The 55,402-nt window shown below is 64.8% G+C and carries 55 protein-coding genes and 1 pseudogene (2 of these 56 cut by a window edge); 28 read left to right on the top strand and 28 right to left on the bottom strand.

The features are described 5' to 3' along the window. From BZG29_RS18115 to BZG29_RS18055, 13 genes are all read right to left on the bottom strand, one after another. On the bottom strand, positions 1-638 hold the 5' portion of the coding sequence (locus BZG29_RS18115) for a hypothetical protein (RefSeq protein ID WP_077405873.1). Its footprint begins 85 nt before the window's first position; only the first 638 of its 723 coding nucleotides appear in the window; it begins with the start codon at positions 636-638; the stop codon falls past the left edge of the window. After that, entirely contained in the window at positions 638-1,411 is a 774-nt protein-coding gene (locus tag BZG29_RS18110) for an ABC transporter permease subunit (RefSeq protein WP_171985049.1), read from the bottom strand. The genes BZG29_RS18115 and BZG29_RS18110 overlap by 1 nt, the downstream gene beginning before the upstream one ends. Beyond that, the gene (locus tag BZG29_RS18105; protein ID WP_077405867.1) at positions 1,411-2,127 is read right to left on the bottom strand and encodes a type II secretion system protein; all 717 of its coding nucleotides are present in this window, start codon (positions 2,125-2,127) and stop codon (positions 1,411-1,413) included. Before BZG29_RS18105 ends, BZG29_RS18110 begins: the two co-directional genes overlap by 1 nt. Then, entirely contained in the window at positions 2,124-2,858 is a 735-nt protein-coding gene (locus BZG29_RS18100) for a hypothetical protein (protein WP_077405864.1), read from the bottom strand. Before BZG29_RS18100 ends, BZG29_RS18105 begins: the two co-directional genes overlap by 4 nt. After that, on the bottom strand, positions 2,855-3,283 hold the full coding sequence (locus BZG29_RS18095) for a hypothetical protein (RefSeq protein WP_077405861.1): 429 nt from the start codon (positions 3,281-3,283) through the stop codon (positions 2,855-2,857). The genes BZG29_RS18100 and BZG29_RS18095 overlap by 4 nt, the downstream gene beginning before the upstream one ends. Next, the gene (locus BZG29_RS18090; protein WP_253192635.1) at positions 3,280-3,951 is read right to left on the bottom strand and encodes a hypothetical protein; all 672 of its coding nucleotides are present in this window, start codon (positions 3,949-3,951) and stop codon (positions 3,280-3,282) included. The genes BZG29_RS18095 and BZG29_RS18090 overlap by 4 nt, the downstream gene beginning before the upstream one ends. After that, complete coding sequence (locus BZG29_RS18085; protein WP_077405857.1) at positions 3,948-5,519, bottom strand: hypothetical protein; 1,572 nt, start codon at positions 5,517-5,519, stop codon at positions 3,948-3,950. The genes BZG29_RS18090 and BZG29_RS18085 overlap by 4 nt, the downstream gene beginning before the upstream one ends. A gap of 7 nt (positions 5,520-5,526) precedes the next feature. Further along, a complete protein-coding gene (locus BZG29_RS18080; RefSeq protein WP_077405854.1) occupies positions 5,527-6,732 on the bottom strand; it encodes a type II secretion system F family protein in 1,206 nt (401 codons plus the stop codon). Further along, positions 6,732-8,435: an ATPase, T2SS/T4P/T4SS family gene (locus tag BZG29_RS18075; RefSeq protein WP_077405851.1), complete on the bottom strand. Its 1,704-nt coding sequence runs from the start codon at positions 8,433-8,435 to the stop codon at positions 6,732-6,734. The genes BZG29_RS18080 and BZG29_RS18075 overlap by 1 nt, the downstream gene beginning before the upstream one ends. Before the next feature lie 7 nt (positions 8,436-8,442). Then, positions 8,443-9,864 (bottom strand): tetratricopeptide repeat protein, encoded by a 1,422-nt coding sequence (locus BZG29_RS18070; protein ID WP_253192634.1) that lies wholly within the window; start codon positions 9,862-9,864, stop codon positions 8,443-8,445. After that, positions 9,861-11,819, bottom strand: a complete 1,959-nt coding sequence (gene mshL, locus BZG29_RS18065; RefSeq protein WP_077409168.1) for a pilus (MSHA type) biogenesis protein MshL — start codon at positions 11,817-11,819, stop codon at positions 9,861-9,863. Before mshL (BZG29_RS18065) ends, BZG29_RS18070 begins: the two co-directional genes overlap by 4 nt. 107 nt (positions 11,820-11,926) lie before the next feature. Continuing rightward, a complete protein-coding gene (locus BZG29_RS18060) occupies positions 11,927-13,453 on the bottom strand; it encodes an AAA family ATPase (RefSeq protein WP_253192633.1) in 1,527 nt (508 codons plus the stop codon). Continuing rightward, positions 13,450-14,178, bottom strand: a complete 729-nt coding sequence (locus tag BZG29_RS18055) for an ABC transporter ATP-binding protein (protein WP_077405848.1) — start codon at positions 14,176-14,178, stop codon at positions 13,450-13,452. The genes BZG29_RS18060 and BZG29_RS18055 overlap by 4 nt, the downstream gene beginning before the upstream one ends. A gap of 208 nt (positions 14,179-14,386) precedes the next feature. Here BZG29_RS18055 and BZG29_RS18050 point away from each other — a divergent pair, with 208 nt between their 5' ends. The 17 genes and pseudogenes from BZG29_RS18050 to BZG29_RS17975 all read left to right on the top strand — a co-directional run bounded on the left by BZG29_RS18050 (position 14,387) and on the right by BZG29_RS17975 (position 28,532). Then, positions 14,387-16,090: a GspE/PulE family protein gene (locus BZG29_RS18050; protein ID WP_034781098.1), complete on the top strand. Its 1,704-nt coding sequence runs from the start codon at positions 14,387-14,389 to the stop codon at positions 16,088-16,090. Between the two features lies 1 nt (position 16,091). After that, positions 16,092-17,327: a type II secretion system F family protein gene (locus BZG29_RS18045; RefSeq protein WP_077405845.1), complete on the top strand. Its 1,236-nt coding sequence runs from the start codon at positions 16,092-16,094 to the stop codon at positions 17,325-17,327. Beyond that, positions 17,327-17,380 (top strand): annotated as a pseudogene (locus tag BZG29_RS28750) (prepilin-type N-terminal cleavage/methylation domain-containing protein); the annotation flags it as partial. The gene BZG29_RS18045 and the pseudogene BZG29_RS28750, both read left to right, overlap by 1 nt. 6 nt (positions 17,381-17,386) lie before the next feature. After that, positions 17,387-17,833, top strand: coding sequence for a hypothetical protein (locus BZG29_RS18040; protein WP_253192632.1), 447 nt, complete (start codon positions 17,387-17,389; stop codon positions 17,831-17,833). A 79-nt stretch (positions 17,834-17,912) separates the two neighbouring features. Further along, the gene (locus BZG29_RS28685) at positions 17,913-18,386 is read left to right on the top strand and encodes a prepilin-type N-terminal cleavage/methylation domain-containing protein (protein WP_150130982.1); all 474 of its coding nucleotides are present in this window, start codon (positions 17,913-17,915) and stop codon (positions 18,384-18,386) included. Between the two features lie 45 nt (positions 18,387-18,431). Beyond that, a complete protein-coding gene (locus tag BZG29_RS18030; protein ID WP_253192631.1) occupies positions 18,432-19,085 on the top strand; it encodes a Tfp pilus assembly protein FimT/FimU in 654 nt (217 codons plus the stop codon). Further along, positions 19,075-19,632, top strand: coding sequence for a type II secretion system protein (locus BZG29_RS18025; protein ID WP_077405836.1), 558 nt, complete (start codon positions 19,075-19,077; stop codon positions 19,630-19,632). Before BZG29_RS18030 ends, BZG29_RS18025 begins: the two co-directional genes overlap by 11 nt. Beyond that, positions 19,629-20,516 carry a prepilin-type N-terminal cleavage/methylation domain-containing protein gene (locus tag BZG29_RS18020; protein WP_077405833.1) on the top strand — a complete coding sequence of 296 codons (888 nt, stop codon included), beginning with the start codon at positions 19,629-19,631 and terminating at the stop codon, positions 20,514-20,516. The genes BZG29_RS18025 and BZG29_RS18020 overlap by 4 nt, the downstream gene beginning before the upstream one ends. Then, positions 20,513-20,965: a hypothetical protein gene (locus tag BZG29_RS18015; protein WP_077405830.1), complete on the top strand. Its 453-nt coding sequence runs from the start codon at positions 20,513-20,515 to the stop codon at positions 20,963-20,965. Before BZG29_RS18020 ends, BZG29_RS18015 begins: the two co-directional genes overlap by 4 nt. A 131-nt stretch (positions 20,966-21,096) precedes the next feature. Beyond that, positions 21,097-22,056, top strand: a complete 960-nt coding sequence (locus BZG29_RS18010; RefSeq protein ID WP_077405827.1) for an agglutinin biogenesis protein MshI — start codon at positions 21,097-21,099, stop codon at positions 22,054-22,056. Beyond that, positions 22,053-22,733 (top strand): PilN domain-containing protein, encoded by a 681-nt coding sequence (locus BZG29_RS18005; protein WP_077405824.1) that lies wholly within the window; start codon positions 22,053-22,055, stop codon positions 22,731-22,733. The genes BZG29_RS18010 and BZG29_RS18005 overlap by 4 nt, the downstream gene beginning before the upstream one ends. Then, positions 22,733-23,416, top strand: a complete 684-nt coding sequence (gspM, locus tag BZG29_RS18000) for a type II secretion system protein GspM (protein ID WP_077405821.1) — start codon at positions 22,733-22,735, stop codon at positions 23,414-23,416. Before BZG29_RS18005 ends, gspM begins: the two co-directional genes overlap by 1 nt. Next, complete coding sequence (locus BZG29_RS17995) at positions 23,401-23,790, top strand: MSHA biogenesis protein MshK (protein WP_253192630.1); 390 nt, start codon at positions 23,401-23,403, stop codon at positions 23,788-23,790. The genes gspM and BZG29_RS17995 overlap by 16 nt, the downstream gene beginning before the upstream one ends. A 38-nt stretch (positions 23,791-23,828) precedes the next feature. Continuing rightward, positions 23,829-25,613, top strand: a complete 1,785-nt coding sequence (gene mshL / locus BZG29_RS17990) for a pilus (MSHA type) biogenesis protein MshL (protein ID WP_077409164.1) — start codon at positions 23,829-23,831, stop codon at positions 25,611-25,613. Then, positions 25,614-26,519: an AAA family ATPase gene (locus BZG29_RS17985; protein WP_077405818.1), complete on the top strand. Its 906-nt coding sequence runs from the start codon at positions 25,614-25,616 to the stop codon at positions 26,517-26,519. A 17-nt stretch (positions 26,520-26,536) separates the two neighbouring features. After that, positions 26,537-27,604, top strand: coding sequence for a tetratricopeptide repeat protein (locus BZG29_RS17980; RefSeq protein ID WP_253192629.1), 1,068 nt, complete (start codon positions 26,537-26,539; stop codon positions 27,602-27,604). 25 nt (positions 27,605-27,629) lie between these two features. Continuing rightward, positions 27,630-28,532, top strand: coding sequence for an alpha/beta hydrolase-fold protein (locus tag BZG29_RS17975; RefSeq protein ID WP_253192628.1), 903 nt, complete (start codon positions 27,630-27,632; stop codon positions 28,530-28,532). Positions 28,533-28,539: 7 nt separating this feature from the next. On the opposite strand, the gene BZG29_RS17970 is transcribed toward BZG29_RS17975, so the two are convergent. Next, a complete protein-coding gene (locus tag BZG29_RS17970; RefSeq protein WP_077405812.1) occupies positions 28,540-29,574 on the bottom strand; it encodes a serine hydrolase in 1,035 nt (344 codons plus the stop codon). A gap of 29 nt (positions 29,575-29,603) precedes the next feature. Further along, on the bottom strand, positions 29,604-30,455 hold the full coding sequence (locus BZG29_RS17965; protein WP_077405810.1) for a helix-turn-helix transcriptional regulator: 852 nt from the start codon (positions 30,453-30,455) through the stop codon (positions 29,604-29,606). Between the two features lie 207 nt (positions 30,456-30,662). On the opposite strand from BZG29_RS17965, the gene BZG29_RS17960 reads away from it, so the two are divergent. Both BZG29_RS17960 and BZG29_RS17955 read left to right on the top strand, forming a co-directional pair. After that, positions 30,663-31,403, top strand: a complete 741-nt coding sequence (locus BZG29_RS17960) for a DUF2625 family protein (RefSeq protein WP_253192627.1) — start codon at positions 30,663-30,665, stop codon at positions 31,401-31,403. Positions 31,404-31,632: 229 nt separating this feature from the next. Further along, positions 31,633-32,091 carry a nuclear transport factor 2 family protein gene (locus BZG29_RS17955; protein WP_077405804.1) on the top strand — a complete coding sequence of 153 codons (459 nt, stop codon included), beginning with the start codon at positions 31,633-31,635 and terminating at the stop codon, positions 32,089-32,091. Positions 32,092-32,119: 28 nt separating this feature from the next. Here BZG29_RS17955 and BZG29_RS17950 read toward each other — a convergent pair whose 3' ends face one another. From BZG29_RS17950 to BZG29_RS17940, 3 genes are all read right to left on the bottom strand, one after another. After that, positions 32,120-33,223, bottom strand: coding sequence for an HD domain-containing phosphohydrolase (locus BZG29_RS17950; RefSeq protein WP_077405801.1), 1,104 nt, complete (start codon positions 33,221-33,223; stop codon positions 32,120-32,122). A gap of 46 nt (positions 33,224-33,269) precedes the next feature. Continuing rightward, the gene (locus tag BZG29_RS17945) at positions 33,270-34,448 is read right to left on the bottom strand and encodes a pyridoxal phosphate-dependent aminotransferase (protein WP_150130981.1); all 1,179 of its coding nucleotides are present in this window, start codon (positions 34,446-34,448) and stop codon (positions 33,270-33,272) included. Positions 34,449-34,531: 83 nt separating this feature from the next. Next, the gene (locus BZG29_RS17940) at positions 34,532-34,966 is read right to left on the bottom strand and encodes a putative toxin-antitoxin system toxin component, PIN family (protein ID WP_077405795.1); all 435 of its coding nucleotides are present in this window, start codon (positions 34,964-34,966) and stop codon (positions 34,532-34,534) included. A 30-nt stretch (positions 34,967-34,996) separates the two neighbouring features. Between BZG29_RS17940 and yaaA the strand changes: the two genes are divergently transcribed. After that, positions 34,997-35,767 carry a peroxide stress protein YaaA gene (gene yaaA, locus BZG29_RS17935; RefSeq protein ID WP_077405792.1) on the top strand — a complete coding sequence of 257 codons (771 nt, stop codon included), beginning with the start codon at positions 34,997-34,999 and terminating at the stop codon, positions 35,765-35,767. A gap of 124 nt (positions 35,768-35,891) precedes the next feature. On the opposite strand, the gene BZG29_RS17930 is transcribed toward yaaA, so the two are convergent. Then, positions 35,892-36,695 (bottom strand): outer membrane protein assembly factor BamD, encoded by an 804-nt coding sequence (locus tag BZG29_RS17930; RefSeq protein WP_077405789.1) that lies wholly within the window; start codon positions 36,693-36,695, stop codon positions 35,892-35,894. 89 nt (positions 36,696-36,784) lie between these two features. Between BZG29_RS17930 and BZG29_RS17925 the strand changes: the two genes are divergently transcribed. Together BZG29_RS17925 and pgeF are read left to right on the top strand one after the other, a co-directional pair. Next, on the top strand, positions 36,785-37,810 hold the full coding sequence (locus tag BZG29_RS17925) for an RluA family pseudouridine synthase (protein WP_034781141.1): 1,026 nt from the start codon (positions 36,785-36,787) through the stop codon (positions 37,808-37,810). Then, complete coding sequence (gene pgeF / locus BZG29_RS17920; protein WP_077405786.1) at positions 37,810-38,595, top strand: peptidoglycan editing factor PgeF; 786 nt, start codon at positions 37,810-37,812, stop codon at positions 38,593-38,595. Before BZG29_RS17925 ends, pgeF begins: the two co-directional genes overlap by 1 nt. A 16-nt stretch (positions 38,596-38,611) precedes the next feature. On the opposite strand, the gene BZG29_RS17915 is transcribed toward pgeF, so the two are convergent. After that, complete coding sequence (locus BZG29_RS17915) at positions 38,612-38,845, bottom strand: hypothetical protein (protein ID WP_306558479.1); 234 nt, start codon at positions 38,843-38,845, stop codon at positions 38,612-38,614. Positions 38,846-38,983: 138 nt separating this feature from the next. On the opposite strand from BZG29_RS17915, the gene phaC reads away from it, so the two are divergent. The 4 genes from phaC (at position 38,984) to BZG29_RS17895 (ending at position 44,340) form a co-directional block, all read left to right on the top strand. Next, positions 38,984-40,720 carry a class I poly(R)-hydroxyalkanoic acid synthase gene (gene phaC / locus BZG29_RS17910; RefSeq protein ID WP_077405783.1) on the top strand — a complete coding sequence of 579 codons (1,737 nt, stop codon included), beginning with the start codon at positions 38,984-38,986 and terminating at the stop codon, positions 40,718-40,720. A gap of 225 nt (positions 40,721-40,945) precedes the next feature. Next, complete coding sequence (phaR, locus tag BZG29_RS17905) at positions 40,946-41,509, top strand: polyhydroxyalkanoate synthesis repressor PhaR (protein WP_010399000.1); 564 nt, start codon at positions 40,946-40,948, stop codon at positions 41,507-41,509. Positions 41,510-41,703: 194 nt separating this feature from the next. Continuing rightward, positions 41,704-43,059: a 30S ribosomal protein S12 methylthiotransferase RimO gene (gene rimO / locus BZG29_RS17900; RefSeq protein WP_171985160.1), complete on the top strand. Its 1,356-nt coding sequence runs from the start codon at positions 41,704-41,706 to the stop codon at positions 43,057-43,059. A gap of 114 nt (positions 43,060-43,173) precedes the next feature. Then, positions 43,174-44,340 carry a cystathionine beta-lyase gene (locus BZG29_RS17895; protein WP_077405780.1) on the top strand — a complete coding sequence of 389 codons (1,167 nt, stop codon included), beginning with the start codon at positions 43,174-43,176 and terminating at the stop codon, positions 44,338-44,340. Positions 44,341-44,373: 33 nt separating this feature from the next. Here BZG29_RS17895 and BZG29_RS17890 read toward each other — a convergent pair whose 3' ends face one another. Next, entirely contained in the window at positions 44,374-44,736 is a 363-nt protein-coding gene (locus BZG29_RS17890) for a hypothetical protein (protein WP_077405777.1), read from the bottom strand. Positions 44,737-44,822: 86 nt separating this feature from the next. Between BZG29_RS17890 and BZG29_RS17885 the strand changes: the two genes are divergently transcribed. Further along, the gene (locus BZG29_RS17885; protein WP_171985048.1) at positions 44,823-46,712 is read left to right on the top strand and encodes a serine hydrolase; all 1,890 of its coding nucleotides are present in this window, start codon (positions 44,823-44,825) and stop codon (positions 46,710-46,712) included. Between the two features lie 7 nt (positions 46,713-46,719). Here the strand turns inward: BZG29_RS17885 and BZG29_RS17880 are convergent, their stop codons facing one another. The 7 genes from BZG29_RS17880 to BZG29_RS17850 all read right to left on the bottom strand — a co-directional run bounded on the left by BZG29_RS17880 (position 46,720) and on the right by BZG29_RS17850 (position 55,062). Further along, positions 46,720-46,986: a hypothetical protein gene (locus tag BZG29_RS17880; RefSeq protein WP_077405771.1), complete on the bottom strand. Its 267-nt coding sequence runs from the start codon at positions 46,984-46,986 to the stop codon at positions 46,720-46,722. Beyond that, positions 46,983-47,837, bottom strand: a complete 855-nt coding sequence (locus tag BZG29_RS17875; protein ID WP_171985047.1) for a DUF692 family multinuclear iron-containing protein — start codon at positions 47,835-47,837, stop codon at positions 46,983-46,985. The genes BZG29_RS17880 and BZG29_RS17875 overlap by 4 nt, the downstream gene beginning before the upstream one ends. Further along, positions 47,827-48,750 (bottom strand): TIGR04222 domain-containing membrane protein, encoded by a 924-nt coding sequence (locus BZG29_RS17870; protein WP_077405765.1) that lies wholly within the window; start codon positions 48,748-48,750, stop codon positions 47,827-47,829. Before BZG29_RS17870 ends, BZG29_RS17875 begins: the two co-directional genes overlap by 11 nt. Then, a complete protein-coding gene (locus BZG29_RS17865) occupies positions 48,747-49,475 on the bottom strand; it encodes a nucleotidyltransferase domain-containing protein (protein WP_150130980.1) in 729 nt (242 codons plus the stop codon). Before BZG29_RS17865 ends, BZG29_RS17870 begins: the two co-directional genes overlap by 4 nt. A 91-nt stretch (positions 49,476-49,566) precedes the next feature. After that, a complete protein-coding gene (serB, locus tag BZG29_RS17860) occupies positions 49,567-50,409 on the bottom strand; it encodes a phosphoserine phosphatase SerB (protein WP_077409162.1) in 843 nt (280 codons plus the stop codon). 55 nt (positions 50,410-50,464) lie between these two features. Then, positions 50,465-53,908, bottom strand: a complete 3,444-nt coding sequence (gene mfd, locus BZG29_RS17855; RefSeq protein ID WP_077405759.1) for a transcription-repair coupling factor — start codon at positions 53,906-53,908, stop codon at positions 50,465-50,467. A 218-nt stretch (positions 53,909-54,126) separates the two neighbouring features. Further along, positions 54,127-55,062: a 5'-nucleotidase gene (locus BZG29_RS17850; protein WP_077405756.1), complete on the bottom strand. Its 936-nt coding sequence runs from the start codon at positions 55,060-55,062 to the stop codon at positions 54,127-54,129. 339 nt (positions 55,063-55,401) lie between these two features. Here BZG29_RS17850 and BZG29_RS17845 point away from each other — a divergent pair, with 339 nt between their 5' ends. Then, a protein-coding gene (locus BZG29_RS17845; protein WP_077405753.1) for a methyl-accepting chemotaxis protein crosses the window boundary here: on the top strand, position 55,402 shows a 1-nt sliver of it. The gene runs 1,775 nt beyond the window's last position; only 1 of the gene's 1,776 nt is visible here; its start codon straddles the right edge of the window (only 1 of its three bases is visible, at position 55,402); its stop codon lies off the right edge, out of view.

Genomic DNA, 55,402 nt, shown 5'->3' with positions numbered 1-55,402 from the left:
CCGCTGGCGAGCAGGCCGCCGATCACCAGGCGGGCGCTGTCGAGCTGGTCCATGTCTTCCAGGATGAACGCTTCCATCTCGCGCACCCAGGCCGGTACGTGCGGCCCCGTCGCCAGCCGCCGCAGTTCACGCGCATACGACAGGGCCAGCGGCAGGTCGCGCAGCTGGTGCTTCGCCACCAGCGCCGCCTGCGCCATGGCGGGCCAGCGGTGCTGCGGGTCGGCCGCGAAGCTGGCGGCGACAAAGGCCAGCATGCGCCGCACGCGCTGCGGGTCGGCCACGCCCGCATACACTTCGCTGGCGGCCACCAGCGCATACTGGCTGCGCGGATCGAGCGTTTGCGCCGTCTCCAGCCAGCCGGCCAGGCGGTCATAGTCGAGTTCGCGCCACGGCAGGCTGACGCCGGCCTGGTCTTCGAACGACTGCAGGTACAGCAGCATCGCTTTCGACATGGCCAGCGGCTCGCCCAGGCTGGCCAGGCGCGCCACGCCCGCCGGCGGCGCGGCGGGCAGGGGCCGCGCCTGGGCCGGCGCTTGCTGCTGCGCCAGGCGCCAGCCCAGCTGCAGCAGCAGGCATGCCGCCAGCAGCCAGCACAGGGGGCGCGGCACGCTGCGCCAGGGGCGCTGGGCGGCGGCCATCAGATGTTCCTGCGGTAAAAGTCGCACAGCGCGCAACTGGCCAGCAAGGCCACATAGATGCCGGTTTGCGCCGCCACATTGACCAGGGCTGGCCAGTCGCCGGTGGCGTACAGCAGCCATTCCGTGCGGGCAAATGCGTCCAGGCGGGGCAGCAGCAGGGCCAGCACGTCGATGGCGCCGGCCGTGGCCCGCTGCGCCAGCGAGTCGCCCGCCTGCGGGCCGTGCGCCAGCAGTTGCAGGCTGCCCAGCATGCGCGCCAGCACATAGAAACCGCCAGTCGCGGCCAGCGCCGGCAGGGCCTGCTGCAGGCTGGCCGCGCACAGCAGGCTGAAGGCGGCGACGATCCACAACTCGCCCAGCAAGGACAGTGCCCACAGCGCGCTTTGCGCGGGCGCGGCGAACAGGGCCATCAACAGGCCGAACAGCACGGCGGGCACGGCCGCCAGGGCCCCGTAGCCCAGCAGTTTGCCCAGCAGGTAGGCGGCGCGCGGCATGGGCAGCGCCAGCAGCAGTTCCAGGCCCCGGTCGGCCGCTTCGCGCGCCATGCTGGTGATGATGAAGGTGGCCAGCAGGAAGACGCCGGCCAGGCGCAAGGCGGCAGCCAGCAGCGCCGCCTGCACGGCGCCGCTTTCCGTCAGCGCCAGTTGCTGCAGGAAGCCGGCCAGGGCGGCGCCGGCGCAGGCGGCCAGCAGGAACAGCCACGGCAGGCGGCTGCGCAGCGCTTCAAGCAGCGTGTAGCGGGCGATGGTGGCGGCGGGCGAGAGCATGGGCATCAGCGGGGCAGCCTTTGCGCGGCCACCATGCGGTTGAACAGGATGTTCGGCGACAGCCAGGCGACGATATCGTCGAACTCGCCGCCGGGCTGCTGCGGGCCGCTGGCGGCGCGGCTGATGACGGTGGTGGCGTTCGAGGCATTGTTGCGCTCGTCGACATTGTTGCTGAAAGGTAAGGCCTGGCGCTGGCCCTGCACGCCCGTGGCGCCGAAACCGTTCTTGCCGTGCGACATGATCATCGCGGGGATGTCCTGCAACGCCGTCGCCTGCAGCAGCGCGCCGCCATTGCGCGTGACGATGCTGATGTCGCGCGGCGTCGACAGGCTGAAAAGCTGGCCGCTGTCGCTGAAGGCCGGCGTCACACTGTAGCGGAACAGATTGTTCCAGCTGTCGCCCTGGCGCAGCCCCAGGGTGGCCCAGGGCAGGAAGCCGGCGCGTTTTTCGCCCGTGCAGCGGGTGCCGCGCCGGTCTTCCAGGCCGCTCATGGCGGAGATGGCGGGACAGGGCAGGTAGCCGTAGCGCAGCGCGTAGCCCGTCAGCGCTTCCTTCGCCTCATTCAGCGCCTGTTGCGTTTCGGCCACCTTGCGCTGTTCCAGCTGCACCGTCAAGGGCGTGACCAGGCCGCCTATCATCAAGCCCACGATGACGAGCACGATGGCGATCTCGATCAGGGAAAAGCCGCCCTGGCGGCGCGATGGGCGCGGGCGGGGGCTCATGGCAGGTTGCGCGCGGCGCGCATGCGTTGGTACAGGACGGGCAAGGTAATCCAGGTGAGCATGTCGTCGAAGGCGCCGCCGGGCAGCGCGGCATTGTCGGTGGCGGGGCGGGCGATGAAACTGCGGCTGGCGCGGTCGTTGGCGGCCTCGTCGAGATTGCCGCGTGCCGTATTGATCTGCGTCACGCCGCTGGCGGCCGTGCCGTGATGGTCCTTGCCTTGCGAGAACAGCACGACGGGCAGGCATTCGACGCTGACGTCGCACAGTGCCTGGCCCGCGACGTAGGCGAATTCGCCGCGCGCGTCGCGCTCGAGCACGACCCGGTTGGCGACGGCGGAAAACGAGACGATGGGCGCGCGCGCCATTTCCGGCGTGACGCTGTAGCGCAGCAGTTTTCCCCAGGCGTCGCTACCCGCCACGCCCAGCGCCACCCACGGCAAGAAGCCGCTGCAGGCGGCATCGTCGGCGCAATCGGCGGCCCGTTCGCGCCCGTCGAGGGCGGAGGCGGCCGGACGGGGCAGGCGGCCATTGACCGCCGCAAAGCCCAGCAAGGCTTCGCGCGCCTGCGCCAGGGTGTCCAGCGTGCGTTGCTGGCGTTCGGCCTCGCCCGTCTTGCGGCCAAAGGCGCTGATCAGGAGGCTGGCCGCGCCCAGGCCCAACACGGCCACCAGCAGCAACAGCGCGGCGCCGCGCTGGCGACGAGGCTGCCAATGAGCTTGCCGTGGCGTCATGGCGGCGTCTCCTGCACCTCGGTGACCGTGCCGCTGGCCGGGTCGTAGCGCTGGCCTGGTTTCAGCAGCACCGCCTGGCCATTCGACAGGCGCAGGGTCAGGGTGCCGGGCTTGCCACGCTCAAGGCGGTTGTGCGGTTCGTTTTGCGCTTCCTGGTTCAGCCAGACGGTGGAGCGGCCGCTGCTGCGCTGCACCACGCCATTCAATTCCACGGGCGGCGCGGGCGGCGGCGGTGGCGGTGGCGGGGGCGCCGCCAGCGCGGGATTGGGCGGCGGCGGCCCGTAGCGCTGCGCGTCGAGCTGGGCGCGCTGCTGGGGCGACAGGAACAGGCGTCCCAGCTGCTGTGCCTGTCCCTGCGCCGTGAGCGCGGCGCCGGCCAAGGACAGGCACAGGACGAGGGCGCGCAGGACGAGGGCGGACCTCATGGCCGCCCCGGCACGGGCACGCTGTTGACGGTCAGCCACAGCAGTTCGCATTCGGCGCCCAAGGTCGGCACCGCCTCGCCGCCGGGCGCGCCATGGCGCTTGAGCGTGCAATCCTGCACGGCGAAATAGCCGGCCTGGCGCAAATCGTCAAACAGGTTCAGCAAGTCCATCTCGTGCAGCAAATCCATCTGCAGGCGCATGCGGCTGCCGCGCAGGTGATATTGCCCCATCACCATGGGCAATGGCACTGGCAGCGCTTGCTGCGGGCTGATGTCATAGCTGATCGGCAGCAATTTGCGCTGTTCCTGGCTGCGGCGGATGGCGTCGATCCAGGCCAGGCGGTTTTCCTCGCCGATCAGGCCGCGCTGGCGCAGGGCCAAAAATTGCGGTTCGTAGGCGCGGATTTCCTGCTTTTCTGCTTCCGCGTGGTTGAACAGGGTGGCCGCCGCCGCGCGCGTGTGCTGGGCCAGGTACAGTTGTTGCGCTTCGCGCATGCGATAGGCGGCGGTCAGGCTCAGCAGCAGCAGGCTGGCCAGCAAGGTCAGCGCAAAGCACAGCAGGGCGGCGCGCACCAGGTGCAGTTCGCCCAGCCAGGCGGGCAGGGTGCGCATGGGCGTGCCTGCCCGCTGCATGCCGGGCAGGGGCGGCTGCTTGACGGGGCCGCTCATGGCTGCCACTCCAGCAAGAGGGTAAAGCGGGCCTGGCTGTCCTGCGCCGGCGCGGCGCTCTTGCCGGACAGGGCCACGCTGGGACGCAGGTCGAGCGGCGTTTCCTCGATCGTCACCTGCATGCGCGGCTGGCGCGCCAGGGTTTGCGCGAAGGCCGTGACGGCGGCCAGCGCGGCGCGGTAGTCATTGTTCGGCATGGCCACGTCCGCTTCCAGGCGCAGCGCCTGCGGCGGCGCGACAGGGATGCCGGCCAGGGCGCTGCGGGGCGGCCCACTCTGCTGCTGCTGCTGCTGCTGCTGCTGCGGCTGGCCAGCGGCCGTGCGCGCGGGCGCCTGGCCCGCGCTCCAATGCAGCTGGCCCAGCGCGACCTGCGGCGCCTGGTCCAGCGCGGCGCTCAGCATGCCCAGCAGGCGGCCCGGCTCCGGCGCCTGGCTGGCGATCATCTGGCCCAGGGTGACGGCCACTTTCATGTTCTGCGTCTTGGCCGGCGCCGGCGGCTGGGTCGACATGACGCTGCGGTAGCGCTCCTGGTAGGACGCCGTTTCCTGCGCCAGCCGCTGCGTGCCGGCCCCGTCGGCGATGCCGCCAATCACATTGATCACGCACCACAGGGCGGCCGACGCGCCGATCAGGGCGCTGGCGCCGTACAGCGTCTTGCGCGCGCGCTGGAAGTGGTAATAGCGGGCCAGCGCGCCGGGCGGATAGTGGCTGGACGGCGGATGCTTGCCCAGCAAGGTCAGCAGCAATTCGTCGGCCAGCGCCGGCGTCCGGCGCAAGCCCACCCGTGCGCCGGCCAGTTGCAGGTCGATGAAGTGGTAAGCCACTTCGACGCCGTTGTCGCACAGCAGTTCGAGCTTGGCGATCTGCGCGGCCGGCGCCAGGATGACGGTATTCAAGACGTCGCCGCGCGCCAGCATGCGCGTGCTGGTGAGAAATTGCCGTGTCTTTTCCGTTTCCAGCGCGATATTCACGGCCACGCCGTCGAGCGCGATGGTCGCCGTCTGGCGCGAAAAGCGCAGCTGGCCCTTTTCATAGTAACTTTGCCGCAAGCCGCCCGATTGCTGCGTCACCAGCAGCAAGTGTTCGTGCGCGATCGACAGTTTTTTGACCAGCGCGATACTGAGCAGGCTGGTCGAATAAATGCCGGCCACGGGCACGCGCAAGTGTTCCAGCGCTTCCGTCCACGGCTGCAGCAGCGAGGGATTGGTCAGCGCAAAGAACAGCACCTGGTCGTCGTGGCGGCCCGTGCTTTCGCGCCCCAGCAGGGTGCTGCCCCGGTAGGGCGTGTCGCGGTGTAATTGCTGCTTGCGCCGCTCCAGCAGGGCGCGGCCCGCCTTGCCGCGCACGTGGGGCACGAGCTGATGCTGGAAATCTTCCTCGATCAAGTCCGTCAGCAGGTAGGCGGGCACGTCGAGCCTGCGCTCCTGCGGGTCTTCCAGCCACGCGGCGAAGCCGTCCAGCCCGGCCGCGCTGGCGGGGAAGGCCTGGCCGGGGCCCAGCACACCGTGGTTCCAGTCGTAGGCGCACAGGGCGTCGCTGGTGAGGTAGAGTAATTGTTTGCGGAACACGGCGGCCTCAGGTTTTGATGGTGCTGATGGTGTCGTAGATCGGCCCCAGCACCGACAGCATGATCCAGCCCAGCAGCAGACCCAGGATGACCGTCATGGCCGGCTCGATCATGGCTTGCACTTTTTCAATCAATTCCTTCACTTCGCGGTTGTAAAAGTAACTGACATTGCGCAAGGCCGTGTCCAGCGAACCCGTGGACTCGCCCACCTTCAGCATGCGGATCACCAGCGGCGGGAAGATGCCCGTGTGCTGGAAGGCGGCGGTGACGCCGTAACCCTCGCTGATCAGCTGGGCGGCGCGGCGCAGGCCGGCCGCCACCACCTGGTTGCCGGCGATGCCTTCGGACAGGCGGATGCATTCGAGGATGGTGATGCCGGAGGCATACATCAGGGCAAAAAACGTGGCGAAGCGGGCCAGGATGATCTTGTGCAGCACGGGACCGACCAGCCACAGCCGCAGTTTCAAGCCATCCCAGGCGTAGCGGGCCGCCTCGCTGCGGCGGATGAGCGCGCGCAGCCCGAAAAACAGCAGCACGGGCAAGGCCAGCAGCAGATACCAGTAATCGATGAAGACATTCGACACGGCAATGAGCACGCGCGTGTGCAGCGGCAGCTCGCCGCCCATGTTGCGGATGAACGCCGTCAGCTGGGGCACGAGATAAATCATCAGGAAAAACGTCACGGCCGCCACGACGATGGCGACGACGACGGGGTACATGACGATCTTGCGCGTCTGCGACGCCAGCTCGTCCTGCCATTTTAAACTTTCCGACAGGTTCTTGAACACCTCGGCGATCCGGCCGCTTTGTTCTCCCGCAAGGATCAAGCTGGTAAACGTGGCGTCGAAGATGTCGCCGTGCTGGGCCAGCGCGCCCGACAGGGGCAAGCCGCCTTCGATGCTTTCAATTAAGTCCGTGACGACTTCGCGCAGGCGCGGATGATCCGTGCTTTCGCGCAAGTCGTTCAAGCCTTCCAGGATGGGCACGCCCGCGCCCGTCAATTGCTCCATGTGGAAGCAGAAATTGATCAGGTCGCGGCGGTGGATGATCCGCTTGCCCAGCAGCACCAGGTACTGGCCCGTGATCTTGCAGTCGATCAAGTCGAGCTGCATGCGGTGCAAACGCGCTTCCAGGTCCGGCACGTTGGCCGCCTCCATGCTGCCGGGAATCAGGGCGCCGGCCGCATCCATTGCGCGGTAGACATATTGCGCCATCAGGCCAGCCTTTCCGTCAGGTCGACCACGCGGCCCACTTCTTCCAGGGTGGTGACGCCTTCCAGCACGCGGCGCATGCCGTCATCGACGATGCCCTTGAAGCCGGCCGCGCGCGCGGCGGCCTTGAGCTCGCGCAAACTGGCGCGGCGCGCCGTCAATTCATCGAGTTCGGCCGTCATCTTGAGGATTTCCATGATGGCCAGGCGGCCCTTGTAGCCCTGGTGCGCGCAGCGCTCGCAACCGGCGGCGCGGCAGATGCTGACGGCGGGCGCCTCGGATGCAAGGCCCAGCAGGCGGCGTTCGATGGTATCGGCGATGACGCTTTCCTTGCAATGCGGACACAAACGCCGCACCAGGCGCTGCGCCACGATGCCGATGATGTTGCCGGCCATGATGTCGGGCAAGATACCGATGTCGAGCAGGCGCGCCACGGAACCGATGGCCGAGCTCGTGTGCAGGGTGGAATACACCTGGTGGCCCGTCATGGCGGCGGCAAACGCCATTTCCGCTGTTTCGCGGTCGCGGATCTCGCCCACGAGAATGATGTCGGGGTCTTGCCGCATCATCGAGCGGATGCCGTCGGCAAAGCCCAGCTTGACGGATTCGTTGACGGAGGTCTGGCGTATCATGTTCATCGGATACTCGACTGGGTCCTCCAGGGTCATGATGTTGACGCTTTCCGTATTGATATGGTTGAGTATCGAATACAGGGTGGTGGTCTTGCCGCTGCCCGTCGGGCCCGTCACGAGGATCACGCCGTCAGGCCGGGCGATCATGAGTTTCAACAAGTTCAATTCCGCCTCGGCCAGGCCCAGGGCGTCCAGCGGCACGATGCCCTTTTGCCGGTCCAGCACGCGCAGCACGACGTTTTCGCCATGCGTGGTCGGTTGCGCCGAGGCGCGGAAGTCGATTTGCCGCCCGGAAAACTTGATGCTGATGCGCCCATCCTGCGGCGCGCGCGCCTCGGCGATATTCATGTTCGACATCACCTTCAGGCGCACGGCCATGGCCGGCCAGTACGATTTGTGCAGGCTGCGGATTTGCCGCAGGATGCCGTCGATGCGGTAGCGGATGCGCAGGAACGACTGTTCCGGCTCGAAATGGATGTCCGAGGCGCCGTTCTGCACGGCATCGGCCAGCAGCGCGTCGATCAGGCGCACCATGGGCTGGCTGTATTCGTCCGACGGCGAGGCCATGCTTTGATAGCTGACCTCGCCCGTTTCGATTTCGTGCAGGATGCCGTCGATCGACAGTTCAAAACCATAGTACTGGTCGATGGCGCGCGAAATGTCCGATTCGTTGACGAGCACGGTGGAAATCGTGATGCCCTTGACCAGCATGGCGCTGATTTGATCGAGCGCAACGATGTTGCTCGTGTCGGCCATGGCCAGGATCAGGTTATCCGCCTGCCGCTCGTAGACGATGGGAAAGACGCGATAGCGCTTGGCCACGTCCTTCGGGATCAGCTTTAAGGCAATGGCATCGACCACCAGGCTCGACAAGTCCGCGCTGACCTGTTTCAGGTTTTCGCTGAGCGCCTCGCGCACGGTGGCTTCCGTGACAAAACCCAGGGTGATCAGCAGCTTGCCCAGCGGTTCGCTGCTGCGCCGCTGTTCGATCAGGGCGATGCGCAGCTGGTCTTCGCTGATCACGCCTTTCTGGATCAGCAGCTTGCCGAGGGGAAGTTTTGCCTGTTCTGCCATGTGATGCTTATTCCTGACGGGGTGTGATGATGGCCGGCTCGGCCGGGGCCGCAGGGGCAGCCAGTTCGCGCAAGCGCGCTTGCGCCACGGCCTGGTCGAAGGCGGCGGGCGTCGTCTGCGCCAGGGTCAAGGCGCGCTGGTAATACGTGGCGGCCAGCCGGGGCTGGTTCAGCCGGTCCAGACCCACGGCCAGGTTGAAGGCATAGTCGGGATTGCCGGGTGCGGCGCCGTAGGCGCGGAAGAATTGCTGCTGCGCTTCGTTCCAGCGGCGCTGCTTGGCGTACACATTGCCCAGTGCAAACAGCACGGGGGCGCTGTCGGGGTTGCGCGCCAGGATGGCTTTCAATTTTGCCTCGCTCTGCGCCACGTCGCCCTGGCGCAGCCCGATCAGGCCGGCCAGCGCCTCGCCATCGTCGGGATTGATTTCCAGCAAACGCAGGTACAGGGCCGCCGCCTGCGCGCCCTGGTTTTCGCGCAGGGCCACGGCCGCCAGGCCCAGCAGCGCGTCGCGGTTGGTCGCATCCTGCCGCAGCACCGTTTCATATTGCTGACGAGCAAGGCCCAACTGGCCACCGTTGAAGGCTTGATAGGCTTGCTGCACGTCGGGGTTGATTTGCGGCGCGGCCACGCTGCGCTGTACCTGGATCTGGCTGTTGTCGGGCGCGGCCACCGGTGGCAGGCTGGGCGGCGCGGGCGGCGCCATGTGCGCCAGCTGCGCCGCCACGGCGGCCTGGGCCGCCGCCTGTATCATCGCTTGCTGCTCCGCCGCGTCGGGTTGCTGGCGCGGCGCCTGCTGTAATTCAGGCGGCAAGGCTTGTGGCGATGGCTCGGTGGCCGTTGCCGCGCCTGCTCCTGGCGCCACCACCACGACGGGGCCTGCGACGCCGGCCGTGCCCGGGGCATCCGTCAGCGGCATGGGTACGCCGGGCAGGTTGGCGCCCGCGCCAGGGCTGGTGCTGGCGCGCCAATACCAGTACGCCATGGAGCCGGCCACCAGCAGCAGGATCGCCAGCAGCACGGCCAGGCGCACGGTGGCCGGGTCGACGCTGATGGGTCCCGTGGGGCCTTTCGGCGGCGGATTGCTGCGGCTGGCGCGTGGCCGGGCGGGCGGCGCTTCAGGACGGGCGCGCGGCGGCTCGGGCGGCGGGCCTGGCTGCGTGCCTTGCTGCGACCCGGGCAGCGGCTCCGGCTGCGCGGCACTCTGTGCCGGCTGCGGCGCGGGCGCGTCCGCCAGCGGCTCCAGGCGCAATGTGCTGGCCGGCGGCGCGGGCGGCGGTGCCACTGGTGCGGGACGGGGCGGCAGGGCGTCGGCCGGCGCCAGTTCCAGCACCTGGTCGTAGGCTTCGGACGGCTTTTCCAGTTCTTCGTCGGAAAGGCTGTTCTGCTTGGCGCGCTCGGCTTTCTTGAGCGCCTGCATCAGCAAGCTCATGGGAAGTCTCCCTGCAAGCGCGCCTGCGGCCGCACGGGCGCCGCTGGCGGGCCATCCGTGTAGGGCTGGCTGTTGAGCGGCGCCTGGTCGGGCAGCAGGTAGCGGTAATCGCGGTAATCGCCTTCGACGCTGGCATCCTTGACGACGACGGGGCGCATGAAGATCACCAGCTCCGTCTTGCTGCTTGCCTCATTGCGATAGGTAAATAAATTGCCCACCAAAGGCAGGCTGGACAGGCCCGGCACGCCATCCTTGGCATTGTCGACGGAATCCTGCATCAAGCCGCCCATCACGGCGATCTGGCCATTGCCCACTTTCATGATCGATTCCAGCTCGCGCGCCTGGATCACGGGCACGCGGCTTTGCACGTTGGCCGTGGCCAGGGCCGGATTCGGGTCTTGCACGTAGCCGACGATGCGCGTGATGGTGGGGCGCACGTTGAGGGTCACTTCATCGCTGTCGGAAATCTGCGGCGTGACGCTCATGACGAAGCCGACGGGCACCGTTTCCAGCTTCGATTCATAGGTGGCCGGGGTGGTGATGGTGCCCGTCGAGCTGATCACGGCGGGCGTCACCTTGATGGTAAAGAAGACATTGTTGTCGACCACTTTCAGCATGGCCGTCTGGTTGTTCAGCACGCTGATCTTCGGGCTGGACAGCACTTTCACCTTGCCGAACGATTCGAGCAACTGGATGGTGGTGGAAAAGCTGTCCTTCAGATAATTGAGCAGGAAGATGCCGGGCGTGGCGTTCGGCGCGACGCCGCTGGACAGGCCCGCCGTGCCCACTTGCCCTTGCCGCAATTGCAGGCTGCCCGTCAGGCGCGACCAGTTGATGCCTTGCTGGTATTCATTGCTCAGGCGCACTTCGATGATGGTCGCCTCGATCAGCACTTGCCGCTTGGCGCTGTGCAATACCGCGTCGAGGAATTCGGCGATCTTTTCATGCTGGCGGCCCGTGGCGCGCACGGCGATCAGGCCGCCCTCGACGTTGACGACGACGGACGAGGGGCTGCCCTTGTTGGCCAGTTTGAGCAGCGGCATGCCGTTCGCGTCCAGCGGCTGGCCGGGAGCCGCATTCTGGCCGGGCGCCTGCTGGCCCGGTGCATTCTGACTCCCGTTCGGGTTGCCATACTGCATCGGCGGCTGGGCGCCGTACTGGCCAGCCGCACCGAGGGCAGGGTAGGCGCCGGCCTGGTTCTGCTGCTGGCCTTGCTGGCCCTGCTGGCCGGGCATGCTCGTCAATTGCTGGTTCAGCTGCGCCAGCGGGTCCACCTGCACGTCGTTGAGCGTGGTCTCGCGCAGCAGGTCGCGGATATTCTTTTCCAGGCTGTACCAGAAATTATTTTCCGAACGATTCACGACGAGGGTGGTCGAATTGTTGTTGCCGTTGCCGCCGCTGCCTTGCGTGCTGCCCACCGGGTTGCTGGCGTTGTTCGACCCGCCGCCTGCCGTGGAAATTTGCGTGGCGATATTCACGCTGCTGTTGGTGCTGCGCGCCATGTTGACGTAATCGACCTTGTAAGTGCGCCAGACGGGCGCGTCGGGCAGCACCGTCAGGTTCTTGCCATCGATTTCGTAGCGCATATCGACTTGCTTGCCGATACGCGCCAGCAATTGCGGCAGGGTCTGGTTCAGCGCATTCAGGGTGACGCTGCCTTCGATCTGCGGGTGGATGTCGATATTCATGCCCGCGTCGCGCGCCAGCGCAAACAGCAGCGATTGCACGGGCACCTTGTGCACGGTGACGCTGTAGGTTTCCACCTTGGGTGCGGGCAGGGGCGCGGCCAGCGCGCTGCTTTGCTGCACCGGTTCGGGAATGACGCCGGCGGCGACGGGCGCGGCATTGAGGTGGGCCGGCGACAGCGGCGTTTGATGCGTGGCGCAGCCGGCCAGCATGGTGCTGCAGGCGAGGGCGACCCAAGAGGTCAGCACAGGAATAGGGTGTTGAGTCATGAAAAGTTCGCCCTTGGAGTCGTGTTGTGCTTTTGTAATTTTACCCAGCATGATCGCTTAAAAGCAATCGGCTGTGCAGGCTTGGGAGGCAATATGCCGAAATAAAGTCAGGGGGCGCCACGCCCCGGTTTTGCCGGTGCCAAGGCTTTTATTTCTGTGCGGATACTGTCTATGTCGCTCAGCAATATTTTCTGCGGCGACGCCGGGGCCAGCCTGGCCCACACGGCTTCGGCGCTGGCCTGGTCGGCAAAGCTGCCATAGACGATGAGCAGGCGCGCGGCGGAGGCCGTGGGCGGCGTATTCGGGGACGCGGGCGCGGTTGCGGGGGCGGCGCCGGGCAGGCGAAACACGTGGAGGTCGTGCAGGCCGGTGGCTTGCTGCGCCTGTCGCAGGAAGGTTTCCGCCGCAACTGTCTCGGTGGCGGGCAGGCTGGCGATGTGCAGCACCAGTTGCCGCGGCCCTTGCCGCGCCAGCCAGTCGCGCGATTCGGCCAGCTTGCTGTCGAGCAACGTTGACGGGGCTGGCTGCGGTGCGCGCATAAGCGCTGCCTTGAGCGTGCCTGGGGCCGTGTCGGCGGGCGCGGCGGAGCGTGCCTGGGATGTCTGCCGGGATGCCTGGCTTGCCGGGGTCGCCATGCTGGCTGTCGCCGCTGTGCGATCCTCGCTGCCTGTCCGCCATTGCCACAGCAGCGCGGCGGCCAGCGACAGCATCAGCGCGCTCAAGGCGCCTGCCAGCAGCTTGCCCGCATGCCAGGGCGGGCGGTAAAAGGGGCTGTCCGCGATGGCCAGGCGCACGTGGCGCGCGCTGATTTCCTGCGCATCGTCCGCAAACGCGGCCAGCAAGGCCTTGTCGGCCAGGATATTGATCCTGCGCACGATGCCCTGCGCCGCGCGCGCCAGCCGGCGCAGCGCGGCCGGCGTGAAAACGAGCGGCGCCGCACGGCCGGCGGCGGCCAGGCGGCATGCCAGATAGTCGTCCAGCAAGGCTGGCGGCAGGCGCGGCACGCTGAAACTGTGGGTGATGCGTTCCTTCAATTGGCGGAACTGGGGCAAGTCCAGGGTATGTTGCAATTCCGGCTGGCCGAACAGGACGATCTGCAACAGTTTGTGGCTGGCCGTTTCCAGGTTCGTCAGCAGGCGCAGCGCTTCCAAGGTGGCGCCCGGCATGGCTTGCGCTTCTTCGGCCAGCAACACCACCTGGCGTCCCGCCGCATGCCTGGCGATCAGCTCGCCGTGCAGGGCGCGCAGCACGGCGTCGGCGCGGCAGCCGTCCAGTTCCAGGCCCAGTTCGGCGGCGATGGCGTGCAGGACTTCGTCCGGTTCCAGGCGGGGGTTGAGCAGATACAGTACGTCGACCTGGGCCGGCAGGCGCTCGGCCAGCATGCGGCACAGCATGGTCTTGCCGCTGCCCACTTCGCCCGTCAGCTTGATGATGCCTTCGCCTTGCGTGACGGCATACAGCAGCGCAGCGAGCAGCTCGCCCCGCGTATTGCCCGTATAAAAGAAGACCGGGTCCGGCGTGATGCCGAACGGCGCCGTGCGCAAGCCGAAATGGCGCAGATACATGCCGTGCGGCGAGGGCGCATGCGGCCTTCCGGGCGGCGTGGAGGGCGGGACGCGCGGGTCGGCGTTCATGCCGCGATGCAATTGAGGAAAGCCTGCTCCAGGCTGGCGTCGGCCGCGCCGCCATGGCGCGCGCGGCATTCGGCGGGCGTGCCCGCAAACACGATGCGGCCGCCATGCAGGATGGCCATGCGGTCGCACAATTCTTCCACGTCGGCCAGCGCATGCGAGGTGAGCAGGGCGCCGCGGCCTTGCGCGCGCGCTTGCCGCAATACCTGCTTGAATTGCGCGCGCGCTTTCGGGTCGAGTCCGCTCATCGGTTCGTCGAGCAGCAGTTGCGGCTTGCCCGATAGCAAGCATGCGGCCAGCCCCAATTTCTGCATCATGCCTTTCGAATACGCGCGCGCGGGGCGCAGCAGGGCGTCCGGCGCCAGGTCCAGCGCGTCCAGGGTTTGCTGCAGCGCTTGCGCATCGGGGCGCACCTTGTGCAGGCGCGCCAGATAGCGCAGGAAGTCGCCGCCCGTCAGGTAATACGGCGCCTGGAAGCGTTCCGGCAGAAACGACAGCGGCTGGCGCGCCGCGCCATGCCGGTGCGGCTGGCCGAAGATGGCGATCTCGCCCCGCTCGGGCGTACAGAAGTCCAGCAGGCATTTCAGCAGGGAAGTCTTGCCCGCGCCATTCACGCCAACCAGGCCGAACAGTTCCCCCGCGCGCACCTGCAGGTCGACGCCGCGCAGCACGGCGCTGCCCGCCAGCTGCAGATGCACGTTGTGGAACTCGATGGCGCAGGCGTTCATAGTGGCAATGGTCGGCAGGCAAGACGGGGCACGACCGCCATTATTGCCATGGGTGCCGGCGGGCGGCAAGTGTTTACTTGCCGAGTGTTGAAATGCGCAAAAATCAAATGATGGAATGTATTTTCTTTAAGAAACAACAGGTTCTGGAATAAAATACCTGCGCGCGCCGCTGGCGTGCATCGTTTGAAAAATTTGTCGAGGAGCAAGCATGGCAAGGCCAGAGAAAGTCCGGCTCGGTGAGATTTTGGTGCAGCAGAAATTGCTGACGGAAGAACAGTTGGGCCAGGCCTTGACGGAACAGAAGCGTTCGGGACGCAAGTTGGGCCGCGTTTTTGTCGAGCACGGCTTCGTCACGGAAGAGCAGATTTCGGGCGCCCTGGCGCGCCAGCTCGACATTCCCTACATCAACCTGAAGTTTTTCAACATCAATCCCGAACTGGTGCGGCTGCTGCCGGAAACCCAGGCGCGGCGCTTCCGCGCGCTGGTGCTGGAAGACCGCCGCGAGGGTTTGCTGGTCGGCATGTCCGATCCCACGGACCTGTTCGCGTACGATGAAATCTCGCGCCTGGTCAAGCGCCATATCGAACTGGCCGTCGTCAATGAGACGGAAGTGCTGGCCGCCATCGACCGCATTTACCGCCGCACGGAAGACATTTCCACCCTGACGCGCGAGCTGGAGCAGGACCTGGGCGACGTGTCCGTCGACTTCGGCGCGCTGGCCGCCAATCCGGGCCTGGAAGAGGCGCCCATCGTCAAGCTGCTGCAATCCGTGTTCGAGGATGCCACCCAGGTGCGCGCCTCGGACATCCACATCGAGCCGCAGGAAGGCCGGCTGCAGATCCGTTTCCGCATCGACGGCGTGCTGCACCTGCAGACGGAAGCGGACAGCAAGATCGCCAGTTCGCTGGCGCTGCGTTTAAAGCTGATGTCGGACCTCGATATTTCCGAGAAGCGCTTGCCGCAGGATGGCCGCTTCGCCATCCGCGTGAAAAACCAGCGCATCGACGTGCGTATTTCCACCATGCCGACGCAATACGGCGAATCGGTGGTGATGCGCCTGCTGAACCAGGGCGGCACGACCTTGCGCCTGGACGCCATCGGCATGCCGCCTGCGCTGGTGGCGCAATTCCGCGCCATCGTCAGCCGCCCGAACGGCCTCGTGCTGGTGACGGGGCCGACCGGCAGCGGCAAGACGACGACCTTGTACTGCGCCTTGTCCGAGCTCAATTCCGTGGAAAAAAAGCTCATCACGGTGGAAGACCCCGTCGAGTACCGCTTGCCGGGTATTAACCAGGTGCAAGTAAACGACAAGATCGAGCTGAATTTCGCCAGGGTGCTGCGCTCGGCCCTGCGGCAAGATCCCGACATCGTGCTGGTGGGCGAGATGCGCGACCAGGAAACGGCGCAAATCGGCTTGCGCGCCGCCATGACGGGCCATTTGGTGCTGTCGACCCTGCATACCAACGACGCCATCAGCACGCCGCTGCGCCTGATGGACATGGGCGTGCCCCGCTACATGGTGGGCAGCTCGCTGCAAGCCGTGCTGGCGCAGCGCCTGGTGCGCGTGATCTGCGAAAGCTGCAGCACGCCCTACGCGCCCACGCCGAACGAATACGAATGGCTGCGCCTGGAACTGGGCGAGCTGGTCGAGCGCAACCAGTATTTCCACGGCAAGGGCTGTTCGCATTGCAACGGCATGGGCTACCGGGGCCGCACGGGCGTGTACGAATTGCTGGAAATCACGCGCGCCGTGGCCGATGCCGCCAACCATGCCGATCCTTCCCACTTCATGAAGGTGGCGACGGCGCAGATGGCGGGCGAAACCCTGCGCCGCCACGCCGTGCAGCTGGTGGTCCAGGGCCGCACGACGGTGATGGAAGCGATGCGCATCAGCAACCAGAGCGAGGATTGAGGTGCCGTTTTTCTCCTACAAGGCGCGCAGCGCCAGCGGTGAACTGTTGACCGGCGTCATGGAAGGCGCCGACAGCGGCGCCGTGGCCGACCAATTGATGGCGGGCGGCAGCACGCCCGTCGACATCAGCGCCACGAAACAGACGGTGACGAAGGCGGGCGCCAACCAGCTGGGCTGGTGGGACAAGCTGACCGAGAAAAAGGTCACGCCCATGGACGTGCAGCTGTTCAGCCGCCAGCTGTACACTCTGCTGAAAGCGGGCGTGCCCATCATGCGCGGCCTGGCCGGCCTGCAGGAGTCCGCCATCAGCCCCGCGTTCGGGCGCATCATCAAGGATGTGCGCGAGTCGCTCGATGCGGGGCGCGAACTGTCGGCCGCCATGGCGCGCCATCCCGCCATCTTCACGCCGTTCTACCTGTCGATGGTGCGCGTGGGCGAAATGACGGGCCGGCTCGATGAAGTGTTCTTGCGCCTGTTCAACCACCTGGAATTCGACCGCGACATGCGCGCGCGCGTGAAAACGGCGACGCGCTACCCGACCTTCGTCGTTTTCGCCATGCTGGCCGCCATGATCGTGGTGAATATCTTCGTCATTCCCCAGTTCGAGAAGGTCTTTGCCAGTTTCCATGCGGAACTGCCCTTGATGACGCGCATCCTGATCGGTACCTCGCGCTTTACCGTGGCGTACTGGCCGATATTGCTGATGCTGGGCGTGGGCGGCTTTTTCGGCTGGCGCGCCTGGCTGCGCACGAAAGAGGGTCTATATAAGTGGGACCGCGCCAAGCTGCGCCTGCCGATCGCCGGCAAGATCATCCTGAAGGGCACGATGGCCCGCTTCGCGCGCAGTTTTGCCCTGTCGAGCACGAGCGGCGTGCCCATCGTGCAGGCGCTGACGGTGGTGTCGCAAACGGTCGACAACACGTATCTGAGCGCGCGCGTGGAGCAGATGCGCGACGGCGTCGAGCGGGGCGAAAGCATCTTGCGCACCTCCGTGGCGGCCGGCGTCTTCACGCCCGTGGTGCTGCAGATGATCGCCGTGGGCGAGGAATCCGGTTCGCTCGACGACCTGATGGACGAGATCGCGGACATGTACGAGCGCGAAGTCGACTACGAGCTGAAAACCCTGTCGGCGCAGATCGAGCCGATCTTGATCGTCTTCCTCGGCGCCATGGTGCTGGTGCTGGCGCTGGGCATCTTCCTGCCGATCTGGGACCTGGGCCGGGCGGCCCTGCACTGATGGCAAAACCGTTCCGCCAGCGCGGTTTCACCCTGTTCGAGCTGGCGGTGGCGGCGGGCGTGTTCGCCATCCTGACGGGGGTGTTCCTGAACCGGGTCAGCTATTACCAGCAGCAGGCACAGCAGGTGGCCGTGGCGCAGATGCTGGGCGTCCTGCGCACCAGCTTGCGCGTGCAGGTGCTGCACCTGTACCTGGCGGACCGGCGCGACCAGTTGCCGGCGCTGGCGCGGCAAAACCCGTTCGACTGGCTGATGGATAAGCCGGCCAACTATCTGGGCGAATTTGCGCAGCCGGAGCTTGAGAAATTGCCTGCGGGGAATTGGTTGTACGATAAAAAAGAGCAAAAAATCATCTATTTGTTTAGTAATGGCAATATTTTTCCCAGTAAAAGGGTTGATTTAGTGAAATTTAAGGTAATCTTGCCACGTGCGGATGCCGATCTTGACAAGCTCGCCCAGGAACCCGATATCGTGGTGTGGAAATCGCCGGACTCGGCAGCCAACTGACGCGCTTCCTGGTCCGGTGCAGCGACAGTGTCATGGCGTTGGTTTTGAAGTTTTTTATTTGATTTTGGAGAAAGCAAGAATGAACAAGTCTTTACGTAGTATGAAAAGCGGCGCCCAGGCAGGTTTTACCCTGATCGAACTGATCGTCGTCATCGTGATCCTGGGCATCCTGGCCGCCACGGCGATTCCTAAATTCATCGACATGTCGACCGATGCGCGCGTGGCCAAGATGCAGGCGGCCGCTGGCGCCCTCAAGGCAGGCGCGGCGCTGTACCATGCGCAGTGGCTGGTGAGCGGTTCGCCCGCCGATGGCAACTCGGTGAAGATGGAAGGTCAGGCGATTACCGGGGTAGGTGGCTATCCTACGGCCGATGCCGCCGGGATTGGACTGGCTGCGGGTATTGCCACTCCTGATTACGTGATCACAACTACCGCTGGTTTCGTCGTGACCCCTGATGCAACGCGCACGACATGTTCGGTCACGTACCCCGTCCCAACGGCGACTGTCGCCCCGGTAGTGTCCATTGCGGCAACTACCACCACGTGTAAGTAATTTTTGAGCACTCTGCAAGCAAGGCCCGGCCACGCCCGGCCTTGCTTGCGCACCACCAGCCCAACCCCAGGCGCCAGCCCGTTGGGCTTTTTTACGGGCCATCCATTGCAGCAGCCACCGACAGTCTTCCCGCATCGCCAAGCAGGGCCGCCACGCCCCCTGCTGCGCGCGGCTGCGCGCGGCTTCACCTTGATCGAGCTGGTGGCCGTGCTGGTGCTGGCGGGCTTGCTGGCGACCTTTGCCGTCAACCGGTTTTTCCAGCGCGACACTTTTGATGCGCGCAGTTTTACCGACCAGGTGACGAATATCGTGCGTTATGGACAAAAGCTTGCGGTGGCGCAAAACCGTGCCGTGTTTGTGCGCATCGATGCCGACAGCGTGGCCCTGTGCTTCGATGCCGTTTGCAGCGATGAGCAGAAAGTGGTGCCGCCCACGGGCAGGAACAGCGGCAGCAAGGATACCTTGAAGTATTGCACGGTGACCAACTGGCTGTGCGAAGGCCGTCCGTCCGGCGTGACCATGTCCACCGCTCCCCTCAATACGGCGGGCTTTTATTTCGATGCGCTGGGCCAGCCATATGCGAAGGGCGATGTGTTTCCTGCCGTATCGACCTTCCCCGCGCAGCTGAACATCAGCATCCAGGGCGATGGCACGAAGCGCGACGTCACGGTCGAAGGGGAGACCGGCTATGTCCACTAGCCAGCGGCGCCGGCGTGAGCGCGGCGTGACCCTGATCGAACTGGTGCTGTTCATCGTCATCGTCGGCCTGGCCTCGGCCGCCATCCTGGGCGTGATGAGCCTGACGACGAAACGCAGCGCCGACCCGCAGCTGCGCAAGCAGGCGCTGGCGATTGCCGAAAGCATGCTGGAAGAAATCCAGCTGGCGCGGTTTACCTATTGCGATCCGCAAGACCCGGCCGCGCAAACGGCCGCCAGCCCGGCTGGCTGCGCCGTCCCGGAAGGGCCGGGGGAAGAGGCGAACGGCGCGGGGCGGCCGTTCGACAACGTCAACGATTACGTGAGCGCGTATGGCACGGCCACGGAGTACAAGACGGATGCCCAGGGTAATGCCTGGGCTGCCAGCCCCACCCAGAAATACACTGCCTTGGTGACGATCACCGAGCAAGCCCTGAACGGCTTGCCTGCCACGGAAAGCCTGCATATCCAGGTGGTCGTGCCGTATGCCGACCAGCAGATCGTGCTCGACGGCTATCGCGTGCGCTATGCGCCGAACAGCATTCCATGAAAACTATCCTCAACATCAGGCGCCGCCCGCGCGGCTTTACCCTCGTCGAGATGGTCATCGTGATCGTCATCACGGGCATCATCGGCGCCATGGTCGCCGTCTTCATCCGCGTGCCCGTGCAAGGCTATATGGATGTCGCGGCGCGCGCGGTGCTGGCCGATGCGGCCGACACGGCGGCGCGCCGCCTGACGCGCGACGTGCGCCTGGCCCTGCCCAACAGCGTGCGCGTGTCGAACGACGGCCTGTTCCTGGAATTGCTGCTGACCAAGACGGGCGGGCGCTACCTGAGCGACAGCGATCCGTCGGGACTGGGCAACGTGCTGAGTTTCGAGACCCCTCCCGACCCCGGCCTTCCTCTGAACTTTAGCGTCGTCGGCGCCATGCCCGCCAATGCGCTGGGCGCGCGCCAGGCGATCAGCGTGGGCGACCAGATCGTCGTCTACAACCTGGGCGGGGAGTACGCGCCGAACAATGCGTATGCCTGCAGCGCGGCGAATGGCTGCAACCGCGCGCCCGTGACGGCCGTGTCCGGCAACGTCGTCACCTTGGGCAGCTATCCTTTCGCGACGGCGCCGGCGCCGCTGCCATCGCCATCGAACCGCTTCCAGGTGGTGTCGACGCCCGTCACCTATGCGTGCGATCTGGCGACCGGCACCTTGACCCGTTACGCCGGCTATGCCATCCAGGCCACCCAGCCGGTTGCGGCGGACTTGAAGGGGGGCGCCCAGCTGGCGCGCCAGGTGACGGCTTGCCGTTTCAGCTATGGCATTTTGGCCAACGTGCAGCGGGGTCTGGTGAATATCGACCTGAGCCTGGGCGCGGCGAACAGCAATACGGGCGTGCTGCGCCTGGTGCAACAGGTACAGGCGAGGAATACGCCATGAGGCGCCTGCTGCGCCACCGCGCCGGCCGCATGCGCGGTTTCAGCCTCGTCACGGCCATTTTCCTGCTGGTGGTGCTGGCCGCGCTGGCGGCCGTGATGGTGAATATCTCCACTTTCCAGCAGACGGAATCGGCCATGGACGTGCAGGGCGTGCGCGCCGAACAGGCCGCCCGCGCCGGTCTCGAATGGGGGCTGCAGAAACAGATCAGCGCCGGCTTGACGGCTGGCGCGGCGTGCATCGGCCCGGCTGATTTCAATTTGCCGGCGGGCACGACGCTGTCGGCCTTCCGCGTCACCGTGCAATGCAGCATGGCCACGGGGCCCGGCACCTTGACCAGCTGGACCATCACGGCCACGGCCTGCAACCAGCCTGGCGCGGCCGGCTGTCCGAATCCGGGCAACAACCCCGACTATGTCCAGCGCCGCCTGCAAGCCGTGCTGTCGCAGTAAGGTCAACTGCATGAAAAAAAGATCGCTAATTTATTGTTTTTACACAATAAAGTTGGCTTCATGAATTAAAATTGGCTGGATGCATTAACTGCGCGACAAGATCGGGCAGGCACTTACACTGGATAGGTCGCATGGGTTTATTCGCAAGAGCAAGGAAGTATGAGGGTTGGCTGGCCACGGCGTTTGGCCGGGAAGGCGTCAGCGCCGTCGTTGTCGAACGTCCCGCCGACGGCATGCCGCGCGTGCTGGGCGCCAGTTACCAGGCGGCCGCGCGGCCGGCGCCGGCCGAGGTGCTGGAAAAACTGGGCAAGGATGTGCAGGCGGCCGCGCGCCACTGCACCACCGTGCTGGCCGGCGGCGAATACCAGTTGCTGTCGCTGGAAGCGCCTGCCGTGCCGCGCGAGGAGCTGAAGACGGCCGTGGGCTGGCGCTTGAAGGACATGCTGGACTTTCCCCTGGCCGAAGCCACCATCGACGTGTTCGACATCCCCGGCGACCCGAACGGCACCCAGCGGGGCAGCAGCGTGTTTGCCGTCGCCGCGCGCAACAGTGCCGTATCGCGGCGCCAGGCGCTGTACGCCGAATGCAAGATCGGCCTGTCCGTGATCGATATCCCCGAGATGGCGCAGCGTAATATCGCCACCTTGCTGGAAACGCCGGGACGCGGCATCGCCGTGCTGTATTTCGATGGCGACGGCGGCTTGCTGACCATGAGTTTCAACGGCGAGCTGTACCAGGCGCGCCGCATCGACGTGACCCTGACGCAATTGCAGTCGCCCGACGCCAGCCAGTACTACGACCGCGTCACCCTGGAACTGCAGCGCTCGTTCGACCACTTCGACCGCCAGTTCCATTTCATTTCGCTGGCCCGATTGATGCTGATGACGGGCGCGGCCGATGGCTTGCACGCCTATCTGGCCGACAATCTCTACATGCCGGTCGAGCAGCTGGACCTGGCCACGGTGCTGGACTTGTCGCAGGCCGCCGAATTGCGCGACCCCGCCATGCAGGCGCGCTACTTCCTGGCCATCGGCGCCGGCTTGCGCGAGGTTGGCTTGCATCCGGGCAAGCACGAAGGGAAGGGCGCATGAGCCAGCAGATCAATCTGTTCAATCCCCAGTTTGAACTGCAAAAACACCATATGTCGGCGCGCACGGCCGGGCTGGCCCTGGGCGGCCTGGCGCTGGCCCTGCTGGCCGTGGGCGTGCTGGCCCAGCAGGCAATGGCCGGCCTGGAGCAGCGCGAAGCGGGCGTCAAGGCGGCGCTGGCGCAAGGCGAGGCGAAGCGCGACCAGACGCTGCGCGATTTCCCTCCACGCAAGAAAGATCCCGCGCTGGCGCAGGAACTGGCGGCCGTCGAGGCGCAGCGCCAGCTGCTGCAGGATGCGTCGAACGTGCTGGAAAGCGGCAAGCTGGGCAATACCCTCGGCTATGCCGGCTATTTCCGCGCGCTGGCGCAGGCGCGGGTCGAGGGCGTATGGCTGACGGGCGTGGATATTGCCGGCGCCGGCAATGACTTCGGCTTGCAGGGCCGCGCCTTGCACGCGTCGCTGCTGCCCGCGTACATCACGCGCCTGGGCCAGCAGGAGGTACTGAAAGGCAAGACCTTCGCCAGCCTCGACATTGGCCAGCCCGGGCAGCCGGCCGTGGCCGAGGGCAAGGCGCCTGGCCTGCCGTATGTCGCGTTCAGCCTGCAGTCGGCCGACCGCGCCGCCGGCCCGGCCGGGCCTGCCTCGCCGCCGAAACCTGTTACGGAAGGAACACGCTGATGCTGCCCTTGCTGAAGAAATGGGCCGCCGCCTTCGACGCCCTCAGCCTGCGCGAGCGGCTGATGGTGTTCGGCGCCGGTGCGGCCGCCGTCCTGTTCGTGTTTTATTTCATGAGCTTCAATCCCCTGCTGGCGAAACGCGCCGCGCTGGAGGCGAGCATTGCGCAAAAACAAAGCCTGTTGACGGCCACCGACAAGGAAATCGAGCTGACCATGCTGGCCCATGCCACCGATCCCGACCGGGAAGCGCGCACGCGCCTGCTGGCCTTGCAGGCGGAAACGGCGTCCCTGGCGCGGGCGCTGCGCGAGAAACAGCATGGCCTGGTGGCGCCCGAGCGCATGGTCACCTTGCTCGAACACCTGCTACGCCGGCATGCCGGGCTGCGCGTGGTGTCGCTGAAAACCCTGCCTGCCAGCGCCGTGGGCGCGCGCCAGGCCGACAGCGCGAACGGCGATGCGGCGGCCAGGGCGGCGACCCCGGCACCGTTGCTGCACCAGCACGGCGTGGAAGTGGTGCTGCAAGGCAGCTATGCGGACATGGTGCAATACATGCAGGCGCTGCAAGCGATGCCGACGCGCGTCTTCTGGGGCGCCGCCCACCTCGACGCTGCCAGCTACCCGGGCGCCACCCTGACCCTGACCTTACATACCCTCAGCATGGACGATACATGGATCGCACTCTGACCCTGGGTTCCGCGCTGTTGGCGCCTGTCTTGATGCTGAGCCTGGCATCGCCGGACGCGCAGGCGCAGGCGCTCGACGACCCGACGCGTCCGCCCGCGGCCCTGTGGGCGCCCGCCAGCGCCGCGCCCGTCGTCGCGGCCCGGCCGCAGCTGCAATCGGTGCTCATCTCCACCCAGCCGGGCGGGCGCCGCCTGGCCGTCATCGATGGCCAGACGGTCAAGGTGGGCGGCAAGGTGGGCGACGCCGTGGTGGTGGAAATCCGCGACACGGCCGTATTGTTGCGGCGTGGCAAATCACTGGAAACCTTCAAGCTGTACCCCAGCAGCAAGACCGACAATAAGACCGATCGCAAGACCGACCGCAAGCAGGAGTAGAAGAAGTGGCCAAGCAACTCAATCAACACAAGGCGAGCATGTTCAAGATCAGTACGATGGCGGCTGTCATCAGCGTCAGCCTGGGCCTGGGCGGCTGCAACGTCGCGCCCGTCAAGCGCGACACCTATAATGCGATCACCGATGCCGTCAAGGGCGCGGCGGCCACCACGGCGCCAGCGGCCCAGCCGGACGCCGTGGAAGCGGCGCTGCTGCCGCCCGTGGCGGCCCTGGCCCAGCAATTGCCGAAGGCCCGCGCCGCGCTCGACGAGCGCTTCAACGTGGCTTTCAACAATGTGCCGGCGCGCCAGTTCTTCACCTCTATCGTCGCCGGCACGCGCTACAACATGCTGGTCCATCCCGACATCGGCGGCACGATTTCCGCCAACCTGAAGGACGTGACGCTGTTCCAGGCGCTCGACGCCGTGCGCGAACTGTATGGCTACGATTACAAGGTCGAGGGCACGCAGATCTATATCAAGCCCCTGACCATGCAGACGCGCTTGTTCCACGTCAATTACCTGACGGGCGCGCGCCGCGGCAGTTCCAACTTGCGCGTCTCGTCGACGTCGGTCGGTTCCGTCGGCTCGACCAATTCGGGCGGCTCGGGCAACAGCGGCAATAACAACCAGGGCAATAACCAGAACAACGAGCAAAACCAGCAGACGAACGGCGGCCAGGGCGGCCGCACCCTGGACAGCAGCAACCTGACCACCTCGTCGACGGCGGATTTCTGGCCGGAATTGAGGGCGGCGCTGGAAGCCATCGTCGGCAGCAGCGACGGCGGCCGGCAAGTGGTGCTCAGCCCGCAATCGGGCGTGATCGTCATCCGCGCCATGCCGGAAGAGTTGCGCAATGTCGACATGTACCTGAAGGCCACGCAACTGTCCGTCGACCGCCAGGTGATCCTGGAAGCGAAAATCCTCGAGGTCGAGCTCAACGACAACACGCAGACGGGCATCAACTGGGCCTCGTTCGCCTCGATCAAGAGCGGCCACACGAACCGCATCTCGACGGGCTTCATCCAGCCGGGCGGCACGCTGGCGCCGCTGCCGTTCAATGGCGGCCAGCCGCCCAACATGACGAATGGCAGCGGCTTGACGGCCAGCAGCGGCTTTGGCCTCAGCTCGGCGGCGAACTCGGCCGGTTCCATGTTCGGCCTGGCCTTCCAGACGGCCAATTTCGCGGCGATGATTTCCTTCCTGGAATCGCAAGGCTCCGTGCACGTGCTGTCGAGCCCGCGCATTGCCACCATGAATAACCAGAAGGCCGTGCTGAAGATCGGCACCGACGAGTTTTACGTGACGGGCGTGTCGACCACGACGAATACGACGGCCAGCGGCGCCACCACCAGCCCCAATGTGACCTTGCAGCCGTTCTTTTCCGGCGTGGTGCTGGACGTGACGCCGCAGATCGATGCGGATGGCAACATCATCCTGCACGTGCACCCGTCCGTCAGCCAGGTGTCGACCATCAGCAAGGAAATCGACCTGGGCAGCGCCGGCTCGCTGAAACTGCCGCTGGCCGCCTCCAGCACGTCGGAGATGGACAGCATGGTGCGCAGCCAGGATGGCCGCATCGTCGCCATCGGCGGCCTGATGCGCCAGGCGACGACGGCGGACCGCTCGCAAGTGCCGGGCGCGGGCGACCTTCCCGTGCTGGGCGCGCTGTTCCGCAACACGGGGCAGGTGATCCAGAAGCGCGAGCTGGTGGTGCTGATCAAGCCCACCATCGTCGACGGCGCCAACAGCTGGAACGAGGACTTGCTCGATTCGGGCAAGCGCATCGAGGCGCTCGACCCGCGCCGTCCGTCGGAGCGGCGCTAAATGTACCAGGCCCATTTCGGCTTGCGCGAGGCGCCGTTCGGCCTCACGCCCGATACCAGTTTCTTCTTCAACGGCCCGCAGTCGCAAAAGGCGCTCAACACCCTGCTGGTGGCGGCGCGCAATGGCGAGGGCTTCATCAAGATCACTGGCGAAGTGGGGACTGGTAAAACCTTTTTGTGCCGCAAGTTCATGCAATCGTTGGGACCGGACTTCGTCACGGCCTACATCCCGAATCCGAACTTGCCGCCCCGTTCGCTGATCCTGGCCCTGGCGGACGACCTTGATGTGTTGCTGGAGAAAGATGCTGATCAGCATCAACTACTCAAGTCGCTCAACTTGCGTTTGCTCAACCTGGCGGCGCAGGGCAAGCGCGTGCTGCTGTGCCTGGACGAAGCGCAGGCGATTCCCGTCGACAGCCTGGAAGCGCTGCGCCTGCTGACGAATCTGGAAACGGAAAAGCGCAAGCTGCTGCAGATCGTGCTGTTCGGCCAGCCGGAATTGGACGTCAAGCTGGCCCTGCCGGAAATCCGCCAGTTGGCGCAGCGCATCACCTTTCACTATCACCTGGGGCCCTTGTCGCGCGACGACGTGGATTTCTATGTGGCGCACCGCCTGCGCGTGGCCGGTTTCGACGGCGCGCGCCTGTTCAGCCGTGGCGGCGTGAGCAAGCTGTACAAGGCTTCCGGCGGCATCCCGCGCCTGATCAACATCATGGCGCACAAGGCGCTGATGGTGGCGTATGGCGAAGGGCGGCAGCAGGTGAGCGGGCGCCACGTGGCGCTGGCCGCCAGCGATACCCTGGCCAGCAAGCCTCGGCCCTTCTGGCAGCGGCCGTGGCCGTGGCTGGCGGGCGCCGGCGTGCTGGCCGCTGCCTGCGGCGCAAGCTGGACTTTATTGAACCGATGACGAAGATGAGCCTGTAGATGAGCCTGATTAACAAGATGTTGCAAGACCTCGATGCCCGCGGCACCCCCGATGGACGCGGCGACGCGGCCGGCATCCGCTCCGTGCCCGAACGCGAGCGGGGCGTTTCGCGCGCGCTCGTTTTCGGCGGCGCGGCCGGCCTGACGGCCGCCGCCATCGCCCTGGGCTGGGTCTACCTGAAACGGCCGCCCGTGCCGCCCGTGCTGGTGAATGTGGCCAGCAATCCGGTTCCGGCGCCGGTGCCAGTCCCAGTCCCAGTCCCTGTGCCTGCGGCCGTTGCTCCCGCGCCCGTGGCGGCGGCCCCGGCGGCGGAACCCGAGCCCGTGTTCCAGGCCGAGGAGACGGTTGCGCCAGCCAGCCTGCGCGCTGAGGATCTGCGCCGCATGACTGCAAAGCCGGCCAAGCCTGCCGTGGCGCCCGTGGTGAAGACGGCAGTGCCTGTCGCCAGCGAACGCATCATTGATGGAAAACAAGTCACGCCGCAGCAGCGCGTGGAGAATGAATACCGGCGCACGCTGGCGCAGTTGCAGGATGGGCGCGTGTCCGACGCCATGCTGGCCTTGCAGCAGACCCTGCAGCTCGATCCGCGCCACCAGGGCGCGCGCGAAACGCTGGTGCGCCTGCTGCTCGAAGCGCAGCGTCCCGACGAGGCGGCCCGCCAGTTGCAGCTGAGTTTGGCGCTGGACCCGAAACAGCCGGCGCAGGCGATGATGCTGGCCCGTTTGCAGCTGGACAAGGCCAACGGCGGCGCGGCGGCCCTCGATACCCTCATGCGCAGCTTGCCTTACGCCAGCGACAGCGGCGAGTATCACGCCTTCCTGGCCGGCGTGCTGCAGCGCGAGCAGCGCTACCGCGAAGCGGCCGACCACTACCAGCTGGCCCTGCAGGCGGCGCCCGACAACGGCGTCTGGTGGATGGGTCTCGGCATCGCCTTGCAAGCGGACAACCACCCGGCCCAGGCGCGCCAGGCGTTCGAGCGGGCCAAGGGCTTGCAAACCCTGTCGCCGCAGCTGCAGGCGTTCGTCGAGCGCAAGCTGGTGCAGTTGACGGCGGCTGCGGCGAAGTAATTTTGACCTCAATGAAAGAAACAGCTTGACGCCTCTGCATCTGCTCATCGTCCTGTGCTGCCTGGCCGGCAGCACCCAGGCCGCGCCCGCCAGCGCCCCTGCCAGCTACGTTCTTGAAAATACGGAAGTGCGCGATATCCGCGCGCAAGCCTTGAAGCGCGACTACCAGCTGTATGTCGCCTTGCCCGATTCCTATCGGCAGGGCAATAAGCGCTATCCGGTGCTGTTCGTCGTCGATGCCAATTATTCGTTTGCCATCGTGCGCAATATCGCGCAGCGCCTGAACAAGCATGCGGGGATGGAAGAAGTCATCGTGGTCGGCTTGTCGTACGCCAACGGCGATGGCGGGGTGTACAGCCGCCGTCGCGACTACACGCCCACCACGCCGCGCAAGCACGATTACCGCTCGGACATGCCGGGACGGCAGCCGGCGTTCGGCGAAGCGAAGGCATATGGCCAGTTCATCTCGGGCGAGGTGTTTCCCTTTATTGCGCAGCACTATCGCGCGAACATGCAGCGCAAGGTGTTTATCGGCCACTCGTACGGCAGCCTGCTGGGCCTGCAATTCCTGCTGACGGAACCGCGCACCTTCGAGCACTACATCCTCGGCAGCCCGTCGCTGTGGTACGACGCCGGCGTCATGTTCGACCGCGAACAGGCGTATGCGGCCAGCCACAAGGACTTGCCGGCGTCCGTGTTCTTCGGCATCGGCGGCCTGGAAAAGTTGGCGGCGGGCAAGAAACGTTCGCGTGCGGAGGAAGAGGCCGACATGCTGGCCGACTTGCGCGAATTCGATGGAAAGTTGACATCGCGCAAGTTCCCCGGCCTGAAGACGCGCTTGCGCGTCTTCGCGGATGAAGATCACGCGAGCGTGTTTCCTTTCGTGCTCACGCATGGCTTGCGGGCATATTTGACGTCCGCAAAATGACGGGCGCTCACGGGCGCATCAATGCCGGCAGGATCAGCTTGGTCAGCAATTTTTCGCTGAGGCCATGGGCGTCGCGCACCTGGAAGTTGGTCGTGGTGATGACGACCACGGCATCGAGTTCCGGCAATACCAGCACTTTATTGCCGCCGGAACCCGCCATGCCGTAGCTTTGCACCGTGCGGCCATTCGCCGTGAACGGCTGCAGCCACCACAGGTAACCGTAGTCCATGCCTTCGCGCGCGTTGGCATGGGGCGCGATCGAGCGCCTGACCCATTCCGCCGGCATCACCTGCTTGCCATGCCAGCGCCCGCCGTCGAGGTAGAGCTGGCCCAGCTTCATCAGGTCCACGCTGCGCAGCTGCAAGCCGCCGCCCGTCATGGCGCTGCCCTTGGGCTGGAATTGCCATTTCACCTTGTCGATGCCAAGCGGCTGGAACAGGTTGGCGGCGGCGAAGTCCGGCACGCCCTGGCCGCTCACCTTTTCAAGCAGCGGTCCCAGCAGGGTTACGCCGGCCGTGCAATAGCTCCAGGCGCGGCCGTACGGCGATTGCTCGGGGCGGGGCTGCCATTCGGGAAAGCCGCGGATCGGCAAGTCGGCCACGAAGCGGCTCCAGTCTTCCACCAGATACATGCGCTCTTCATTGCCGCGCGAATGCTGGTTGTCGTCGTCGCACTCAAGCAGCGAGCTCATGGTCAGGAAATCCTCGACCGTGATCTTGTCCTTGCGCGGGTCGGCGTAGGCCAGCGGGCGCAGTTCCGGAAAATACGGCAGCACGGGGGTGTCGGCGCGCAGGAGCTTGCGCTCGATGGCCAGGCCGACCAGCATGCCGGCCACCGTCTTGCCCACCGAGCGCGTGTTGCGCAGGCTTTCGGCGCCATCCTTGTCGAAGTAGTGTTCGTAAAGCAGCTTGCCATGCTGCGCCACCACGACGCTGGTGACCTGCTTGAAGTCGCCCGCTTCGATGGCGGTGGTGACGCCGTCCAGTTCGCCTGCGTGGACGCTGCTGCCGAAGGCGAGAAGAAGGGGTAAATATCGCAACATGGTGTGCTCCTGAGTTGGAAAAGTGCAGTCTAGTCTTGTAAATTGGGCATTGTCTTGGACGTTTGAAACATTTGGCGGCGATAGTTGCTGGGCGTCATGCCGTAGCGGGCCTGGAAGGCGCGCGTCATGTGGCTCTGGTCGGCAAAGCCCACGCTCAGCGCCACCTCGGCCATGCTCAGTTCCGGGCGGCGCAGCAGGCCGCTGGCCTGGTCGACGCGGCGCCAGCGCAGCAGGTCGCCCGGCGAACAGCCCCAGGCCTGGCGGAACACGCGGGCCAGGTGCACGGGATGCACCTCCAGGGCGGCGGCCACGTCGGCGATGCGCAGGTGCGTGTCATTGGCCAGGTCCATCACGGCTGCATACGCCTGGTGCGCCCAGCCGGGCAGGGCGGGGCGCGCCTGCCGGGGCGCCTTGTGCAGGCTGGCCAGCATCTCCCACGCACCCGCTTCGAGCAGGGCGCCATCGCCGCCGCGGCCCACTTCGCGCGCGAGCCGGAACGCGGCCGCTGCGCTGGCCGTATCGCGCAACACGCTGGCGCACTCCTGGGCCGCATGCAATTCCTCGGCGCCCGACAGCAGGGCAGGGTCGAGCGATACCGTCATGAAACTGCCCTTGCCATCGACGAAGCGGTCGCGGTGCGTCGTGCCGGCAGGATTGAAGACGAGGGTGGGCGAAGGCGCGCGCGGCGGGGCGTGCAGGGCGCTGGAAATATAGGTGCCGGACAGAACAAAAACGAAGTGGGCATCGTCATGCCGGTGCGTTTCGACTTCATCCTCGCCGCGCGTGGCCTTCAGGCGGCGGATATCGAAGATGCTGCCGCGCGCGCCGTGATGCACGTCGCCATAGAACTGGCCGGACTTGAACTGGAGTGGAGTGGTCATATCGACATGGTATGTGCGGCCGCCAGGCCAGGCCAGCGCGGGCCGACGAATGGCGCCAGGCGCAGGATGAACGGTCGATACAGGGGAATGCACGGGAGTTGCGCGGCATCAAGCTGGCGTTCCGTGGCAGACGTGCGGCCGTGCAGCGGTGTATCTGTGTAAAATTTGCAAAGTGTCCAGTTTGCATCATTGATACCGGATCACGCCATGGGCAAGCGCCAGCTTCGTCATGCACTCACCGGCCGCCGCAAGCGGTCATCGATAAGGTCAGATTACATGCGTACATTGAATGAATTACTCGATAGTGAAGACCCGGCATTTCCGCTGATCAAACAATGGGCCAGCGAGGCCGACTTGCCGGTGGAATTGCTGCCACCTTCGGCCGGCAGGGAGGATGTGCTGCTGAGCCTGCAGATCACCACGCGCTCACCCCTCGGTGCGATCGCCTATGAAACGGGGGGCATCCTGGTGGATGGCGGCTGGCTGCGCATACTGGGCTCGGGCCATGACAAGCTGGAACGGAACATTGCTACTTGGAACGAAGGAAAGGCCGACGGTTTTCTGTTGGTGGCCGATGACGTGCTGGGCGGCTTTTTTGCCCTCAACGGCGGCGCGCTCGGCCCCGATCAGGGCCAGCTTTATTACCTTGCCCCCGAGACACTGGAGTGGGAAGCGCTGGAGATCGGCTACACGGCGTTTGTCGAATGGGCTTTTACCAGCCAGTTGCGGCAGTTTTACGGCCGGCAGTCCGGCGACGCGCATGGCTTTGAGGAATTGCCCGAATTGCCCTTGCCCGGTGACCTCTGCCTGAATTTTTATCCATTCCTGTGGACGCAAGAGGGTTCCCTCAAGACCAGTTCGCGGCGCGCCATTCCCGTGCAAGAGCAGTGGGCGCTCAACCTTGATCTGCAACAGAAGTTGCTGGATGCGCCTGCGGACGCGCGCTGAGGCATGGCTTGCGGGCGTCTTTGAACGCATCGCCATGCGCACCCCGCGCCGGCGAAATGGCGTTTCAATCCCCGATTCAAGCGCTTTGTCGCAATGGCAGGCGCGAGCATAGGGCAAGGGGATAGCATACGGTGGGCTTCTCCATGATGAGTTGCCCGCAAGCGGGTGTCCGATATTGCCGCGGCAGGCATCGGACGCTTCCCCATGACCTCGATCAGGATGAATACGCATGAAATTGACCCTTCCACATGTCCTCTCCACTTGCCTGCTGGGCGCCTTGGGCGCCATCGGCAGCGCGCAGGCGGCTCCCGCCGACGCCGAACTGGTCGCTTTGGTGCAGCACCATGCGCAGGCGCAGAATAGCTTCGATCAAGCCGCCTTGAACGCCATCACGGCGGAGAATTATGTGGAAATATCGCCGGTCGGCGAGGTGGACGCGCGTGAAAAAATGCTGTCCTTCTACGCGCCCGAGCAGAAGCGGCCGAGTCCCCAGCTCCAGGTCGATGAACCGGTGGTGCGCCTGTTTGGCGATACGGCGCTCATCTCGGCGCGGCTGTCCTACCGGCTCAATCAGGAAGGGGCTGCCCGCAGCTTCGCCCTGCGCGCCGGCTATGTCGCTCGGCTTGTCGGCGAGCAATGGCTGCTGGTCAGCGCACAGTACACGGGCATCCGCCCGCCGAAACCGTGAAGTGAGCCGTGCCTGGCGCCCGGCCAGCCTACAGCCGCGCCTCGTCGCCCCACACGTGCCGCATGCTGAAATGCATGCCGGCATCGTCTTCGTGCAGCGACGAGACGATGGCGAACTGGCTGTCGCCCGTGTCGCGCGGCGTCATCTGCGATAGCTCGGCAGCGGCCAGCGGCGCGCCCAGCGGGTCGCTGAGCGGATGTACGTGGCCGGCGCCCCGTTGCGTCACCACCCCCAGTTCGCCGCTGCGCAGGCGTACCAGGGTGCCGGGCGGATACTTGCCCAGCAGATTGACGAATTGCTCGCCCAGCAGCGGGTCGATGGGCACGCCCTGGTCGAGGAAGATGTGCTGCAGCGCCTGGTCGGGCACGATGGAGCGGCGATAGTTGCGCGCCGAGACGCGCGCGCAATAGCGGTCGGCCAGGCCGATCAGCTTGGCGTTTTGCAGGATTTCATCGGCCGTGCGCCCCTGCGGGTAGCCGCTGCCGTCGTCGTTTTCATGGTGCAAGAGTACGCAACTGAGCCATTCCTCGTCGTCGACGCCGGCGCAGCGCAGCAATTCCGTGCTTTCCTGCGGATGCAGGCGCACGATGCGCATTTCTTCGTCGTTCAGGGGACCGCGCCGGTCCTGGAAGCTGTCGTGGTGGCGCAGCATGCCCACGTTCATCGTCAGCGCGGCCGCGCCGATCAATAATAGTTCATCGTGGGACTTGTGCATGCCGCGGCCCACCAGCATGGCCAGCAAGGCCGTTTCGATGCAGTGGCGCACGGCGTAGCTGCCGGCGATCTGGTTGAGCAGGATGCTGGCCAAGGCGATGTCGGCGTCGTGTTCGAGCGCGCGCAGCAGTTCGCGGGCGATATCGCGCACGTCGCGCTCGGCATTGCTTTCGCTGCGCAAGTCCAGCAGCAGCCGTTCCAGGCGCTGCGCCGCCTCATTGAGCAAGCGCAAGACGGAGGGCTGGTCCGGCGCGCCCACGTACAGGCCCAGCTGCAGCAAACGGCCCAGCTGCGTGCCATCCGTGATGATCTGCCCCTTGCGCAGTTGCGGGCCGGCACTATGGTCAGCCAAAAACAGATCCCAGGGCAGGGGTTCGCCGGGAACCAGGTCGGCCGGGCCGATGCGACGCTGTACCATCTGTCATCCTTTGCCCCGCTGCAGCGAAGCCATGTTCAGTGCTCGGTTATATGCTGCGCAGGCGCTCCAGCGCCAGGCGCAAGGTCTCGTCTTTCTTGGCAAAGCAGAAGCGCACGATGCCCGACTCCTTGCCCTGCGTGTAAAACGCGGAGACGGGAATGGCGGCCACCTTGATTTCCGCCGTCAGCCATTCGGCGAACTGCGCTTCGGTTTCTTGCGAAATGGCATCGTAGCGCACGCACTGGAAATACGTGCCGTCGGCCGGCAGCAGGGTAAAGCGGCTGCCCGCCAGGCCGTCGCGGAACAGGTCGCGCTTGCGCTGGTAAAACGCGGGCAAGTCCAGGTAGGGCTGCGGATTCGCCATGTAGCCGGCGATGCCGTGCTGCATCGGCGTGTTGACGGTAAACACGTTGTACTGGTGCACCTTGCGGAACTCGGCCATCAGGGCCGCGGGCGCCGCCACATAGCCGACCTTCCAGCCCGTCACGTGATACGTCTTGCCGAAGCTGGACACGATGAAGCTGCGCGCCGCCAGTTCCGGGTGGCGCGCGAGCGACGCGTGCGGCACGCCGTCATACACCATGTGCTCATACACTTCGTCGGACAATATTAAAATTTGCGTGCCGCGCACGATGTCGGCCAGCGCGGCGATATCGGCCGGGCGCAAAATCGTCCCCGTCGGATTGTGCGGCGTGTTGATGATGATCAAGCGCGTCTTGCTGCTGACGGCGGCGGCGAGCTTGTCCCACGGCACGCTGTAGCCTTGTTCTCCCACTTGCATCGACACCAGCACGGGCACGCCGCCGGCCAGCGCGATGGCGGGCAGATAGCTGTCGTAGGCCGGTTCGATGACGATGACTTCGTCGCCCGGATGCACGCAGCACAGGATGGCGGTGGTGAGCGCCTGCGTGGCGCCGGCCGTGACGGTGATTTCCGTGCCCGCGTCATAGCCGTGGCCGTACAGGCTGGCGTTTTTTGCGGCGATGGCTTCGCGCAGGGGCGCGGCGCCCGTCATCATCGGGTACTGGTTGTGGCCGGCGCGCATGGCGTCGCCGACCAGCTCGACCAGGGCCGGGTCGCAATCGAAATCGGGAAAGCCCTGGCCCAGGTTGACGGCGCCATGCTGGGCCGCCAGGCTGGACATGCGGGTAAACACGGTGGTGCCCACCAGCGGCAAACGGGTGGTCAGGGTGGGAGTCAGGTGGGGCAGGGACGGGCTGTTCATGAACGGTAGGGGCGCGGTGCGGAAAGTGGAATCGTTTCCCATTCTAGCGCAGCGCGCCCCCTTGTGTGCGGGGCTTTGGCGGCTCAGTCCGGCAAGGCCCAGCCTTCCGGCACCATGATCCTGAACATGCCGGCCTTGGCCGTCTTGCGGGCCAGTTTCAGCAGCGCCTTGTCCTTGGTGATGAGGATGTCGGCGTTGGCGTCGCGCGCCAGTTCGAGGAATTTCTGGTCATCCTTGTCCGTGCAGACGGGCAGGCGCACGCTGGAAGCGAAAGGCGCCACGACCGTGATGTGGGCGTCGAAGCGGGCGGCGGCAACGGCGCGGCTGGCTTCATCGAGCGGCAGATGTTTGTAATGCAATACGACCAGATATTCCGCGCGGCAATCTTCACGCGTGATGGCATGCACGGCGCCGCTTTCCATGGCCGCCAGCAGGGGCGCCCAGCGCGGGTCGTTGAAGACGAACAGGTCGAGGCAAACGTTGGTGTCGAGGACGAGTTTTTGTGGAGCAGGTATCATGTCGGCAATTCTATTCTGTAGTGATAATTTATGTTGATCGTGCTTTCGCCCGCCAAGAGTCTCGACCTGGAGACGCCGCCAACTACCTCGTTGCACAGCACCCCCGATTTTCTCGACCATTCCTTTCAACTGATCGAGCGCATGCGCCAGTTCTCGCCCGCCGAAGTGGGCAGCCTGATGGGCATTTCCGACGCCTTGTCGGCCCTCAACGTGGCCCGCTACGCATCCTGGACCCCGCAGCTGGAGGAGGCGCGCCAGGCCATCATGGCCTTCAATGGCGACGTGTATGCCGGTTTCGAGGCGCGCAGCCTGCAGCCGGCCCAGCTCGACTATGCCCAGTCGCGCGTGCGCATCCTGTCGGGCCTGTACGGCTTGCTGCGCCCGCTGGACCTGATCCACCCGCACCGCCTGGAAATGGGCACGCGGCTGTCGACCGCGCGCGGCAAGGATTTGTATGCGTTCTGGGGCGACACCATCACCAACGGCCTGAACCGTACGGCAAAAGAGCAGGGCGCCAAGGTGCTGGTCAATCTTGCTTCCGAAGAATATTTCAAATCCGTCAAGCCGCGCCAGCTGGACGTGCCCGTCATCGCGCCCGTGTTCGAGGACTGGAAGAACGGCAAATATAAAATCATCTCGTTCTACGCCAAGCGCGCGCGCGGCATGCTGGCCCGCTATGCGGCCGTCAACGCCATCCGCGACCCCGAGCAGCTGAAGCAGTTCGACGTCGACGGCTATGGCTTCGTGCCGGAAGCGTCAAATGATGCTAGCTGGGTGTTTCGACGTAAAATTGGCAACTGAATGCAGCGGACGGCTGGGGTCAGACCCGACGGGGGAATGCGTCCCAATGGGACGCATTCCGATCGCGTAGCGACTGACCCTTTGGTATAAAGAAAAAACCGGAGCAAGCTCCGGTTTTTTCATTTTACTGCCAGAATTTCCACCACTTGCGTTCCTTGTTCACCCCTTCCGGGCTGAGGAATGCCGTGTTCGGGTAGTTCTTGGTCAGCACGCGCAAGGCATCGTCGCGCAAGTCGGTCAAGCCCAGCTTGTCATACGAGCGGTACATGATGAACAGCGCTTCTTCGATGGCCGGCGAAGCGGCAAAGTCGCTGACCGTCGTTTGCGCGCGGTTGGCGGCGGCCAGGTAGGCGCCGCGGCGGTAGTAATAGCGCGCCACGTGCACTTCGTATTTCGCCATGGCATCGACCAGGTAGTTCATGCGGGCCAGCGAATCGGGCGCGTATTTGCTATTTGGAAACTTGTCGACCAGTTGCTTGAAGGCGGCAAACGCTTCGCGCGTCGCTTTCGGGTCGCGCTCGGTCGGGTCTTGCTCGTACAGGAAGTTCAGGAAGCTGATCTGGTCGTTAAAGCTGATCAGGCCCCGCAAGTAGTACATATAGTCTACATTGGCGTGGTTCGGATGCAACTTGATGAAGCGTTCGACGGCGGCCAGTGCCTGAGCCTGGTCTCCCGACTTATAATACGCGTAAGCGATCTCCATCTGCGCTTGCAGAGCATAGTTGCCGAAAGGATAGTTAGCCTCCAGCTTCTGGAACAGGCCGATTGCAGCTTCATAGTGCTGCCCGGCCATTTCTTCACGCGCCTCCGAGTATAATTTCGTAACGGACCAGTTTTTGGTCTCATCCACTTTTTCAGGCAACAAGCTGCAAGCGGACATGCCGAGCAGAACGACTGAAGCGACTACCAACGATAATTTTTTTTGCATGACGTTTTGCAAGAAGGTTTTAACCAAGATTTTACAATAGGCTGATTATAGCCGATGGGAATGCTGTGATATTAACTCCGAAGCCTAATTTGGCTGACCCCGCGTTTGACTCCCTTTCTGACCATGCTGCCGAAGAGGCGTTTGACGGCGATTTTGCCGCCGACGACGTCTTCGAGGAAATGGCCCCGATTACATTGGAACTGACGCCGGACGCCTGCGGCCACCGCCTCGATAAAGTCATCGCCCAGCTGGTGCCGCAATACTCGCGCAGCCGCTTGCAATTGTGGCTGGAAGCCGGTTTCGTGACCGTCGATGGAAAAGTTGCCAAACGCAACATGACCGCCTACGGCGACGAGAAGATCGTCATTCTGCCGCAAAGCGCGCCGGAAGACGAGGCTTTTAAGCCGGAAGCGATGGAATTGAACATCGTGCACGAAGATGAGCATATCATCGTGATCAACAAACCGGCCGGACTGGTCGTGCATCCGGGCCCCGGCAACTGGTCGGGCACCTTGCTCAACGGCTTGCTGCACCACTGCCCGCAGCTGGCCGGCGTGCCGCGCGCCGGCATCGTGCACCGCCTGGACAAGGATACGAGCGGCCTGATGGTGGTCGGCAAGACCCTGGCTTCGCAAACGGACCTGGTGCGCCAGTTGCAGGCGCGCACCGTCAAGCGCGAGTATTTTGCGCTCGTGTGGGGCACGCCGAAAATGGCGGGCACCATCGACGCGTCCATCGCGCGCCATCCGCGCGACCGGGTCAAGATGGCCGTCTCGGAAAACTTTACGGCCAAGCCCGCCATCACGCACTATGAATTGATCGGCAGCGGCGAACTCGACCGCCGTCCCGTGAGCCTGATGCAATGCCGCCTGGAAACAGGCCGCACGCACCAGATCCGCGTGCACATGCAGCATCTGGGCTTTGCGCTGGTCGGTGATTATGTGTACGGCAAGCAGCACCTGGTGTCCGTCTTCTCGCGCCAGGCGCTGCAGGCGCGCCGCCTGGGCCTCGTGCATCCGGGCACCCTGGAAGCGTGCGAGTGGATCGTGCCGCTGGCCGACGATTTCGCGCAACTGATCGCCACCGCCGGCATTCCCGAGCCGGAACAGGTCTGATGACGGCTGCCTTGCCTTATATCACTCCCCATTGGCCCGGCCTGCCCGCGAACGTGGGCGCGCTGGCGACCGTGCGCGCGGGCGGCGTCAGCCAGGGGCCGTATGGTGACGGGCAGGGCGGCGGTGGCTTGAACCTGGGCACGCACGTGGGCGACGAACCCGCGCACGTGGCGGCCAACCGCGCGCGGCTGGCTGGCGTCTTGCCATCCGAGCCGGCCTGGCTGTCGCAAGTGCATGGCGTGGCCGTGGCCGATGCGGCCAGCCTGGACGGTTGCGTGCCCGATGCCGACGCCAGCATCGCCACGCAGGCGGGCGCCGTGTGCGTCGTGATGACGGCCGATTGCCTGCCGGTATTGTTTTGCTCGACGGATGGCCTTGTCGTCGGCGCGGCCCACGCGGGCTGGCGCGGGCTGGCCAACGGCGTCTTGCAGCGCACGGTGGACAGCATGCGCGCGCAGGGCGCGACGGAGATCCTCGCCTGGCTGGGGCCGGCCATTGGTCCGCAGCAATTCGAAGTGGGACACGATGTGTTGCAAGCGTTCCGCGACGGTGCGCGTGATGATGCCGAACGGCAAGTATTGAGCGCTTCCTTCGTCGCCATCGCCGGCAAGCCGGGCAAGTACCTGGCGAATATTTATGCGCTGGCGCGCACCATGCTGCTGCGCGATGGCGTGGCGCAAGTGGCGGGCGGGGAATATTGCACCGTCAGCGATGCGGCGCAGTTTTACTCGTACCGGCGCGATGGCGTCACGGGAAGACAGGCCAGTTTGATCTGGCGCAAATAATCTGCACGGCAGACACTTATGTGTCTGCCGTTTTTGTTTTATCGTCTGCTGAGGCGAGCGCGCGGGCCTGCAGTTCCGCGATGCGCGCCGCCTTGCGTTTGCGTCTCCTCGAGCCCGTCAGATAGAATAGGATGGACAGGGGGATGACGCAGTACAGCACGAAGGTCATCACCCCGGCGACGATGGACGGTTCCGTCAGCGCCATGAGGCCGACGACATAGATCCAGGCAACAGCGGTCATGAGCATCATGAGTAGTGGCAGTCAGTAAGAGTTTGCATGCTTTGATCCAGAAGTATTTATTTTTGACGACGTTTGCGACGCCTGACAAAACCGACGCGCAGCAGGTTTTGTTCGGCGTCCCTCAATCTTGAATGGACTTAACTATCTATGAATATGCCCGATCCTCAAGCGATGACCAAGGAATGGATGGCGCAGATCAGCAATCCTGAACAGTGGAAGACGTGGTTCAACATGGTACCGCAGCCCCAGGGCAATCCGATTGCCGGCATTTTGCAGGATGCGGGCGCCAGCATCAAGCCGGAAGCGATCGAGCAACTGAAAAATGCCTACGTGGCCAAGCTGACGGGCTTGTGGGCCGACTTTATGGCCGGCAAGGCGCCGGAGCTGAAAGATCGCCGTTTCTCGGCACCCGCCTGGCACGCCAGTCCCCTGTCGGCCTTCAATGCGGCAGCCTATTTGCTGAATGCCGAGTTTCTCAGCGCCATGGCCGACGCCGTGGAAGCGACGCCGCACCAGAAGCAAAAGATTGCGTTTGCGGTGCAGCAAATCGTCGATGCCATGTCGCCCGCCAACTTTCTGGCCACCAATCCTGACGCCCAGCAAACCCTGATCGAGACCAAGGGTGAAAGCCTGGCCAAGGGCTTGAGCAACATGCTGGCCGACATGCAGAAGGGCCGCATTTCGCAATCCGACGAATCGGCCTTCGAAGTGGGCCGCAACGTGGCCACCACGCCGGGCACAGTGGTGTTCGAGAACGCGCTGTTCCAGCTGATCCAGTACACGCCGACGACGGCCACGGTACACCAGCGGCCGCTGCTGATGGTGCCGCCGTGCATCAATAAATTCTATATCCTTGACTTGCAGCCAGAAAACTCGCTTGTGCGCTATGCGGTGGAGCAGGGCAATACCGTGTTTTTGATGTCCTGGCGCAATCCGGACCTGAGCATGCAGCACCTGACGTGGGACGATTACGTGGAGCAAGGCGTGATCGAAGCGATCCAGGTCACGCAAGACATTTCAGGCCAGGACAAGCTCAATATGTTCGGCTTTTGCGTCGGCGGCACCATCGTCTCGACGGCGCTGGCCGTGCTCAAGGCGCGCGGCGAGAATCCGGCCGCCAGCCTGACCCTCTTGACCACCTTCCTCGATTTCTGCGATACGGGCGCGCTCGACGTCTTTATCGACGAGCCGCAAGTGGCGCTGCGCGAGCAAACCCTGGCCAAGGGCGGCCTGATGTCGGGCCGCGACCTGGGCAGCACTTTTTCGAGCCTGCGGCCGAACGACCTCGTATGGAACTACGTGCAGTCGAATTACCTGAAGGGCAAGGAGCCGCCCGCGTTTGACTTGCTGTACTGGAATGGCGACGGCACGGGCTTGCCGGGTCCCATGTTCTGCTGGTATCTGCGCAACACCTACCTGGAAAACAGCCTGAAAGTGCCGGGCAAGCTGACGGTGGCCGGCGAAAAGGTCGACTTGAGCAGCATCGACGCGCCCGCTTTCATCTACGGCTCGCGCGAAGACCATATCGTGCCCTGGGGCGCGGCGTACGCCAGCACGGCCGTGCTGAATCCGAAAAAGCCGAAAGCCAACCGTTTTATCCTCGGCGCTTCGGGCCACATCGCCGGCGTGATCAATCCGGCGTCGAAGAAGAAGCGCAGCTACTGGAGCAACGACAAGCCTCGCACGGCGAAAGCCAAGCCCTTGACTGCCGAGCAGTGGATGGAAGGCGCGACCGAGCACGTGGGCAGCTGGTGGCCCGAATGGGCGGCTTTCCTGGCCGAACACGGCGGCGCGCAGGTGAAGGCGCCGGGCAAGCCGGGCAACAAGCGCCACGCGGCAATCGAGCCCGCGCCGGGGCGGTATGTTAAAGTCAGGGCGGACTAGTTTACAAAAGCTTCTGGCCCGGCAAGACCGGCGTAATCTCCGGTCTTGTCAGGAATCTACTTTTAGTTGCGTTGCAATAAATGCGGGAATCTACTACCCTGATGTGCAATGGAGCCGTTTTCCACTCTATAATGGAAAACGTAGGCAGGTGCGAAAGCGGACCCACGTTCGCTTTTTTTTCGGATTAACTCAGTATGCGCTGCGGCGCAATAAGTGGAACTTGTGATGAGTAGTGCAAAAAAAAGTATAGACCGCCTGATTAAAAAATATCCCAACCGCCGTCTGTATGACACGCAAACCAGTTCCTACATCACCTTGACGGACGTCAAGCAGCTGGTGTTGGACAATGAGGTGTTTACCGTCGTCGATGCCAAATCCAATGAAGATTTGACGCGCAGCATCTTGCTGCAAATCATTTTGGAAGAGGAAGCGAACGGTGCGCCCATGTTCTCGAGCAGCGTGTTGTCGCAGATCATCCGCTACTATGGCCACGCCATGCAGGGCATGATGGGATCCTACCTGGAAAAGAACGTGCAAGCGTTCACCGATATCCAGCACAAATTCACGGGCACGTCGGCCGGCAGCTTCGAAGGCAAGCCTTTCAGCCCTGAAATGTGGACCCAGTTCATGAATGTCCAGGGCCCGATGATGCAAGGCATGATGAACAACTACATCGACCAGAGCAAGAGCCTGTTCGTGCAGATGCAGGAACAGATGCAAAGCCAGAGCAAGAATCTGTTCGGCACCTTCCCGTTCGTGCCGCCGGTACCTCCAACCGACAAAAAGTAATCGATCCGACACACTCACCGGGCGATTCGATCGCCTGGGAGTTGTATTGGCGTCATCAAAACAGCATAGTTCTGCCAGCAAGGGGCGGCTCGGGGTACAATAGCCGATTCGCCTCACCATTTTACTAGCTGCCAACTATGTCTGAAATTCACCGTATTCCCGTTCCTTCCGCCCAGCCCGAGGCCATGCTGGCCATGCCAGGTGCGGCGCCAAAAGTGGGCTTTGTCTCGCTCGGTTGCCCGAAAGCGCTGGTCGACTCCGAACAAATCCTGACCCAACTGCGCGCCGAAGGCTACGAAACGGCGAAATCCTACGCTGGCGCCGATCTGGTGATCGTCAATACCTGCGGTTTTATCGATGCTGCCGTGCAAGAGTCGCTCGACGCCATCGGCGAAGCGCTGGCGGAAAACGGCAAAGTGATCGTCACCGGTTGCCTGGGCGCCAAGAAAGATGCTGCCGGCGACGACATCATCATGAAGGTGCACCCGAAAGTGCTGTCCGTCACGGGTCCGCACGCGCTGGCCGAAGTGATGGATTCCGTCCATTTCCACCTGCCGAAACCACATGCGCCTTTCCTCGACCTGGTGCCGCCGCAAGGCGTCAAGCTGACGCCGAAGCACTACGCCTACCTGAAAATTTCCGAAGGCTGCAACCACCGTTGCAGCTTCTGCATCATCCCGTCGATGCGCGGCGACCTCGTTTCGCGCCCGATCGGCGAACTGATGATCGAAGCGGAAAACCTGTTCAAGGCCGGCGTCAAGGAATTGCTGGTCATTTCGCAAGACACTTCGGCGTATGGCGTGGACGTGAAATTCCGCTCCGGCTTCTGGAACGGCCGTCCTATCAAGACCCACATGACGCAGCTGACGGAAGCGCTGGGCGAACTGGCCAAGTCCTACGGCGCCTGGGTGCGCCTGCACTATGTGTACCCGTACCCGCACGTGGACCAGATCATCCCGATGATGAGCGGCGGCCACATCCTGCCTTACCTCGACATTCCGATGCAGCATGCGCATCCTGACGTATTGAAGCGCATGAAACGCCCGGCCAGCGGCGAGAAAAACCTGGACCGCATCCAGGCCTGGCGCGCCATCAACCCGGACCTGACCATCCGCTCGACCTTCATCGCCGGTTTCCCTGGGGAAACGGAAGCGGAATTCGAGTACTTGCTCGATTTCCTCAAGGAAGCGCAGATCGACCGCCTCGGCTGCTTCGCGTATTCGCCCGTCGAAGGCGCGACGGCCAACGCCATCGCCAATCCCGTGCCGGAAGAGTTGCGCGAAGAGCGCCGCGGCCGCGTCATGCTGCTGCAGGAAGAAATTTCCAAGAAACGCCTGCAAGCCAAGGTCGGCAAGACCGTGCGCGTGCTGATCGATGAAGTCACCCGCTCCGGCGGCGTGGGCCGCTCGTCCGCCGACGCGCCGGAAATCGACGGCGTCGTGTATGTAAAACCGCCGTTCGAGCCGCACCGCAAGCTGGCGGTCGGTCAGTTCGTCGACGTGACCATCACGTCCGCGGATGCGCATGACCTGTGGGGCGCTGCAGAATAAAAATTTTATGCAGGTGTAACACTCTGTCATACGTACGGCAGGCAAGGGCATAAGCCCTTACAATCAAGGCGGACCAGCACAGGCTGATCCGCCTTTTTTTTATTTGCCGACGCCATGACCACAATCAAATCCCCCCAGACGGCGCTGATCCACAGCGATTACCAGGCGCCGCAAGGCTTTGCGGCGTTTCCCAACGCCATCCACCATGCATCGACCGTGCTGTTCAAGGACGTGGCGGCCATGCGCTCGGGCGACTGGAAAGAAAAGAACGCCTATACTTACGGCTTGCACGGCACGCCCACCACGTTCACGCTGGAAGCGCGGCTGGCCGGGATCGAAGGGGGGAATCACTGCCTGCTGGCGCCGTCGGGCCTGGCGGCCATCGCCATGGCGGACTTTGCCCTGCTGAAGACGGGCGACGACGTTTTATTGCCGGAAAACATCTACAACCCGAACCGCGAACTGGGCCGCTGGCTGGCGCAGGATTTCGGCATCACGGCCCGCTATTACGATCCGCTCATCGGCGCCGGCATCGCGGCCTTGATCCAGGACAATACCAAGCTCATCTGGACGGAAGCACCGGGCTCCGTGACGATGGAAGTGCCGGACTTGCCCGCCATTTGCGCGGCCGCCCATGCGCGCGGCGTGCTCGTCGCCCTGGACAACACCTGGTCGGCGGGCCTGGCCCTGCGCGGCTTCGACCTGGGCGTGGACATCATCATGCAGGCGCTGACGAAATACCAGTCGGGCGGCTCGGACGTGCTGATGGGGGCGCTGATCACGCGCGAGCGGGCGCTGCACGACCGCCTGGCGCAGGCCCACATGCGTCTGGGCATGGGCGTGGGGGCGGACGACGCCTACCTGGTGCTGCGCGGCTTGCCCACCATGAAGCTGCGCTTCGATGCCCACGACAAGGGCGCGCGCGCGGTGGCCGCCTGGCTCAAGGGGCGAAGCGAGATCGCCACGGTGCTGCATCCGGCATTCGAAGATTGCCCGGGCCACGCCATCTGGCGGCGCGATTTCACGGGCGCGGGCGGCCTGTTTTCCGTGCTGTTCGATGCCCGTTACACGGAGGCGCAGACGGACCGCTTCGTTGATGCCTTGCAGTTGTTCAAGATTGGCTACAGCTGGGGCGGCGCGAACAGCCTGGTGATGCCGTACCGTATCGCCGCCATGCGCAAGGGCTGGCAGTTGCCGGGCCAGCTGGTGCGCCTGAACGTAGGACTGGAAGATCCGCAGGATCTGATCGCCGATATCGAACGGGCGTTCGCGGCGATGTAGCGGCGGCAGGCGGGAGCCTGCCGCGCATGCTGTTTACATCGGTACGGGACTGTTGTTGTTCAGGTCGATGAATCCGCGCAGCAAACGATACGCTTTCCACAGCCAGGCCACGCCCCACACGAGGAAGGCCAGCGGGATGCCGATCAGCGTGATCCACAGGATGGCGCCGACGACGATCCAGGCCACGTACCACCAGAAGGAACGGATCATCCAGCTGTGATGGCTGTACACGAAGGTCCCGGCCGCCTCATCCCGCTTCACATAATTGATGATGAGCGGAATGAAGGAAAACGCGCCCAGCGAAAACACGAAGCTGGCGCCATGTATCAGGTACAACCACCAGGCCAGGTTCTTGGTCTGCTGGAGTTGGGTATCCAAAATAATATCTTGTGACATGAAAGCTCCCGTCGTTGCTCAATTTTTAATTGTAACAAGCAAAGCGGCGCAGGAGCGCAGTCCATGCAAATAGGCAGAATACATTGTTGAAACGAAATCGCTATCCCACCCTGGCCGCGCGCGCCAGGACATGGCTGCGCCAGGCTTTGCCGGCCTTGCTGCTATGCGCCTCGGCGGCCCATGCCGCCGGTGCCCCGCTGGAGGCGGAGTTTGCCGCCGCCTTGAAGGAAGAGGGGCTGGCGGGCGCCGTCTGGAGCGAAGTCTTGCCTGACGGAACAGTCAAAGTCGGCGCGTCCGGCCTGCGCGATGCCGCCATGCGCATGCCCATGCAGGCGGACACGCGCATGCAGGTGGGTTCCGTGGGCAAGGTGGCGCTGGCGCTGGGCGTCTTGCGCCTGGTCAGCGAAGACCGGCTTACGCTCGACACGCCCCTGCAGCAAGTGCTGCCGGAACTGGTGCTGAAAAACCCGTGGCAAGCCAGTGACCCCGTGCGCATCCGCCACCTGCTGGCGCACACGTCCGGCCTCGACAATGTGCGCTTCTGGCAGGCGTTCAGCCTGAACCCGGCGCCGGACACGCCGCTGGCCGACGCTTTTGACGGCGACCGCAACCTGCTGCGCGTGCGCGCCCGGCCCGGCAGCCGCTACGCGTATTCGAACATGGGCTATGGCTTGCTGGGCATGGTGATCGAGAAAATCACGGGCCAGCCGTATGAACGCTATCTCGACGCGCAGCTGCTGCAGCCGCTGGGCATGGCGGACAGCACGTTCGCCTTCGTTACGCAAATGAGCACGCAAATGAGTACACAGACGGGTGCGCATGCCGACCCGCGCCTGGCCATGGGCTACTTCGAGCATGGCGTGGCGCAGCCGGCCGTGCCCCAGTATTTGCGTCCGGCCGCGCAATTTACCACCACGGCGGCCGACATGGGCAAGCTGGCGCAATTCCTGATGGGCGACGGCAAGCTGCAGGGCAAGCGCTTCATCGACCTGGCGCTGATGGGCGCCTTGTCCGAGCCGGCCGGCACGGATGCGGCGCAGGCGGGCCTGGCGACGGGCCACGGCCTGGCGCTGGCCGTGCGCGACCGCCACAATGTGGTGGGCGCCTGCCACCCGGGCACGGCCGTGGGATTCCGCGCCATGCTGTGCCTGTATCCGGAGCAGGACAGCGCCTTCTTCGTGGCCTTCAACACGGATGCGGAAGCAGCCGACTATGAACGCTTCAACCGCCTGCTGCTGCGCGACCTGGAACTGCCGCTGCGCGCGCCGGCCCCGCGCGGCACGCCTGCGCCCACGGTAGAAAACTGGCAGGGCGTCTACGTGCCGTCGCCCAGTCCCATGGCCAGCATGGCCTGGGTCGACGCCGTCTTCGGCTTTACGCGCTTGAAATGGGATGGCGAATCGCTGTTCCTGATCCCGTTCCAGGGCGAGCCGAAGGAGCTGGAGCCGGTGGGCGGCTTGCTGTTCCGCGCCAGCGACCGCAGCACGCCGTCGCACGTGCTGATGCAAGAGGATGGCAAGCATGTGCTCAGCGACGGCTTGCGCAGCTATGAGCGCGCGTCGATGCTGCGCATGCTGGTGCTGTGGGGCAGTCTGGCCCTGGGCGCGGCGGGCATGCTGTACGTGCTGGTGGTGGGTGTCTGGCGCGCAGCGCTGCGCCGCCTGGGGCGGGGCGACCACCTGTTCGCGCCCTTGCTGTCGCTGCTGGCGTTGCTGCTGCCGCTGCCGTTTTTCTATTTCCAGTCCTACCTGCGCCTGGGCGACGTCACCATCGCCAGCGTGCTGCTGGCGCTGACGACGGGCGCGCTGCCGCTGGCCACGGCGTTCGGCCTGGCGCGCTGCTGGCGCAGCCGTGGCACGCCAGCCGAGGCGGGTTCGTGGGCAAAGTGGGATTGGGTGGCCTTGCTGGCGGCCTTGCAGCTGCTGCTGGTGCTGGCCTGGTGGGGATTGCTGCCGCTGCGCTTGTGGCACCTGTAGCCGGCGCTCAGCGCCAGGCGTGCAGCAGCCGGCGCCACCAGCGTTGCGCTGGCCTTGGCTGGCTGCCATGTCCGGCGCGCCCGGCCCGCTTGGCGCGATAGCTGGCCGCCGCCATTTGCAGGCCGATGCGGTCCATCGCCGCCATCGCCTCCGCCTCCTGCGGCGACAAGCCATGCAGCAAGGCCTGCGCATGGGGATCGAGCAGGAAGGCGGCACGCAGGGCGTCGTCCGTGTACAGCCTGGCCAGATAGGTTTCCAGTGCGGGGGAACTCATGCGCTGCGCCCCGCGCGCAAGGCCGCGCGCGCCAGCTCCAGCTGGTCCAGCACGTGCTCGAACGACGGGTAATTGCCGTCGCGTTCGACGATCACCGTCAAGGGTTGCGGCGCCTGGCGCGCCAGCACGGTCAACAGGGCGAAGACGGCGGGCGGCACGTCGTGCAGATGGTCGTCCAGCAGGCGCTGGCCGCCGCCAGGCGCGGCTATCCAGTGGCCGCCGCTCAGGTGCACGGCACCGACCCTGTCCAGGGGCAGGCGCAGCAGCATTTGCTCCGGGTCGTGACCGAAATTGACGGCGTTCGCATACAGATTATGCAGGTCCAGCAGCAGTGGCACTTGCGCGCCGTCAAGGATGTGCGTCAGCCACCCGGCTTCGTCCAAGGTGCTGGCGGGCGGCTGGACCAGGGTGGCGATGTTTTCCATCAGCGGCGCGCTGCCGACGATGCGCGTGGCCAGCGCGATATTGGCGATGGCGCCGGCGGCGCTGCGCGGCGTGCGCGGCGGCGCCGCCAGGTGGCCGATTTCCACGCCGCCGGCGCGCACGAAACTCAGGTGCTCGGACCACGATTCCGCTTGCACCTCCTTCATCAGGCGCGCCATCGCCTGCAGGCGGCGCGGGTCGGCGGGTATCGTCGAGGCCAAGCCCATGCCCACGCCGTGCAGGCTGACGGGCACTTGGCGCGCCAGGCTGCGCAGGGCGGCGATGCCGGCGCGCGCGCCATGGTAATAATCGTCGGCGATCACTTCCAGCACGTCGACGTGCGCCAGGTTGGACAGGATGCCGGCAGCCAGTTCGCCGCGCCAGCCCAGGCCGACGCGGTCGCGCGCGGTCCCCTGGCTAGCTGCCACAGCCGCCGCCACCGCCGCAACCGCCGCAGCCGCTGCCGCAGGAAGAACCGTCGCCGCCGCCCGACGAGCCGCCGCCGGAGTCGCCCGAGCTGCCGGACGACGAATCGCCGCCGCCGTTTTGCCGCGGCACCGGGTACAGCTCGGCGACATACGCGTACACCGACGGCGGCAGGGCGCCGAGACCGAAGATGGCCGCCAGCAGGGCCATGTCGGCGCTGCTGCTGCCCGCCTGCAGGCGTGACGAACGCATGTTCAGCCGGCCAAACAGCATGCGCAGGTCGGTCAGCAGCCGCTGCGCGCTCCAGCTGGTCGCCTGGGTGCGCAAGCCGCGCAGCATGAGGAGAAAAATCGCCAGCAGCAGCGCCAGGAACAGCAGGTTGTAGTGCTGGCGGCTGATGGCGATGACGGCCTTGACGCCGGCCACCGTCACCAGCAGCCAGTGTGCGGCCCAGGTGATGCGTTCGCGCCGGCGCAGCAGCGGCGGGCCGACCAGCAATTGCTGCTGCGTCAAGGTGTCCTGGTAGGCGCGGCACGACGGCAGCATCTCGGCCTGCACGGCCAGTTCCTTGCTGTGGCCCTGGCGGCCCAGGTACAGCCGCAGCACGTCGCGTTCGATGTCATGGCTGGCGAAGCGCAGGCTGTCGGCGCTGGCCGTTTCCAGCAGCGGGCCGTCGGCGCGCAGCAAGCCGCGGTCGACCAGCACGATGGCGGCGATCTTCACGGCTTCGAGGGCGCCGCCGCGCAGGAAGGCGATGCGGTAGGGATCGTCGGCCAGCGACAGCTGGGCGTGCGGATTGCGCAATTCCTGGCGGATCAGCAGCTCGCGCGCGAGGTAGTACACGAGCATGCCGAAGATCAGGTAGGCCAGCAGGAACCAGGGCCCGCTCCAGTCGAACGGATTGGCGCCGTTCACCGCATCTGCTCCGCGGTTTCGCGCAGGTGTCCGGTAATCGTCATCAGGCCCGCAAAGGCGGGCAAGGCCTGCCCCGGCGCCAGGCGCGCCGTCTCGCGCGCCGCCGACATGGCTTGCAGGGCCGTGTGCAGGGCAGGCTCGCCCAGCTGGTCGACAAACGCTTCGAGCGCCTGCTTGCCGGACAGCCCGGACTTGCCCTCCAGCTGCGCCAGCGACGCCGCGGACGCGCGCAGGGGGCCGGCTGCATCGGCGATGGCGCCGGCCAGCTGTTCTTCATTCAGGCTCAATAGCAGATAGCGTTCGCGCATGCGCACCTGCTGGTTCAGCAGCACTTGCCGCAGCCGGCGCAGCACGGCGTCGCGGCTGGTGTGCAGGCTGGCGAAAGGGTCGACGCCATGCAGCACCTGGTGGCGCGCGATGATGTCGGCAAACTTGACGGCGAAGGCGTCGGCGGCCAGCGTCAATTCGCCCTCGAGCAGGAACATCACCTGCAAATCGATGGCGGCGTGCGCCAGGCGCAAGGGCCCGCGCAGCGCATCGGCCGCCTGCGGCGCAAAGCGCTTGAGCAGCAACAGCAGGTTGACGTCGGAGGTGGCGCGCACCTGGCCATCGGCGGCCGAGCCAAACAGCACGGCGGCGGCAAGGTCGTCACCAAAGGTGCTTTGCGCGGCGGCGACAAACACATCCAGGTGGCGTTGTATCTCTTCTGGCAGCAGTGGCGGCATGCGGTGTTCTTTCACGATGGGTTGGCGGGATGCGCATAAGTTTGCAATATAGCAAACTTATGCCATCGTGCGCGCACCGCCTGGCACCGGCTCAGGTCAACACGTTCAGCAAGCCGTCGAGTCCCACGAAGTTCAGCGCCACGTCGGCCTGCGAGCGCACCACGGGCTTGGCGCGGAAGGCCACGGACAGGCCGGCGATGCCCATCATCTTCAAGTCGTTGGCGCCGTCGCCCATGACGATGGCTTGCGATGGCGCAATACCCATCTCCGCGCACACGCGTTCCACCGTGCGCTGCTTTTCCTCGGCGTCGACGATGCCCCCTAACACTTTGCCCGTCAGCTTGCCGTCGACGATTTCCAGTTCGTTCGCGTGCGTGTAGTCGAGGCCCAGGCGCTCCTTCAGGCGTTCGGTGAAGAAGGTGAAGCCGCCCGACACCAGCAGGGTTTTCAGGCCCGCCTTTTGCACGGCCGCCAGCATGGTTTCCGCGCCCGGCGACAGTTTTAACCGTTCATCGTAGACGCGCTGCAGGGCCGACGCGTCGAGGCCCTCGAGCAGGGCCACGCGCTGTTTCAGGCTGGCGCTAAAATCGAGTTCGCCGCGCATGGCCGCTTCCGTGATGGCCGCCACTTGCGGTTTCAAGCCCTGCATGTCGGCGATTTCATCGATGCATTCGATGGTGATCAGGGTCGAATCCATGTCCATCGCCACCAGCTTGAATTCGCCGAGCTCGCGCTGGCCCATCATGTAGGTGGCGTCCAGCTGCGCCGCCTGGGCCGCCACTTCGATGGTGGGGCGCAGCGCGGGCGAGTAGGCGATCTGTTCGCAGCGCACGGCGTTCGGGCCCAGGCGCGTGATGGACGTGGGCGCGGCCAGCGCGGCGATGCGCTCGAGGCGGGCGCTATCGCCGTCCAGGCCCTGCAGGATCAGATTCATGGTGATGGTCTTGGTATTGGTCATGGGTCAGCCCTGCATAAATGATAGGAATAGTCTAAACCGTCAATTGCTTGATGGTGGTCTTGATCTGCGTCACGCGCGCGGCCAGGTCCGGCATGGCGGCCGTGATTTTCAGCTTGTCCTGGCCATGCAGCTTGATATGGCGGTTCTTCTGGATCAAGTCGATGATGCGCATCGGGTCGATGGGCGGCTTGGCCATGAATTGCAGGGTGGCCGCCTCGCCATGCACGTCGATCTTGACGATGCCCACGGTTTTCGCGGCGATGCGCAGGCGGTGCGTCTCGACCAGGGCCTTGACGGCATCGGGCAGCTTGCCGAAGCGGTCGATGAGCTCTTCCTGGATATCGTCGATCTTGTCCTGCGTGGCGCAGTTGGCCAGGCGTTTATAAATCGACAGGCGCTCGTGCACGTCGCCGCAGAAGTCGGCCGGCAGCAGGGCCGGCACGTGCAGGTTGATCTCGGTGGTCGAGGCCAGCGGCGCGGCCAGGTCCGGCTCCTTGCCCGCTTTCAGCGAGCGCACGGCTTCGTTGAGCATGTCCGAATACAGCTGGAAGCCGATTTCCGTCATCTCGCCGGACTGGCTCTCGCCCAGCACCTCGCCGGCGCCGCGGATTTCCAGGTCGTGCATGGCCAGGTAAAAGCCGCTGCCCAGTTCTTCCATCTGCTGGATGGCGTCCAGGCGGCGCTGCGCCAGTTTGGTCAGGCCCTGCACGTCGTGCACCAGCAGGTAGGCGTAGGCCTGGTGATGCGAGCGGCCCACGCGGCCGCGCAGCTGGTGCAGCTGCGCCAGGCCGAACTTGTCGGCGCGGTGCATGATGATGGTGTTCGCCGTCGGCACGTCGATGCCCGTCTCGATGATCGTCGTGCACAGCAGGATATTGAAGCGCTGGGCGACGAAGTCGCGCATGACCTTTTCCAGGTCGCGCTCGTGCATCTGGCCGTGCGCCACGGCGATGCGCGCCTCGGGCAGCAATTCCGTCAGCATGGCCAGGCGGTTCTGGATGGTTTCCACCTCGTTGTGCAGGAAGTAGATCTGGCCGCCCCGTTTGAGTTCGCGCAAACACGCTTCGCGGATGATGGCTTCGCCTTCGCTGCGCACGAACGTCTTGATGGCCAGGCGCTTTTGCGGCGCCGTGGCGATGATGGAAAAGTCGCGCAAGCCTTCCAGCGCCATGCCCAGGGTGCGCGGGATCGGCGTGGCCGTCAGCGTCAGCACGTCCACTTCCGCGCGCAAGGCCTTTAATGCTTCCTTCTGGCGCACGCCGAACCTGTGTTCTTCGTCAATGATGACCAGGCCCAAACGGGTAAACTTCACGTCATCGGACAGCAGCTTGTGCGTGCCGATGACGATGTCGATGGTGCCGTCGGCCATGCCCTTGAACGCTTGCGTGATCTCCTTGCCGCTGCGGAAGCGCGACAATTCCGCGATGCGCACGGGCCAGTCGGCGAAACGGTCGGCGAAGGTTTGCGCATGCTGCTCGGCCAGCAGGGTGGTGGGCGCCAGTATCGCTACCTGCTTGCCGCCCATGACGGCGATGAAGGCGGCGCGCAGCGCCACTTCCGTCTTGCCGAAGCCGACGTCGCCGCACACGAGGCGGTCCATCGGTTTGCCGGAGGTCATGTCCTTGATGACGTTGTGGATGGCCTCGGCCTGGTCCGGCGTCTCGTCGAAGCCGAAGCTGTCGGCGAAGCGCTGGTAGTCGTGCGACGAGAATTCGAACGAGTGGCCCTGGCGCAGCGCGCGCCGGGCGTACAGGTTGAGCAGCTCGGCGGCCGTGTCGCGCACCTGTTCGGCCGCGCGTTTTTTGGCTTTTTCCCACTGGCCCGAACCGAGCGAGTGCAAGGGCGCGTCTTCCGGCGACGCGCCCGAATAGCGGGAAATGACGTGCAGCTGCGATACGGGCACGTACAGCTTGGTGTCCTTCGCGTACTCGAGGTGCAAGAATTCCGTCTCGCCTTCGCCCAGGTCCATGCTGGTCAGGCCCATGTAGCGCCCGATGCCGTGGTTGATGTGCACGACGGGGTCGCCGATTTTCAGCTCGGACAGGTCGCGCACCATCGACTCGACCTGCGTCACGCCTTCCTGCTTCTTGGTGCCGACGCGGCGGCCGGAACCGGCATACAGTTCCGTCTCCGTGATGAAGGATAAATTACCTTCCGGCGTGAACAGTTCGAAACCGGCGTGCAGCGGCGCCACGCCCAGCATCAGCTTGGCGCTTGATTGCAAAAAGCCGTCGCTGCCTTCCACGGGCGTCAGGTGCAGGTCGTATTCGGTGAAGTACTGCTGCAGGGTTTCGCGGCGGCCGTTCGATTCGGCGCAGATCATCACGCGGCGGCCCGCTTGCAGCAGATAGCTGCGCAGGTTGGCCAGCGGGTCGTCGGCGCGGCGGTTGACGGCGATGTTCGGCACGGGGGCCGACAGTTCGGAGGCCAGCGCATCGTTCGATTTGGCGATCGCCAGGCGCGGATACGGCTTGGCCAGGCCGAAGAACTGTTCGTCGGAGAGGAACAGCGATTCGGGCGGCAGGATCGGCCGCTCGCGGTCGGCTTTTAAAAAGCGGTAGCGCGACTGGGTATCGGTCCAGAAGCGGCCGATGGCCGCGTCGATCTCGCCCACCAGGGCCAGCGAGGCGTCGGGCGGCAGGTAGTCGAACAGGGTGGCCGTCTGTTCGAAGAACAGCGGCAGATAATATTCGATGCCGGCCGAGGCGATGCCGCTGCTGATGTCCTTGTAGACGACGGAGCGCGACGGGTCGCCCTCGAACTGTTCGCGCCAGCGGTTGCGGAAGGTGGTGCGGGCCGCTTCGTCCATGGGAAATTCGCGCCCCGGCAGCAGCCGCACTTCGTGCACGGGGTACAGCGAGCGCTGGGTGTCGGCGTCGAAGGTGCGGATGGTTTCGATGGTGTCGCCGAACAGGTCGAGCCGGTAGGGCAGGGCGGAACCCATGGGGAACAGGTCGAGCAGGCCGCCGCGCACCGAGTATTCGCCGGGCGACATCACTTGCGACACATGGCTGTAGCCGGCCAGGGTCAGCTGCGACTTCAGGCGCGCCTCGTCGAGCTTTTCGCCCTTCTTGAAGAAGAAGGTGTAGGCAGCCAGGAAGGACGGCGGCGCCAGGCGCACCAGCGCCGTGGTGGCCGGCACGATCAGCACGTCGCACTGGCGCGTCTGGATTTCGTGCAGGGTGGCCAGGCGCTCGGAGACCAGGTCCTGGTGCGGCGAAAAGGCGTCGTAGGGCAGGGTTTCCCAGTCCGGCAGCAGATGGCAGCGCAGTTCCTTGCCGCCAAACCACGGGATTTCATCGAGCAGGCGCTGGCCGTCGCTGGCCTGCGCCACCACCACGGCCAGCATCTGGCCCCGCGCTTTTAATTCCAGCGCGGCCAGCGCCAGGGCATAGGCGTCGGATGAACCATACAGGGCGGGCAGCGCGTAGCGGTTGCCGGGCTTGGGGAGGGCTTTTGTTAAGTCTAAGGACATGCAGGCGATGACACTAGTGGCAGAGGCAGTTGAGTGGGACAGCTGTGGTGCGCGCAGCGCCGCCAGTGACGGCGCTGACAGGCGAGATTATAGACCATCGCCCTCATCTCCGCGCTTGAGAAAACCGTCGCGAGCGGCAGCGATTTGTGGTCAGGAAGCGCAGCCGTACGCTAGTACGGTGAGCATCGCAGGCCGCAAGGCGCGACGCGCAGCAGGTTTTATCCTGCGCGCACATTCGCGATACCGAAGGGGACATGCACCATGGGGATGGTGCCGCCCGCCGATTTGAGGTGGCTCAATTGATCGTCGAAGAAGATATGCGGCTTGAACACGGCCAGCACGCGCGATTTGTCCATGCCGCCGAGGAAAAACGTCTCGTCGGCCGCCACGCCCCAGCTTTTCAGGGTCGTCACGACGCGCTCGTGCGAGGGCGCGTTGCGCGCCGTGATGATGGCGATGCGCAGGATCTTTTTATAGCCGGGGTCGCGCCGCTGGGCCCTTTCTTCCAGGCGTTGCATGGTGGCCAGCTTCTGGAACAGGCCGGCCAGCGGGCCGGGGCGGTGCGGCGTGCCCACGTTCAGCGTTTCATGGGCGTGGAATTCATCGACGTCATTGTTGCGCTTGAAGACGGTTTCCGCTTCGTCGTCGGCGATCACGCCGTCGAAGTCGAAGGCCACGCGCAGTTCTTCGTCGTTTTCGTCGTCTTCCGTGCGCGACGGCAGCACCAGGCCGGCCGGATAGTCGCAGGCCAGGGCGCTGCGCACGTCGCCTTCATTCGCGCTGAGGAACAGCGAGGCATTGAAGGCGGGCAGGTAGGGATACGGCGACTTGCCCGTCATGAAGGCGGCACGCGAAATGTCCAGGCCGTAGTGGGCGATCGAATGCATCACGCGCAAGCCCGTTTCCGGCGAATTGCGCGAAAACAGCACCACTTCCACGGGCGACTGGCGCGGGTAATGCTTGTTGATGTTCAGGAAGCGGCGGATGAAGGGGAAGGCCACGCCGCGCGGCAGGACCGTGTCGATATGCGTCTCCTGGTACTTGCGGTACTCCTCGGGGCCGTTGTCGAGGTAGATCTGGTGCGATTCGGCCAGGTCGAACAGGGCGCTGGAAGCGACCCCGATCACCAGTTTGTGTTCGATAGGATAAGCCATGCTGTACCTGTGGTGTGGGTGTTGACCATCTTATACGACTATTAACTGCGTAGCCAATAGCGGCGCGCGGGGATTTTTTGCACCAAAGCAGGGCATCGGGTGGCTTTTCGATGCCACTGTGCAAGGCGCGCCACAGTCAGGAAATAAATATTGATTTGTATCAAGTATGTAGCAGTCAGCGTCCCGGTTTTCCACTATGCTCCTATTATCAAATCTCGCCAATTGTAACGAAGCGTACGCCCCATCCCCGCCACCTTTATACAAGTGTCAGCTGTTTTACTCGAACATGCCAGCCTCAACCTCGCCAGCAAAAATCGTGATTTTATAAAGGGCCTAGCCA

Origin of the sequence: Janthinobacterium sp. LM6, assembly GCF_002002885.1 — a bacterium.
Taxonomy (GTDB): domain Bacteria; phylum Pseudomonadota; class Gammaproteobacteria; order Burkholderiales; family Burkholderiaceae_D; genus Janthinobacterium; species Janthinobacterium kumbetense.
This window is presented reverse-complemented; position numbering and strand designations above follow the sequence as displayed.

Excerpts from the sequence above, each read along its gene's own strand:
- BZG29_RS18110 (WP_171985049.1), bottom strand. The coding sequence starts at position 1,411 with ATGCCCATGCTCTCGCCCGCCGCCACCATCGCCCGCTACACGCTGCTT.
- BZG29_RS18105 (WP_077405867.1), bottom strand. The coding sequence starts at position 2,127 with ATGAGCCCCCGCCCGCGCCCATCGCGCCGCCAGGGCGGCTTTTCCCTG.
- BZG29_RS18100 (WP_077405864.1), bottom strand. The coding sequence starts at position 2,858 with ATGACGCCACGGCAAGCTCATTGGCAGCCTCGTCGCCAGCGCGGCGCC.
- BZG29_RS18095 (WP_077405861.1), bottom strand. The coding sequence starts at position 3,283 with ATGAGGTCCGCCCTCGTCCTGCGCGCCCTCGTCCTGTGCCTGTCCTTG.
- BZG29_RS18090 (WP_253192635.1), bottom strand. The coding sequence starts at position 3,951 with ATGAGCGGCCCCGTCAAGCAGCCGCCCCTGCCCGGCATGCAGCGGGCA.
- BZG29_RS18080 (WP_077405854.1), bottom strand. The coding sequence starts at position 6,732 with ATGGCGCAATATGTCTACCGCGCAATGGATGCGGCCGGCGCCCTGATT.
- BZG29_RS18075 (WP_077405851.1), bottom strand. The coding sequence starts at position 8,435 with ATGGCAGAACAGGCAAAACTTCCCCTCGGCAAGCTGCTGATCCAGAAA.
- BZG29_RS18070 (WP_253192634.1), bottom strand. The coding sequence starts at position 9,864 with ATGAGCTTGCTGATGCAGGCGCTCAAGAAAGCCGAGCGCGCCAAGCAG.
- mshL (WP_077409168.1), bottom strand. The coding sequence starts at position 11,819 with ATGACTCAACACCCTATTCCTGTGCTGACCTCTTGGGTCGCCCTCGCC.
- BZG29_RS18060 (WP_253192633.1), bottom strand. The coding sequence starts at position 13,453 with ATGAACGCCGACCCGCGCGTCCCGCCCTCCACGCCGCCCGGAAGGCCG.
- BZG29_RS18055 (WP_077405848.1), bottom strand. The coding sequence starts at position 14,178 with ATGAACGCCTGCGCCATCGAGTTCCACAACGTGCATCTGCAGCTGGCG.
- BZG29_RS18050 (WP_034781098.1), top strand. The coding sequence starts at position 14,387 with ATGGCAAGGCCAGAGAAAGTCCGGCTCGGTGAGATTTTGGTGCAGCAG.
- BZG29_RS28685 (WP_150130982.1), top strand. The coding sequence starts at position 17,913 with ATGAACAAGTCTTTACGTAGTATGAAAAGCGGCGCCCAGGCAGGTTTT.
- BZG29_RS18025 (WP_077405836.1), top strand. The coding sequence starts at position 19,075 with ATGTCCACTAGCCAGCGGCGCCGGCGTGAGCGCGGCGTGACCCTGATC.
- BZG29_RS18020 (WP_077405833.1), top strand. The coding sequence starts at position 19,629 with ATGAAAACTATCCTCAACATCAGGCGCCGCCCGCGCGGCTTTACCCTC.
- BZG29_RS18015 (WP_077405830.1), top strand. The coding sequence starts at position 20,513 with ATGAGGCGCCTGCTGCGCCACCGCGCCGGCCGCATGCGCGGTTTCAGC.
- BZG29_RS18010 (WP_077405827.1), top strand. The coding sequence starts at position 21,097 with ATGGGTTTATTCGCAAGAGCAAGGAAGTATGAGGGTTGGCTGGCCACG.
- BZG29_RS18005 (WP_077405824.1), top strand. The coding sequence starts at position 22,053 with ATGAGCCAGCAGATCAATCTGTTCAATCCCCAGTTTGAACTGCAAAAA.
- gspM (WP_077405821.1), top strand. The coding sequence starts at position 22,733 with ATGCTGCCCTTGCTGAAGAAATGGGCCGCCGCCTTCGACGCCCTCAGC.
- BZG29_RS17995 (WP_253192630.1), top strand. The coding sequence starts at position 23,401 with ATGGATCGCACTCTGACCCTGGGTTCCGCGCTGTTGGCGCCTGTCTTG.
- mshL (WP_077409164.1), top strand. The coding sequence starts at position 23,829 with ATGTTCAAGATCAGTACGATGGCGGCTGTCATCAGCGTCAGCCTGGGC.
- BZG29_RS17985 (WP_077405818.1), top strand. The coding sequence starts at position 25,614 with ATGTACCAGGCCCATTTCGGCTTGCGCGAGGCGCCGTTCGGCCTCACG.
- BZG29_RS17980 (WP_253192629.1), top strand. The coding sequence starts at position 26,537 with ATGAGCCTGATTAACAAGATGTTGCAAGACCTCGATGCCCGCGGCACC.
- BZG29_RS17970 (WP_077405812.1), bottom strand. The coding sequence starts at position 29,574 with ATGTTGCGATATTTACCCCTTCTTCTCGCCTTCGGCAGCAGCGTCCAC.
- BZG29_RS17965 (WP_077405810.1), bottom strand. The coding sequence starts at position 30,455 with ATGACCACTCCACTCCAGTTCAAGTCCGGCCAGTTCTATGGCGACGTG.
- BZG29_RS17960 (WP_253192627.1), top strand. The coding sequence starts at position 30,663 with ATGGGCAAGCGCCAGCTTCGTCATGCACTCACCGGCCGCCGCAAGCGG.
- BZG29_RS17955 (WP_077405804.1), top strand. The coding sequence starts at position 31,633 with ATGAAATTGACCCTTCCACATGTCCTCTCCACTTGCCTGCTGGGCGCC.
- BZG29_RS17950 (WP_077405801.1), bottom strand. The coding sequence starts at position 33,223 with ATGGTACAGCGTCGCATCGGCCCGGCCGACCTGGTTCCCGGCGAACCC.
- BZG29_RS17945 (WP_150130981.1), bottom strand. The coding sequence starts at position 34,448 with ATGAACAGCCCGTCCCTGCCCCACCTGACTCCCACCCTGACCACCCGT.
- BZG29_RS17940 (WP_077405795.1), bottom strand. The coding sequence starts at position 34,966 with ATGATACCTGCTCCACAAAAACTCGTCCTCGACACCAACGTTTGCCTC.
- yaaA (WP_077405792.1), top strand. The coding sequence starts at position 34,997 with ATGTTGATCGTGCTTTCGCCCGCCAAGAGTCTCGACCTGGAGACGCCG.
- BZG29_RS17930 (WP_077405789.1), bottom strand. The coding sequence starts at position 36,695 with ATGCAAAAAAAATTATCGTTGGTAGTCGCTTCAGTCGTTCTGCTCGGC.
- pgeF (WP_077405786.1), top strand. The coding sequence starts at position 37,810 with ATGACGGCTGCCTTGCCTTATATCACTCCCCATTGGCCCGGCCTGCCC.
- BZG29_RS17915 (WP_306558479.1), bottom strand. The coding sequence starts at position 38,845 with ATGATGCTCATGACCGCTGTTGCCTGGATCTATGTCGTCGGCCTCATG.
- phaC (WP_077405783.1), top strand. The coding sequence starts at position 38,984 with ATGAATATGCCCGATCCTCAAGCGATGACCAAGGAATGGATGGCGCAG.
- phaR (WP_010399000.1), top strand. The coding sequence starts at position 40,946 with ATGAGTAGTGCAAAAAAAAGTATAGACCGCCTGATTAAAAAATATCCC.
- rimO (WP_171985160.1), top strand. The coding sequence starts at position 41,704 with ATGCCAGGTGCGGCGCCAAAAGTGGGCTTTGTCTCGCTCGGTTGCCCG.
- BZG29_RS17895 (WP_077405780.1), top strand. The coding sequence starts at position 43,174 with ATGACCACAATCAAATCCCCCCAGACGGCGCTGATCCACAGCGATTAC.
- BZG29_RS17890 (WP_077405777.1), bottom strand. The coding sequence starts at position 44,736 with ATGTCACAAGATATTATTTTGGATACCCAACTCCAGCAGACCAAGAAC.
- BZG29_RS17880 (WP_077405771.1), bottom strand. The coding sequence starts at position 46,986 with ATGAGTTCCCCCGCACTGGAAACCTATCTGGCCAGGCTGTACACGGAC.
- BZG29_RS17865 (WP_150130980.1), bottom strand. The coding sequence starts at position 49,475 with ATGCCGCCACTGCTGCCAGAAGAGATACAACGCCACCTGGATGTGTTT.
- serB (WP_077409162.1), bottom strand. The coding sequence starts at position 50,409 with ATGAATCTGATCCTGCAGGGCCTGGACGGCGATAGCGCCCGCCTCGAG.
- mfd (WP_077405759.1), bottom strand. The coding sequence starts at position 53,908 with ATGTCCTTAGACTTAACAAAAGCCCTCCCCAAGCCCGGCAACCGCTAC.
- BZG29_RS17850 (WP_077405756.1), bottom strand. The coding sequence starts at position 55,062 with ATGGCTTATCCTATCGAACACAAACTGGTGATCGGGGTCGCTTCCAGC.